The organism is Paenibacillus ottowii, assembly GCF_050516475.1.
GTDB classification, from domain to species: Bacteria; Bacillota; Bacilli; order Paenibacillales; family Paenibacillaceae; genus Paenibacillus; species Paenibacillus ottowii.
Genome location: NZ_CP191577.1, coordinates 3,097,108 through 3,154,377, shown reverse-complemented (window position 1 = coordinate 3,154,377; position 57,270 = coordinate 3,097,108). Strand labels below are relative to the sequence as shown.

55 protein-coding genes, 2 pseudogenes and 1 riboswitch (1 of these 58 only partly in view) are annotated in these 57,270 nt (G+C 45.8%); of the genes and pseudogenes, 36 read left to right on the top strand and 21 right to left on the bottom strand.

The genetic code is table 11. The features are described 5' to 3' along the window. Positions 1 to 232 precede the first annotated feature (232 nt). The 4 genes from ACQQ6X_RS14680 (at position 233) to ACQQ6X_RS14665 (ending at position 1,820) form a co-directional block, all read left to right on the top strand. Entirely contained in the window at positions 233 to 628 is a 396-nt protein-coding gene (locus ACQQ6X_RS14680) for a sigma-70 family RNA polymerase sigma factor (protein ID WP_149034732.1), read from the top strand. Positions 629 to 631: 3 nt separating this feature from the next. Beyond that, a complete protein-coding gene (locus tag ACQQ6X_RS14675; RefSeq protein ID WP_305165931.1) occupies positions 632 to 787 on the top strand; it encodes a YvrJ family protein in 156 nt (51 codons plus the stop codon). 4 nt (positions 788 to 791) lie between these two features. Beyond that, a complete protein-coding gene (locus ACQQ6X_RS14670) occupies positions 792 to 989 on the top strand; it encodes a helix-turn-helix domain-containing protein (RefSeq protein WP_149034730.1) in 198 nt (65 codons plus the stop codon). A 150-nt stretch (positions 990 to 1,139) separates the two neighbouring features. Continuing rightward, entirely contained in the window at positions 1,140 to 1,820 is a 681-nt protein-coding gene (locus ACQQ6X_RS14665; protein ID WP_430493457.1) for a lysozyme, read from the top strand. A 6-nt stretch (positions 1,821 to 1,826) separates the two neighbouring features. Here ACQQ6X_RS14665 and ACQQ6X_RS14660 read toward each other — a convergent pair whose 3' ends face one another. Beyond that, entirely contained in the window at positions 1,827 to 2,426 is a 600-nt protein-coding gene (locus ACQQ6X_RS14660) for a hypothetical protein (protein ID WP_305165929.1), read from the bottom strand. A 743-nt stretch (positions 2,427 to 3,169) separates the two neighbouring features. Between ACQQ6X_RS14660 and ACQQ6X_RS14655 the strand changes: the two genes are divergently transcribed. Then, positions 3,170 to 3,799, top strand: coding sequence for a copper amine oxidase N-terminal domain-containing protein (locus tag ACQQ6X_RS14655; protein ID WP_305165928.1), 630 nt, complete (start codon positions 3,170 to 3,172; stop codon positions 3,797 to 3,799). A 430-nt stretch (positions 3,800 to 4,229) separates the two neighbouring features. On the opposite strand, the pseudogene ACQQ6X_RS14650 reads toward ACQQ6X_RS14655, so the two are convergent. The 4 genes and pseudogenes from ACQQ6X_RS14650 to ACQQ6X_RS14635 form a co-directional block, all read right to left on the bottom strand. Continuing rightward, positions 4,230 to 5,158, bottom strand: a pseudogene (locus ACQQ6X_RS14650) (helix-turn-helix domain-containing protein). Positions 5,159 to 5,605: 447 nt separating this feature from the next. Then, positions 5,606 to 5,953 carry a KGG domain-containing protein gene (locus ACQQ6X_RS14645; RefSeq protein WP_063207308.1) on the bottom strand — a complete coding sequence of 116 codons (348 nt, stop codon included), beginning with the start codon at positions 5,951 to 5,953 and terminating at the stop codon, positions 5,606 to 5,608. A 135-nt stretch (positions 5,954 to 6,088) separates the two neighbouring features. Next, the gene (locus tag ACQQ6X_RS14640; protein WP_142612592.1) at positions 6,089 to 6,850 is read right to left on the bottom strand and encodes an ABC transporter permease; all 762 of its coding nucleotides are present in this window, start codon (positions 6,848 to 6,850) and stop codon (positions 6,089 to 6,091) included. Then, positions 6,847 to 7,587 (bottom strand): ABC transporter ATP-binding protein, encoded by a 741-nt coding sequence (locus ACQQ6X_RS14635; protein WP_305165925.1) that lies wholly within the window; start codon positions 7,585 to 7,587, stop codon positions 6,847 to 6,849. The genes ACQQ6X_RS14640 and ACQQ6X_RS14635 overlap by 4 nt, the downstream gene beginning before the upstream one ends. A gap of 243 nt (positions 7,588 to 7,830) precedes the next feature. Between ACQQ6X_RS14635 and ACQQ6X_RS14630 the strand changes: the two genes are divergently transcribed. The 5 genes from ACQQ6X_RS14630 (at position 7,831) to ACQQ6X_RS14610 (ending at position 12,385) form a co-directional block, all read left to right on the top strand. Beyond that, positions 7,831 to 8,406 carry a TetR/AcrR family transcriptional regulator gene (locus tag ACQQ6X_RS14630; RefSeq protein WP_305166133.1) on the top strand — a complete coding sequence of 192 codons (576 nt, stop codon included), beginning with the start codon at positions 7,831 to 7,833 and terminating at the stop codon, positions 8,404 to 8,406. 123 nt (positions 8,407 to 8,529) lie between these two features. Further along, the gene (locus ACQQ6X_RS14625; RefSeq protein WP_305165923.1) at positions 8,530 to 9,168 is read left to right on the top strand and encodes an SDR family oxidoreductase; all 639 of its coding nucleotides are present in this window, start codon (positions 8,530 to 8,532) and stop codon (positions 9,166 to 9,168) included. Between the two features lie 188 nt (positions 9,169 to 9,356). Continuing rightward, a complete protein-coding gene (locus tag ACQQ6X_RS14620) occupies positions 9,357 to 10,067 on the top strand; it encodes an MBL fold metallo-hydrolase (RefSeq protein WP_305165922.1) in 711 nt (236 codons plus the stop codon). A gap of 271 nt (positions 10,068 to 10,338) precedes the next feature. After that, positions 10,339 to 12,012, top strand: coding sequence for a glycosyltransferase 87 family protein (locus ACQQ6X_RS14615; protein WP_305166132.1), 1,674 nt, complete (start codon positions 10,339 to 10,341; stop codon positions 12,010 to 12,012). Positions 12,013 to 12,091: 79 nt separating this feature from the next. Beyond that, positions 12,092 to 12,385 carry a hypothetical protein gene (locus tag ACQQ6X_RS14610; RefSeq protein WP_305165921.1) on the top strand — a complete coding sequence of 98 codons (294 nt, stop codon included), beginning with the start codon at positions 12,092 to 12,094 and terminating at the stop codon, positions 12,383 to 12,385. Positions 12,386 to 12,430: 45 nt separating this feature from the next. Here ACQQ6X_RS14610 and ACQQ6X_RS14605 read toward each other — a convergent pair whose 3' ends face one another. The 4 genes from ACQQ6X_RS14605 to ACQQ6X_RS14590 form a co-directional block, all read right to left on the bottom strand. Beyond that, positions 12,431 to 13,135, bottom strand: a complete 705-nt coding sequence (locus ACQQ6X_RS14605; RefSeq protein ID WP_305166131.1) for a Crp/Fnr family transcriptional regulator — start codon at positions 13,133 to 13,135, stop codon at positions 12,431 to 12,433. A 62-nt stretch (positions 13,136 to 13,197) separates the two neighbouring features. After that, complete coding sequence (gene rd, locus ACQQ6X_RS14600; RefSeq protein ID WP_305165920.1) at positions 13,198 to 13,368, bottom strand: rubredoxin; 171 nt, start codon at positions 13,366 to 13,368, stop codon at positions 13,198 to 13,200. Then, entirely contained in the window at positions 13,365 to 14,564 is a 1,200-nt protein-coding gene (locus ACQQ6X_RS14595) for an NAD(P)/FAD-dependent oxidoreductase (RefSeq protein WP_305165919.1), read from the bottom strand. Before ACQQ6X_RS14595 ends, rd begins: the two co-directional genes overlap by 4 nt. 37 nt (positions 14,565 to 14,601) lie before the next feature. After that, on the bottom strand, positions 14,602 to 15,837 hold the full coding sequence (locus ACQQ6X_RS14590; protein ID WP_305165918.1) for an FprA family A-type flavoprotein: 1,236 nt from the start codon (positions 15,835 to 15,837) through the stop codon (positions 14,602 to 14,604). A 210-nt stretch (positions 15,838 to 16,047) separates the two neighbouring features. Here ACQQ6X_RS14590 and ACQQ6X_RS14585 point away from each other — a divergent pair, with 210 nt between their 5' ends. Next, positions 16,048 to 16,389, top strand: coding sequence for a cupin domain-containing protein (locus tag ACQQ6X_RS14585; protein WP_305165917.1), 342 nt, complete (start codon positions 16,048 to 16,050; stop codon positions 16,387 to 16,389). Between the two features lie 112 nt (positions 16,390 to 16,501). Here the strand turns inward: ACQQ6X_RS14585 and ACQQ6X_RS14580 are convergent, their stop codons facing one another. Continuing rightward, the gene (locus ACQQ6X_RS14580) at positions 16,502 to 16,711 is read right to left on the bottom strand and encodes a hypothetical protein (protein ID WP_430493456.1); all 210 of its coding nucleotides are present in this window, start codon (positions 16,709 to 16,711) and stop codon (positions 16,502 to 16,504) included. A gap of 41 nt (positions 16,712 to 16,752) precedes the next feature. On the opposite strand from ACQQ6X_RS14580, the gene ACQQ6X_RS14575 reads away from it, so the two are divergent. The 6 genes from ACQQ6X_RS14575 to ACQQ6X_RS14550 all read left to right on the top strand — a co-directional run bounded on the left by ACQQ6X_RS14575 (position 16,753) and on the right by ACQQ6X_RS14550 (position 26,634). Continuing rightward, on the top strand, positions 16,753 to 18,384 hold the full coding sequence (locus ACQQ6X_RS14575; protein WP_305165915.1) for a response regulator: 1,632 nt from the start codon (positions 16,753 to 16,755) through the stop codon (positions 18,382 to 18,384). Next, entirely contained in the window at positions 18,381 to 20,159 is a 1,779-nt protein-coding gene (locus ACQQ6X_RS14570) for a sensor histidine kinase (protein ID WP_305165914.1), read from the top strand. The genes ACQQ6X_RS14575 and ACQQ6X_RS14570 overlap by 4 nt, the downstream gene beginning before the upstream one ends. Before the next feature lie 164 nt (positions 20,160 to 20,323). Then, the gene (locus ACQQ6X_RS14565) at positions 20,324 to 21,991 is read left to right on the top strand and encodes an ABC transporter substrate-binding protein (RefSeq protein ID WP_305165913.1); all 1,668 of its coding nucleotides are present in this window, start codon (positions 20,324 to 20,326) and stop codon (positions 21,989 to 21,991) included. Positions 21,992 to 22,005: 14 nt separating this feature from the next. Beyond that, positions 22,006 to 22,986 carry an ABC transporter permease gene (locus ACQQ6X_RS14560; protein WP_305165912.1) on the top strand — a complete coding sequence of 327 codons (981 nt, stop codon included), beginning with the start codon at positions 22,006 to 22,008 and terminating at the stop codon, positions 22,984 to 22,986. Between the two features lie 496 nt (positions 22,987 to 23,482). Beyond that, entirely contained in the window at positions 23,483 to 24,406 is a 924-nt protein-coding gene (locus ACQQ6X_RS14555; RefSeq protein ID WP_305165911.1) for a carbohydrate ABC transporter permease, read from the top strand. A gap of 104 nt (positions 24,407 to 24,510) precedes the next feature. Beyond that, positions 24,511 to 26,634, top strand: coding sequence for an endo-1,4-beta-xylanase (locus tag ACQQ6X_RS14550; RefSeq protein WP_305165910.1), 2,124 nt, complete (start codon positions 24,511 to 24,513; stop codon positions 26,632 to 26,634). Positions 26,635 to 26,759: 125 nt separating this feature from the next. Here ACQQ6X_RS14550 and hxlB read toward each other — a convergent pair whose 3' ends face one another. Then, positions 26,760 to 27,317, bottom strand: a complete 558-nt coding sequence (gene hxlB, locus ACQQ6X_RS14545; RefSeq protein WP_305165909.1) for a 6-phospho-3-hexuloisomerase — start codon at positions 27,315 to 27,317, stop codon at positions 26,760 to 26,762. 5 nt (positions 27,318 to 27,322) lie between these two features. Beyond that, entirely contained in the window at positions 27,323 to 27,958 is a 636-nt protein-coding gene (hxlA, locus tag ACQQ6X_RS14540; RefSeq protein WP_063207250.1) for a 3-hexulose-6-phosphate synthase, read from the bottom strand. 443 nt (positions 27,959 to 28,401) lie between these two features. Here hxlA and ACQQ6X_RS14535 point away from each other — a divergent pair, with 443 nt between their 5' ends. Then, complete coding sequence (locus tag ACQQ6X_RS14535) at positions 28,402 to 29,277, top strand: DNA-binding protein (RefSeq protein WP_305165908.1); 876 nt, start codon at positions 28,402 to 28,404, stop codon at positions 29,275 to 29,277. Between the two features lie 122 nt (positions 29,278 to 29,399). On the opposite strand, the gene ACQQ6X_RS14530 is transcribed toward ACQQ6X_RS14535, so the two are convergent. After that, complete coding sequence (locus ACQQ6X_RS14530) at positions 29,400 to 30,236, bottom strand: methyl-accepting chemotaxis protein (RefSeq protein ID WP_305165907.1); 837 nt, start codon at positions 30,234 to 30,236, stop codon at positions 29,400 to 29,402. Between the two features lie 202 nt (positions 30,237 to 30,438). Next, on the bottom strand, positions 30,439 to 31,674 hold the full coding sequence (gene pepT / locus ACQQ6X_RS14525; protein WP_305165906.1) for a peptidase T: 1,236 nt from the start codon (positions 31,672 to 31,674) through the stop codon (positions 30,439 to 30,441). Between the two features lie 246 nt (positions 31,675 to 31,920). Between pepT and ACQQ6X_RS14520 the strand changes: the two genes are divergently transcribed. From ACQQ6X_RS14520 to gpmA, 3 genes are all read left to right on the top strand, one after another. Continuing rightward, positions 31,921 to 32,208: a hypothetical protein gene (locus ACQQ6X_RS14520; protein ID WP_305165905.1), complete on the top strand. Its 288-nt coding sequence runs from the start codon at positions 31,921 to 31,923 to the stop codon at positions 32,206 to 32,208. A gap of 150 nt (positions 32,209 to 32,358) precedes the next feature. Continuing rightward, positions 32,359 to 33,099, top strand: a complete 741-nt coding sequence (locus tag ACQQ6X_RS14515; RefSeq protein WP_305165904.1) for a Bax inhibitor-1/YccA family protein — start codon at positions 32,359 to 32,361, stop codon at positions 33,097 to 33,099. A gap of 158 nt (positions 33,100 to 33,257) precedes the next feature. Continuing rightward, the gene (gpmA, locus tag ACQQ6X_RS14510; RefSeq protein ID WP_305165903.1) at positions 33,258 to 34,007 is read left to right on the top strand and encodes a 2,3-diphosphoglycerate-dependent phosphoglycerate mutase; all 750 of its coding nucleotides are present in this window, start codon (positions 33,258 to 33,260) and stop codon (positions 34,005 to 34,007) included. A 65-nt stretch (positions 34,008 to 34,072) separates the two neighbouring features. On the opposite strand, the gene ACQQ6X_RS14505 is transcribed toward gpmA, so the two are convergent. Next, positions 34,073 to 35,566 carry an alpha-amylase gene (locus tag ACQQ6X_RS14505; RefSeq protein WP_305165902.1) on the bottom strand — a complete coding sequence of 498 codons (1,494 nt, stop codon included), beginning with the start codon at positions 35,564 to 35,566 and terminating at the stop codon, positions 34,073 to 34,075. Positions 35,567 to 35,792: 226 nt separating this feature from the next. Here ACQQ6X_RS14505 and ACQQ6X_RS14500 point away from each other — a divergent pair, with 226 nt between their 5' ends. The 3 genes from ACQQ6X_RS14500 to ACQQ6X_RS14490 all read left to right on the top strand — a co-directional run bounded on the left by ACQQ6X_RS14500 (position 35,793) and on the right by ACQQ6X_RS14490 (position 38,779). Beyond that, a complete protein-coding gene (locus ACQQ6X_RS14500) occupies positions 35,793 to 36,671 on the top strand; it encodes an HNH endonuclease (RefSeq protein WP_430493455.1) in 879 nt (292 codons plus the stop codon). A 467-nt stretch (positions 36,672 to 37,138) separates the two neighbouring features. Next, the gene (locus ACQQ6X_RS14495) at positions 37,139 to 37,570 is read left to right on the top strand and encodes a DUF1641 domain-containing protein (RefSeq protein ID WP_013373648.1); all 432 of its coding nucleotides are present in this window, start codon (positions 37,139 to 37,141) and stop codon (positions 37,568 to 37,570) included. A gap of 27 nt (positions 37,571 to 37,597) precedes the next feature. After that, positions 37,598 to 38,779, top strand: a complete 1,182-nt coding sequence (locus ACQQ6X_RS14490) for an NAD(P)/FAD-dependent oxidoreductase (protein ID WP_063207223.1) — start codon at positions 37,598 to 37,600, stop codon at positions 38,777 to 38,779. A 106-nt stretch (positions 38,780 to 38,885) separates the two neighbouring features. Here the strand turns inward: ACQQ6X_RS14490 and ACQQ6X_RS14485 are convergent. Next, positions 38,886 to 39,194 (bottom strand): annotated as a pseudogene (locus ACQQ6X_RS14485) (LamG-like jellyroll fold domain-containing protein); the annotation flags it as partial. Between the two features lie 243 nt (positions 39,195 to 39,437). On the opposite strand from ACQQ6X_RS14485, the gene ACQQ6X_RS14480 reads away from it, so the two are divergent. Next, complete coding sequence (locus ACQQ6X_RS14480) at positions 39,438 to 40,235, top strand: copper amine oxidase N-terminal domain-containing protein (RefSeq protein ID WP_305165900.1); 798 nt, start codon at positions 39,438 to 39,440, stop codon at positions 40,233 to 40,235. Between the two features lie 79 nt (positions 40,236 to 40,314). On the opposite strand, the gene ACQQ6X_RS14475 is transcribed toward ACQQ6X_RS14480, so the two are convergent. Beyond that, positions 40,315 to 41,358, bottom strand: a complete 1,044-nt coding sequence (locus tag ACQQ6X_RS14475) for a stalk domain-containing protein (RefSeq protein WP_149034688.1) — start codon at positions 41,356 to 41,358, stop codon at positions 40,315 to 40,317. Between the two features lie 254 nt (positions 41,359 to 41,612). Then, on the bottom strand, positions 41,613 to 41,789 hold the full coding sequence (locus ACQQ6X_RS14470; RefSeq protein WP_305165899.1) for a CsbD family protein: 177 nt from the start codon (positions 41,787 to 41,789) through the stop codon (positions 41,613 to 41,615). A 158-nt stretch (positions 41,790 to 41,947) separates the two neighbouring features. On the opposite strand from ACQQ6X_RS14470, the gene ACQQ6X_RS14465 reads away from it, so the two are divergent. Further along, entirely contained in the window at positions 41,948 to 42,463 is a 516-nt protein-coding gene (locus tag ACQQ6X_RS14465) for a DUF2179 domain-containing protein (protein WP_305165898.1), read from the top strand. Positions 42,464 to 42,582: 119 nt separating this feature from the next. After that, positions 42,583 to 42,795, top strand: a complete 213-nt coding sequence (locus tag ACQQ6X_RS14460) for a cold-shock protein (protein ID WP_142612571.1) — start codon at positions 42,583 to 42,585, stop codon at positions 42,793 to 42,795. Positions 42,796 to 42,894: 99 nt separating this feature from the next. On the opposite strand, the gene ACQQ6X_RS14455 is transcribed toward ACQQ6X_RS14460, so the two are convergent. The 3 genes from ACQQ6X_RS14455 to ACQQ6X_RS14445 all read right to left on the bottom strand — a co-directional run bounded on the left by ACQQ6X_RS14455 (position 42,895) and on the right by ACQQ6X_RS14445 (position 46,531). Continuing rightward, positions 42,895 to 43,908 (bottom strand): substrate-binding domain-containing protein, encoded by a 1,014-nt coding sequence (locus ACQQ6X_RS14455; protein ID WP_064797820.1) that lies wholly within the window; start codon positions 43,906 to 43,908, stop codon positions 42,895 to 42,897. Between the two features lie 251 nt (positions 43,909 to 44,159). Beyond that, positions 44,160 to 45,359: a glycoside hydrolase family 130 protein gene (locus ACQQ6X_RS14450; RefSeq protein ID WP_305165896.1), complete on the bottom strand. Its 1,200-nt coding sequence runs from the start codon at positions 45,357 to 45,359 to the stop codon at positions 44,160 to 44,162. Next, positions 45,356 to 46,531, bottom strand: a complete 1,176-nt coding sequence (locus ACQQ6X_RS14445) for an AGE family epimerase/isomerase (protein WP_305165894.1) — start codon at positions 46,529 to 46,531, stop codon at positions 45,356 to 45,358. The genes ACQQ6X_RS14450 and ACQQ6X_RS14445 overlap by 4 nt, the downstream gene beginning before the upstream one ends. Positions 46,532 to 46,764: 233 nt before the next feature. Here ACQQ6X_RS14445 and ACQQ6X_RS14440 point away from each other — a divergent pair, with 233 nt between their 5' ends. From ACQQ6X_RS14440 to ACQQ6X_RS14400, 9 genes are all read left to right on the top strand, one after another. Beyond that, positions 46,765 to 48,084 (top strand): ABC transporter substrate-binding protein, encoded by a 1,320-nt coding sequence (locus ACQQ6X_RS14440; protein WP_149034682.1) that lies wholly within the window; start codon positions 46,765 to 46,767, stop codon positions 48,082 to 48,084. Positions 48,085 to 48,151: 67 nt separating this feature from the next. Beyond that, positions 48,152 to 49,036 (top strand): carbohydrate ABC transporter permease, encoded by an 885-nt coding sequence (locus ACQQ6X_RS14435; RefSeq protein WP_013373635.1) that lies wholly within the window; start codon positions 48,152 to 48,154, stop codon positions 49,034 to 49,036. A gap of 2 nt (positions 49,037 to 49,038) precedes the next feature. Beyond that, on the top strand, positions 49,039 to 49,872 hold the full coding sequence (locus ACQQ6X_RS14430; protein WP_063207188.1) for a carbohydrate ABC transporter permease: 834 nt from the start codon (positions 49,039 to 49,041) through the stop codon (positions 49,870 to 49,872). Positions 49,873 to 49,913: 41 nt separating this feature from the next. After that, complete coding sequence (locus ACQQ6X_RS14425; RefSeq protein WP_305165891.1) at positions 49,914 to 50,963, top strand: glycoside hydrolase family 130 protein; 1,050 nt, start codon at positions 49,914 to 49,916, stop codon at positions 50,961 to 50,963. 12 nt (positions 50,964 to 50,975) lie between these two features. Then, positions 50,976 to 51,935 carry an acetylxylan esterase gene (locus ACQQ6X_RS14420; protein WP_305165890.1) on the top strand — a complete coding sequence of 320 codons (960 nt, stop codon included), beginning with the start codon at positions 50,976 to 50,978 and terminating at the stop codon, positions 51,933 to 51,935. A 55-nt stretch (positions 51,936 to 51,990) separates the two neighbouring features. Further along, positions 51,991 to 52,090: riboswitch (purine riboswitch) on the top strand. A 68-nt stretch (positions 52,091 to 52,158) separates the two neighbouring features. After that, positions 52,159 to 53,337: an MFS transporter gene (locus ACQQ6X_RS14415; protein WP_305165889.1), complete on the top strand. Its 1,179-nt coding sequence runs from the start codon at positions 52,159 to 52,161 to the stop codon at positions 53,335 to 53,337. A gap of 80 nt (positions 53,338 to 53,417) precedes the next feature. Beyond that, positions 53,418 to 53,561 carry an RAxF-45 family protein gene (locus tag ACQQ6X_RS14410; protein WP_016822706.1) on the top strand — a complete coding sequence of 48 codons (144 nt, stop codon included), beginning with the start codon at positions 53,418 to 53,420 and terminating at the stop codon, positions 53,559 to 53,561. Positions 53,562 to 53,664: 103 nt separating this feature from the next. Further along, the gene (gene abc-f / locus ACQQ6X_RS14405; protein WP_305165888.1) at positions 53,665 to 55,749 is read left to right on the top strand and encodes a ribosomal protection-like ABC-F family protein; all 2,085 of its coding nucleotides are present in this window, start codon (positions 53,665 to 53,667) and stop codon (positions 55,747 to 55,749) included. A 502-nt stretch (positions 55,750 to 56,251) separates the two neighbouring features. Continuing rightward, positions 56,252 to 57,270 carry the 5' portion of an ABC transporter substrate-binding protein gene (locus ACQQ6X_RS14400; RefSeq protein ID WP_305166130.1) on the top strand. Its footprint extends 214 nt past the window's final position, so 1,019 of the gene's 1,233 nt are visible here — the first part of the coding sequence; it begins with the start codon at positions 56,252 to 56,254; its stop codon lies off the right edge, out of view.

Here is a 57,270-nt window from a genome sequence, read left to right as displayed (position 1 = left end):
TTATGGTGCTGCCTTTATGCATAGCTGCTTGATGGGAGTGCAACAACGCAGAGCGGACATGATGCCTCCATGCCTTCCCTGATCTACCTAGATACGACTTTGACCTTGCCCTATTAATGATAAAACACAGGAACACTTGTTCTTAATTATGGGAATTGGTTGTAAAAACACGATTTCATTTCTCTTTATTAAGTAGGAGCAATCTCTTCATAAAGAAGGAGGGTGGCTTATATTGAATAAGGATGATGAGGTAAATCGTCGTTTTATCAAGTATATGGCCAATCTTATTCACTATAACTCTATCAATTATGACAAAAAGAGACGAATGAAGGACAGCCGATTCCCGCTGGCTTTAGACAACGATGAAAACCTAGAATCTGTCTTACTTACTGTTCATGATTCAGAATCTGTGCCACCAAATTTAAAAGATCACATTACGGATCACTCACTTTATCAAGCTTATGAATCCCTCTCAGCACAACAACAACAGATTTTATCTTTTGCTTACGTACAAGCACTAAATGACAAGGAAATAGCCAGAATATTGGGAGTATCCCAACAAAATGTCTCGAAACACCGCTTAAAAGCTCTAACTAAATTGCGCAGCTTAATAACGGAAGGGGGATGAATTATGGCGGAGGGTGACATTGCTGCTTATATTGCTAATTTAGGCTTCCCGATTGCAATTACTTTGTATCTACTTATTCGTTTTGAAAAAAAAATATCTGATCTAAGCGATGCCATTAATGGCTTGAAGAATGAAATACAAAAAAACGTAAAGCGGTGATTTTATGTTGGCCGAACTTTTAGTACAAGCACAGCAACACCACGATCAGGAGGCAACATTACATATCCTAGAATCTTTCACACCAAAGATCAAAGCCTCCTTGCGACAAGTACCTGCCGATCATCGAGATGATTTAAAGCAGGAACTCTATATCAAAATGATTGAGGTTATACAAACTTTTGATATTAGTGAATTGAAATAAAATTTGGAGAGTGGTTGTAAAAAAAGAGACTCATTTCTCTTTATATATATGTGAAGGCAATACGGCATTGCAGAAAACTTGGGAATGGTGCTCTGTCTATGATTCCTCCCTATTGTTCTTCTACTAATATTAATTTCAGGAGTGATTATTATGGCGAATTTTTCCTTGGGCACAGATGGCGCAAATCTTATCAAAAAACATGAGGGATTTTCCTTGAAATTTTATGGAGATCCTTATGGGTATCCAACAGTTGGATGGGGACATTTGATAACAAAGTCTAAAGTATATACTAAGAATACAACAGGTAATCCAAATGATTCTCTTCTCTCTCAAGCACAAGCTGATGCTCTATCAAAATCTTTGAATCTAGGTTATACTTCACCAATTTCTCAGTCTAAAGCAAATACCTTTTTTGCTGATGATACTGCAAGTGCTGTAGCGGCAGTAAATAACTTGGTACTTCCTAGTGGTCATAAATTTTCACAATCTCAGTTTGATGCACTTGTTTCGCTCACTTTTAATGCAGGTCCTGGGGTGCTAAAAACCAATGATGTAAAGGCTATGCTTGCCAATGCGCATATATATCCAACTTTTGTTGATCCACTTTCACAAAGTCAAATTGACACTTGTTCAAAATTAGTCAGTAAAGCATTTTCATATGATAGAAATTTACAAAAAAGAAGAAATGAAGAAGCAACTTTATTTTGTAAAGGCATGAAGTATACTCACAAGTATCCAGTATATACACCATTTTCAGAATTGCTTATAGGATATACTTACCTTCCTGGATATTTTCAGTTCTATTATCACAGAACTTATTACATAACCTAAATTCATTTAATCAGTCATTTTTTTAAGCTCAAAAATAGTTGCCTCTGATAACAAGATAAGCCTATCGTTATTAACAACAAAAAAACTTACACTTACAGGTATGCTAAGTTTTGTAGAAGGGTCACTTATATCTATTGCTTTTACTACATCATTTATATTTAAGTCTGGGATATCTATTTTATATAATCTATAAAAAGAGTCAGAGTTATGGCATGTCGCTGTAATCTGATATAATGGATTTTTTAGTTCATATTGATATTTCTTATAGTTTTTTAGTCCTTTTGATGAAAAAAAGTCTCTTTTGATTATAATTTCGTCTCCAATAAATTTTTGCCCTGTTGGATATTCAGAAGCATCATTATATGAATTTGCAAATCCTAAAAGCTTCTCAACTTTCCAAGTTCCATAGAAATATTTTTCAGTTTCACTATCCAAACTTATACGTTCTACATCACAATATTCGGATGTGTTTTTTGGAATAATAGACTCTTCCGTTCCAGGTTTAGGCTTACTAGAAGTATTTGGATTTGATGTCGTTTCAACATTACCACAAGCCGATGCTAGCATCAACATTATCAAAATACATGCCAATAATGTTTTTTTCATGTCTCACACTCCTACTATAAAGTTATGTTTTCACATGTTTACTCGCTTGCTAACTGAATTAATCCCTGTATGGATTAAAAATCCTGTTCCATCGTTCTTTTTATCTAAAAGCTACTTCCATTACAGAGAGTAATCTTCACTGCTGTATAACAAAGGGGGCGGTACTTTTTCTTTATTTTCCGATGCCTTTATCAGTTTTGCCTCAGTATTTTGTTCCGGTTAAGTTGTTACTTGTTTACTGGGAGGCTCGCTCGCACCTCGCGTAACCGTTGCAGGCTTATCTGATCCACATCCTGAAAGCAAAACTCATGTACCTAGCAGAAATTATATCAGAGCAATTGAAGCGATGAATGACATAAAATTAACATTATTTATGAATAAGGTTAACTTTATGTTATCTAAATCACAAACAACAATACGCCCAAATTGAACCTGCATAAGTCATAAATACGGCATTTTATTCAACATGGCTCAGAAAGGTGTATTCAAAGCTCGCCATTACCGAAGCACAAAACGAGTACAACGAGGGTTGTTGATTAATTTCCAGTCTAACCCATACGCTTGCACTTGGTGACAATGACGCTGGTATTACCCCAAATCAGACTGCATGTCCATGACTAGACTTGGCAGGACCTGGGGGGGGGTAGCATTTTAGTGAGGTATACATTCTTTTGATACGCAAGAATTTCAAGTTTCAATGAGTTTTATAAATTTGTTTTTACTTAAAAAGGAGATATCATACGTTGAAGAAAGCAGTTCATACCATATGCTTTGCTGTGATTTTCTTTGTAATCATAGATCGAGCAAATGCTGCACTTCCTAAATATTTGTACAATCTTGTCCTCACAGTAAACAATGTTGAAGTCACATCTGATGCAAACCCTTATATCGAACGAGCAACCAATACAACATATGTTCCTATTCGATTTGTATCCGAGAGTTTGGGCGAAAGTGTAAGCTGGAATAGAGAAAAGCAGGAGGTTACAATCCTTTCAGATCATGGTGAAATCGTACGTCTAACTATCGGAAGTAAAGTAGCTTATGTAAATGATATAGAAAAAATATTGCCTAATGCGCCTGTTATGCCAGTCTCACCTAATCGTGTGATGGTGCCTCTCAGATGGGTTTCAGAGGCTATGGGTGCGACCGTAGATAGTACTTTAAGAAACGAGACTATACATATAAACATTACCAACACACATCTAAGCAATTTAGAAGCCCAAGGTACACCGATTGATTATCGTATCCTGTCTGTGGATGATTCTGATTCTTCCAAGATTGTTGTTTCTTCGATAACGAAGTATGAGGATATGGAGTTACCTCCTTTAAGCATATTCTTGCTTTTGAAGAAGGAAAGTACAAGCAACAAATGAGGAATGTTGTGGTCAATATGATTCCTTCTTCACCTGACTATAAAACAGTCGAGTATGAGCCTGAGAAGGTAGATGATGATTTAGAAGATCATTTCAAGTAATTATTTTTTCAATTTTCTAATCAAACGATCGATAATATATCCTATGAGATACCAGAAACTTATTGTAGTGAAGTAAACCAGGACTATGGGGATATGTGTTTTGCGCACAAATTGAAAAGATTCATGCATCCAAACCAATGGGCTAATCATAGCCAAAAGTATATTATAGTCGTCATATCCCGCAATATTTACAGCAATAACTATACATGAGACTAGGAACAACCAAAAGCGAAAGGACTTCATGGTCTACACCTCCATTCCTTTTAAAAAGAAGCCGCGAGACGATTACCAGCATCCTGAGATCGTGGCGGCTTCTAGGGATTTTTTTATTACACTTTTTTCACAGGACGTAACACAGCGTAGCCGTATCCCTCAGGGAAATGCCGTTGATAATCCTGCTTCTTTTCCTCATCCCATTCATACCCCATACTGCGTGGGTCAAAGTTCCAGGCTTTTTCCTCCACCACTCTCATAACATCTCCATTGTTTTTTATATAGTTAAAGGGTGGGTGGAAAAACACCAGATAATCTGATTCGGGGATGTTTCGGCACTCCATACCTGCTGGAATCTCTCCAGTGTAGTCAGCAGCAACCGGTATTCCATACAGATAGCCCCTCTGACCATTCTGATAGAACCAGCCTGCGGTTTGACCCAATTGCCGGGAAGCTTAAGGTGAGACATGCTTTCCAGAGTTCCGCAAATTTCATCACAATTATGACCGTTTCTCCAGAAATCACCGTAGCTTCGAGAAGAGATATCCCAGATCCCAATAAATTTGTGTGCTGGTATATGCTCGATTTTGACTTCAGCTTCTTGTAAATGCTCCTTAACCATCTTATCCGGCTCCTTCAAATGGTAATGGTAAGGAGAGAACACCTCAGCGCGAATGGCTAATGGAATAGGCCGAGGGTTCTTCCGGTATACAGCCGGGGATACCTCGAACGCTTTTACAAATGCTCGTGTAAAAGCTTCATGTGAAGAAAACCCATACTTTACGGCAATATCGAGGATGCGGACATTGCTGTCCTGGAGTTCAAGGGCTGCCCGGCTAATCCTGCGCATCCATACATAATCCCTTAACGTCATTCCCGTCAGAGAATGAAATTGCTTTGTACAGTAGTAAGGGGAGTAGCCTAGCTGGTCGGACATTCTCAACAACGATGGTGCTGAGGTAAGATTATTATCAATCCAATCAATCATAAGCTGGACCATTTCGTTCCATTTCGTACACGGGCGGTTCCCTCTTTTCGACTCCATCTTAACAGCCGGAGTGCAGGAAACATTTGACTTGAGTTGCATACACACTTTTGTTTTTTGTCTGTTTACTCTTCTACATAACGGATATATGGGTGTTGAAAGAACCGTTGATCAGACACGAAATCATTAAAATAGATGCAGCTATTTTATTCTTTGTAATCAACATTCGAGCACCTCCATAATTCATGTATAAGTCAGGAGACATAAGAAAAAGAATCTATTCCATTCTTTCATCCGCAATAAAATATGTATGATTGGTTATTTATCCTGTATATGTATATTGTAAGATGTATGGTCGGATGATGAAAGTAATTTTCACACAAAAAGCCTACCTGCCGGAACACCGGCAGATAGGCTTTTATAACATAAACATTCACTATACTTCATAACCGTATGCAGTCTGTACCTTATATTGCAATCGCACCGACACATATCTTTGGTCTATCGTTAGTTATTTTTACGCTGACGGGCGCGAGCTTCGCCGCCTTTACGGCCTGCTTCTTCCCTGCTCATTTTCCCGTCGCTATCACTTTGGTCTGAATTGCCACGGGCTTCACCGCCCTTGCGACCGATTTCCTGATAGAACTCCTTGCCATGGTTTTTGGAAGTGGCTTCGCCGCCTTTTTCACCAATCTCCTGATAGAAGTCTTTGCCATGACTTTTAGCAGTGGCCTCGCCACCTTTTTCGCCGATCTCTTGGTAAAATTCTTTGTCGTGATTTTTAGCAGTAGCTTCTCCACCTAAACGTCCTGCCTCTTCGCGACTCATTTTGCCATTTTGGTTGTTGTTAGCCATGTTCAATCACTCCTCATCGAATTTTAGTAAAGCGTCTACGTGTATCTATTAACCCTCGTGTCAGGAATTAAACATGTCTATTTTATTTTGATAAATGGAAAATGGTTGGTAAATAACTGGGTATACCCGTCTCTATCAGACTTCCCATGACTCTGTGCGCAGTTGTTGCTGACGGGTAAATAATGTCGGGTAAATGAACAGGCTGAGCAGCACGCTGGTCAAAATGGCAGAGGTCATGGTCGTGAATACGATGAGCAGTTGCAAACGCACGGCGACAATCGGATTGGCACCTGCGATGATTTGTCCGGTCATCATGCCGGGAAGCTGAACAAGCCCGAGTGTTTTCTGACCCTCAATGGTGGGAATCATACTGGAACGTATGCAATTCTTCAGTATAGGGAAGATGGCTTGTCGCGGTGTTCCCCCCAGAGCGAGAATGAGCATGATTTCAGGCTTGCGCAGCAGGACTTCCGACTTGAGCCGTGATACCAGCAGGCTGGACAAAATCATGGAGCTGCCGATGATCATGCCGCTAATCGTAATCATATATCGGGCTGTCGCCGGAATGATGTGCAGGCCAATCAGGAATGCCTGTGTTACGATTTCCACACATAGCAACGTCAGAAATGACTTCCACATGAGACGGGGGATAAAACGTCCTTTGCGTGCAACATTTTGAGAAGCTACAGTGATCATCAGCAGAATGAATAATACGATAAATCCGTAGCTTTGCATCCCAAAAATCAAATGCAACACATATCCAATCGCCAGTAGCTGAACGGATGCTCTGATCGTAGCAATAATAATGTCTCGGTCCAGACCGAGTTTGAAGGACTTGGACATGACGATGGCGATAAATACAAAACCCAGAGAAAGAATCAAAGCAACAATCGTCATAGCCATTCTCCTGCTACAAACTTGCGGGTTTCACTATGCTGTGGAGCGTTAAAAAACGCCTCTGTATCCGTTTGTTCAACCAGTCTTCCGTCGATCATCAGCCATGTCTCGTGACCTACCCTGCGGGCTTGCTCCATATGGTGCGTAATCCAGATCATCGTTGTTCCCTCTTCTTTGTTCATTTGAAGCAGCAGTTCCTCAACCTCTTTGACTGAGGCGGGGTCCAGTGCGGAAGTAATCTCATCCAGTAGTAAAATATCCGGGCGATTCGCGAGTGTCCGCGCCAGGGCTAGGCGCTGTCTTTGTCCGCCGGACAGCTCTTGCGCCTTCTGCTCCAGCAGGTCACGGGTAAGTCCTACACGCTCTAGCAGGCCAACTGGATCTTTCAGTACTGTACCATGTAGCCGCTCTACGGTCTGGAGATTGTAGAGGACCGTGCCCTGAAGCATGGGGGCATCTTGAAAAACCAATGCTACCTTTCGTCTCAGTTCAGGGATCTCCCACTCGGTTATAGGCTTGCCAAGGACACTGATTTCTCCTTCATCCGATGTTAGCAAAAGATTGCACAGTGAAAGCAGTGTGCTTTTGCCAGACCCTGACGGACCGACCAGGGTCGTGATTTTTCCGCGAGAGACTTTTGCCGTAATTCCGTTCAGGACAGCACGTTGTTGTCCCGACCCGGTGAAATATTTGGTGACATGATTAAACTCAATAGCTGGAAATGGCTTGGACTCCATAGTATAGCTAGCTCCTTTGCAGGGAATCGGAAAAGATATCAGATCCGCTTTATAATCTCTTTGTATTATACCAGTAATATCCTACGGGCTCTCCTTCTAAAAAAGGGCTGGGATATGAAGCTGTTTGCAAACGGTACTTTCTTTGTATAAACTAACATGATTAGTTAAGATGAAATAAGAATTTAGTTTGTATATGATACAAAAATGACCTTACATAGGAATTCAACGAAAGGGGACAGGATGATGTCACCTAGAAACGGACTAAAGCTACAAGATATCCTGAAGGCAGCTGAGGACATTGCCAATGAACGGGGGATGGGAGATGTCACGCTCACTACGTTGGCGCAAAAGCTGCATATTCGCCCTCCATCCTTGTACAATCACGTAGATGGGTTGAACGGATTACGTCAAGTGCTGGCATTACATAGCCTCGAAAAATTAGAGGAAGCATTGATGAGCGCAGCCATAGGCCGAGCAGGCGAAGATGCGCTGACTGCTATGGGGAGAGCGTATATGCAGTATGCACGCGAGCGGCCTGGTTTGTATGAAGCGATGCTGTATGCAACCGACCGAAATGATACTGAGCTGAGACAAGCTGCAGATCGCGTAGCGGAGCTCGTCATTACCGTGCTATCCAGTGGCTACGGCTTCAACGAAGCGGATTGCATTCATGCTGCTAGGGGATTCCGCAGTCTTCTTCATGGTTTTGCCTCGCTTGAACAAAAGGGCGGTTTTGGTTTACCTGTAGATGTGGATCAGAGTATTGAAGCGATGATGGACACCTTTTGCGCAGGTCTTCGCGTTTTGCAGCAAAAGTGAGAGGGAGAGCCTTCAGTTAAAAACTGAGTTCCTGATTTGGCCATATGATTGTGCCCTAGACTCAAAGGGTAAAATATATCAGTATACTGTAGACGAAAGACCGTAAATACAGGAGGGATTTGAGTGAACGTACTGGTGATTGGTGCCAATGGAAAAGTAGGCAAACATCTTATTCGCCTACTGGGGCAACATGGAGCACATCGTGTAAAGGCGTTGATCCGCAAACCGGATCAGGCGGAACCGCTTGAACGTTTGGGAGCAGAAACGGTAGTAGCTGACCTTGAAGGGACGGTAGGTGAAATTGCCGCAGCTATACAAGGCAGCGATGCTGTCGTGTTCACGGCAGGCTCCGGCGGCAACACAGGAGCGGATAAAACGCTGCTCATCGATCTTGACGGAGCAGTCAAGGCGATGGAAGCCGCTGAGCAAGCGGGTATCCGGCGCTTCATTATGGTCAGCGCTCTACATGCAGAGAACAGGGAGCAATGGCCTGAGTCGATTAAGCCATATTACGTGGCAAAGCATTATGCAGACCGCTTGCTGGAAGCGAGCAATCTGGATTACACGATTCTTCGTCCAGGCGGGCTGACAGATGATGCTGGTACTGGCAAGGTTGCTACCGGTGAGGATCTCACTAGCCGTACCATCTCACGTGAAGATGTGGCGGAAACGGTGGTAGCGACGCTGGAGGAAAAGCAAACGTATCGTCGTGCGATTGATTTGGTGTCCGGCAGTACGCCTATCGCTGAGGCCATTCGGTAAAGCTGATGACTGAACGGCATATGCATAATATGAATAAAGGCAGACCCAGAGGTAGGATTCCGGGTCTGCCTTTTGCTTTTTGTATAACGTTTCCATGGGTATATACGAAAAAAGTTTGATTTAAACTAACTATATTATTTATAATACTAATATAATTAGTTTAAATGAAAACAAGGAGATGAGACAAAATGCGTATCGTTCAGGTGCAGCACCTGTATCAATTGACGTTTATGCCTCGGCTATTCCCGGTGAACTGTTATTTGGTGGAGGAAAAGGAGGGGCTTACTCTGATTGATGCCGGATTGCCATACAGTGCTAAGGGTATTGAACAGGCTGCGGAGCGGATTGGGCAGCCGATTATACGAATTGTACTTACCCATGCGCATGGAGATCATGTAGGTGCTTTGGATAAATTGAAGGCAAGATATCCTGAGGCGAAAGTATTCATCTCAAGGCGGGATGCTCGGCTACTGAAGGGGGATGTATCGTTGGAGGCAGGCGAACCGGATAGTCCTATTCGGGGCAGCGTGCCGAAAAATATCCTTACCCAGCTTGACGTTTTACTGGAGGTTGGGGATAACGTGGGTTCGCTGCTGGCGATCAGCGCACCGGGACATACGCCGGGCTCGATGGCATTTTTGGATACCCGCACCCGTGCGTTAATTGCAGGCGATGCCTTCCAGATTCGGGGTGGTGTCGCGGTGGCGGGGAAGCTCAAGCCACTGTTTCCTTTTCCGGCACTGGCTACCTGGGACAAGGATGTTTCGCTGAAAAGCGCTAAAAAGCTGGCGTCTTTCAACCCTTCTTTATTAGCAGTCGGCCATGGCAACATGCTGAAGCATCCACAATCTCAGCTAGAAAGAGCGATTATGGAGATGGAGCAGCAGTGTTCAGTGTAATAATTCTGTATTCAGCCAACATTCAGCCAGAACTCACAAAGTCCTAAGCTAAGGCAGATACAATATGAGGAAAATAGAAACAAAGAGAGGTGCATCGGATTTGAACGTTTGGAAAGTGAACGGTCTGAAATACATACTTCTATTTAGTCTCATATTGTGTGTTGTCGTTAGTATCGTATCGTTATGGAGTTATTCAGGTAGTTCCGCATCTCAGTCTGCGGTAGTTAGGCAAGGTCCATCCGGCGGGTTCGGTGGAGGACTAGGCGGAGGTATGGAAGGGCCGAGGCAACGTCCCTCTGATGGTCAGACTGCGGGGAGCCGTAGAACAGGAAGTGTAGGACAAGGTCAACAAAATTCGTCCCCAGCATCTACGGATGCGGCGAACAGCTCTGGCAGCAAGAACCAGGGGGCGACAGGTCAGACGACCAACTCCACTACTGAGAACCCATCAATATCGGGTGACCAAGGTACAGAGGCCGCGAATGATGCGTCTGCAACGGGCGGCAATGGTGCTGCTAGAGACGGACGGCACAGAGGCCCCGGTAGCATGTCTGGTAACGGAGCTGGAATGGGCATGGGAGGTCCTGGCGGTGGTATGGGTGGTGGAAGAAATGGAAATTCTTCGTCTGCTTATGCTACTCCGCTGGCGATTTTCGCCGCTTTGTTCTTCGGTGTGTTCGTGTTTGTTGCTTATCGTTTTCGGGCTCAAGAATGGAAGCTCGGGGAACGTAATCGAGGACTGATGCTGTGGACTGTGCTGGGTGCGGGGTTCTTTTTAAGAATGGCAATCGCCCCATGGATCTCGGGTCACATGGACTTAATGCTATTCCGAAACTGGGCTACGACCGCAGCGGATAGCTTGTCAGGTTTTTACACGAATGGTTCCAGTGATTATCCACCGTTCTATATTTATATTTTATATGTGATCGGTAAAATCGGTACTACTGATGCTTTTAGCCCTTATATGCCAGTGTTGCTGCGGCTTCCGAATATATTAGCCGATATCGTGACAGCGTACATGCTGTACCGGTTGGCAAGCAAACGGGTCGGCTATGGAGTGAGCCTCGGATTGGCTATATTCTACGTGTTTAACCCGGCTGTATTTATCAATTCGACCTTCTGGGGGCAGGTAGATTCTTTCTTTACCATGCTGATTGTGGGCATGATTGTGCTGTTGGTGGAAAATCGAATCGGCTGGTCCGCTGTGCTGTTTACGATAGCGGTATTGATGAAGCCACAGGGCATTATTTATGGACCGGTTCTGTTCTTCGAGCTGCTGAGACAGCGCAAAATACAGCCTTGGCTGTTATCCATTGGCGGCGCCGTTGTGACAACTATTCTGGTCATATTGCCATTTTCATGGGGGCAGGAGCCGTTATGGCTGCTTGATTTATACAAGGGAACAGTTGGAGAGTATCCATATGCTTCGGTGAACGCGTATAATTTCTTTGCACTAATTGGTGGCAATTATACGCAGGACACTACAACGCTGTTCGTGTTCAGTTACCATACGTGGGGCATGATCTGCATTGTGCTGGTGACTCTGTTTACAGGGTGGCTGTATTTCCGTAGTCGAAAACCACAATTTGCAGCTGCCGCCGCACTGGTACTCATTGCAGGTGTATTTACCTTCGCCTCCAGCATGCATGAACGATACTTGTTCCCTGCGGCCGCGTTAGCTGTACTGGCGTACCTGTATTTGCGGGATCGCAGATTTTTGTGGCTCGCGGGTGGATTCAGTCTTACGATTTTTCTGAACACCTTTGATATTTTCTATAGCTCCAATTCTCAGGATCATTACGGTATTATTTTGTGTGTGACATCATTGCTAAACGTGCTGTTGTTTGGGTATTTGGTCAAAGTGGTGTGGGATTGCTCCAGGCCGGCTACAGTTCAGGCTCCGCTTCCCAAGGCCACAAATATAGCTCCTTTATCCGTAGAATGAGTGACGGGCGGTCACGAGATAGGTGATCGCCCATTTTCCAGCGCTCGGTACAGTTTCTATCTTCATTTGAGGTAACCGCATGAGCTCTTCATTCACATTCATTTTCCGTTGGGCGCAAGAAGTGGCACATAGCCACCGGGCTTCCACAACATTCTCAAAAAATATCCTTGCCGGTTTGGTGAGCCGTCATATTTATTCCTCTCCATTTGCTTATTTAATAAAGAGCATGAAAACACAGAAATGTTGGCTTGTTTTCAGGTTCATAAACTTTGTATTACTACGCAAAAGCAGGCCTACGGTTTCTATTATTGTTTTGCAGGGCATGGCAGGCAAATGGGAAGTGGTCAAAGTGCTACAAGCAATAAGAGCTTAAGGAAGCGGCTTTTTGTTCTCATGCCAGAGCGGCCTGGTATACATATCAATCCATATATTCGTTCAGTTTCTGTACATCGCAGATGGTAAGCTCTCGTGTACCCTTGGTATGAATAATCCCCAACTGTTCAAATCTGCCGAATTTGCGGCTGATGGTTTCACGTGTGACACCCACATAGTTAGCCATCTCCTCGCGTGAAAGGGGGAGGTTTATTTTAATATAGGAGCCATCCGGCTTGCCGTATTTATGTCCGAGTTCGAGAATCATGTAGGCGATACGGATTTCCGGGTCTTTGGTAGCCAGGCTTTGAGCCAGGTTTTCAGTATGTGCCAAGCGTTTGGTAATCGTTTTAAGCAGCCTTAAGGAGATATCGGGATTGTTGCGGATCAACTCCTCCATATCATCCTTGGTGAGCATACAAATATCCGTATCTTTTAGGGCATACGCACTAAAATTGCTCAACTCGTCGTTATTAAATATGTTCAACTCACCAAAAAAATCGCCAGTTGTCAGAATGTGCAGAATTTGCTCTTTTCCCTGAGGCGTCATTTTCAAAAGCTTGACGTGTCCGCTTTTAATAATGTACAACGTATCGGAAGCCTGTTCCTCGAGAATCAAGGCCTCGCCTTTCTGATATTTGCGGTGCCGGATCATGGAGCTAACCTTGCACAAATCTTCGCAGGACAAAGAGGAAAAGATAGGCACTTTGCGGGCGCAGGGCTCTTGTTCGCACTGGCAGGGGCAGGACATCTCATTCACATTCATTCACTCCATTCGTCAACCGGAAACTAAAAAAGTATAGCGTACTCTTATTATTCTGTATCATCTATAAGGGCAAAATGGCTCTGATCCTCACCGCAGACTGGACAAACCCAGTCCTCCGGAAGCTCTTCGAACGCTGTACCTGGCATAACGTCTTCATCTGGGTCACCTATAGCGGGATCATAAACGTATCCACAGGGCTGACATACATATTTTTTCATCTTGAGTTCTCCTTGTCATGCAAAATTTTTGTAAGCTCCGGTGCGTCTGGACTGAGTCCTTGGACAATGGCTGCTTTAAATGGAAGTGAAGCAAGAGCATCTCCGAAGCCAATCACGCCGCAGATAGAGCCGTTTTGTATGAACATGCGCGTATAAGAAACTTGATTTTCACGGGTCAGGCTGGTGTCGCATTCCTGCTCATCTACCAAACCGATGGAAAACAGGGGGCATTCATAGCTGTTGGACAGGGTGACAGAGATGGGACGCTGGTAAGCTGCGGAAACGCCCACCATATTCATACCAGCTATTTTCCCTTGCTCCATAGCACTTTCCCACAATCCATCCACTTTATTGTGGAACTCGGCTACATCACCTGCCGCATATATATTGGCGGAGCTGGTCTCCATCTGTGCGTTCACCAAGATACCGTGTCCAATATCAAGGCCGGTTTGGTGCGCAAGCTCCGTATTAGGCACAATACCGATAGAATACACAACATGCTCGCAAGGAATAACAGCGCCGTCTTGTAGCTCAACGCCCTCTACATGCTCCGTGCCTATAATACGCTTTACGCCTTGGCCAAGGCATACCTGGGTGCCTTGTTCGATGACTCGGCGGGTCAAAATAGCGGAGGCCTTTTCATCTAGCTGGCGGGGCATAAGCCGTTGCGAAGCTTCCAGAATGGTTACGGCATATCCTGCTTGCTGGACGGACCAGGCGGTTTCCACGCCTTGAATACCGCCTCCGATGATACATATCCGGTCATCCTTTTGCAGTTTCGCCTTAAGGCTGTCGGCATCTTGTCTAAAACGAATATTGTGAACGTTCCTTAGTGAAGCCCCATCCAGCACAAGCTTGCGATTATGGGCACCTGTACACAGCAGCAGCTTGTCATAAGCAACGATTTGACCGTTAACTGTTTCGATGGTGAATTCGGCTGCATGTATCGCGGTAACCTTGATGCCGGAATAGACCTGAATTCGTTGACTGGCAAACCATTTTTCCTTTTTGATCAGGATTTTGTCACTGTGCAAGTCAGTGAATAGTGCCTTGGAAAGCTTGACCCTGTTGTACGGAAGGGAGGATTCTTCCCCGTAGATCGAAATTTCGGCTAGCTCATCATGATCTCTAATCGCTTTTGCCGCGTTGACAGCGGCTACGCCGCCTCCGATAATAACGTAATGTTGGTTATCCATTCGGCATCTCTCCTATTTTTCACTAAACTTTCTGTGCTCAAATAGCACTAAGCAGCAGATCTGAGACAAATTCAGCGGCATTTGTTATTTTTTTCACTTTTTCATCTTCTGTAGGAGAGAAGCGAATGCGTACCGGGAATTCCACATGGGTCATACCCGTTGATTTGATTACATCTGAAGTGCTCTGAACTTTCATATTAGTACCGTTCAAGTAATCCTGCACGACTTCAATGGCTTCACCACTCCAGCCGTAGGAACCAAAGGCGGCAGCAAGCTTGCCTTCCAGATTCATCTTTTGCATTTGTTGCAGCAGATCCTCCAATTTACCTGTCATGTCGGCATATTTGGTTGAGCTACCGACGAAAACAGCATCCGCTGAGGCAATACTAATTAATATTTCGGTTTCATCCGCCTTATCTACATCCCATAGCTCCACTTTGATTTGATTTTCCAAAAAGCAGTCTTTCAGAATGTTTGCCATTTTTTTAGTATTATTTTTTAAGGTGGCATAAACAATTGCTACTTTCTTATCCTCCTTGCTTTCGGTGCTCATGGATGCATACAAATCAATAAATTTGGCAATATCATGTCGGATGGCGAAGCCGTGGGAAGGAGCGATCATTTTAATATCCAAATCAGATATAGCTTCGATCAATGTACGCACATATCTGCGATGTGGATGAATAATAGCCTGATAGTATCCGATAAAGTCCTCGGTGATATCAAAACCGGCCTCATCGGCAAATAGATGCTCTACAGCCACGTGCGTGCTGAAAATATCGCAAGGGAACAAGATTTTATCTTCCACGCAATACGTAATCATGGTTTCCTCCGTATGGAGGTAAGGCGTTTCCTTGAACAGCAGTGTCTTGCCTCCAATATCCAGTTGGTCCCCGTCCTTGATGATGAGGAAGTTCCGATGCTGGAGCTTGTACATCTGCTGAATTTCCGGAACGGCAATCTCAGTGCAGACAATGGTGGCGTTTGTTGCCTTGGAAGCAAGTGCTGCTAATCCGCCGGAGTGATCTGGTTCTGTGTGATTGATGACTATATATTCAATATCCAATGGAGCGATCAATTCGGCTACAGCTTCGGCAAATTCTCTACCAAACGCCATATCTACGGTATCCACGATGGTTGGTTTTCCAGTTTTTAATAAGTATGCGTTATAGGTTGTACCCTTAGATAATGTAAGACGATGAAAGGGTACCTCACGATTATCGATTTTCCCTACCCAATAAATATCCTTTGCCAGCTTGAATCCTGGTTTCATAGGAATAACCTCCTGTTGTTTTGGTTTGTCTAACACAATTTGATTCTAGTTGGTTGTGATGATAAAAAAGATGATTGAAATCAAATTTTTGAATATTTCAAAATATTTATGCCTTAAATTTCGTTTTGTGATTGCAATCACAAGAAGGGAGATCGTTCTATTGTTCAATAATAGACACAGTCTGATTTTCAAATAGGAGAGTGAACTGCAATGGAAAAAGTAAACCTCGTTCAATTTCAGGAATATAAAGAAGCTGCATTTACCAAACGAATTGTGCATAAGGAAGCCGACAATGTCATTTTTATTCTCAACTTTACTCCTCATGCTGAACTGCCAACACATAATCATCCAGGAGCAAATGTATATTTGCTCGTTCTTGAAGGCACCGGTGTTGTCACTGTGAATGGGGAAGAAACAGCAGTTGTCCAAGGGGATATGATCCATATTACCGGCGATGAGCACTTTTCCTATCGCAGTGGTGGGGAGATAAACTCTAGCCTACATGTGGTATTGACCAAAACGCCAAGTGAAAGTTATGCAAAAAATATATAAAAAATGCAAGTAGAGAAATCGTAGTCTAAACTCCAAACTCCAAACATACAAAAGCCGCTTGGTTTAAATGACCAGGCGGCTTTTGTATTGGAGAATCACACCCGGAAATAGGCTACACATCCCCGTCTATCAGGATTACTGTACCTGTGACAAAGCCGGATGCTTGTTCATCTACAAGCCACACCAGGCTACGGCATTCACGCTTTTCAACAATCTTATGATAAAATCCCGTCTGTACAAACGGCTTCCGAAGTGCCACAATACGTTTTAAAGGCCATATTTCTCCAGCTGGGATATCGTACAAGGCTCGCGAAGTAGTCAACTCAAATAAATTGGTGTTTCATCGAAGGGAGGAGGCAGATTATGAAGCTGCATCGTGCCATTGTGGTGGATGATGAAATATTCACCCGCAAAGGGCTGGTTCAACTTGTCGATTGGGAAACCTGTGGCTTTGAAATCGTGGGAGAAGCTGATAACGGTGAGGATGCACTGGAGCTAATCAGTCGTCTTCAGCCGGATCTGATCATCACCGATATTCGTATGCCAGTGCTGGATGGATTAGAGCTGATTCGATCTGTACTCGAACGGAGTACCCAACATCCTGCTTTTATTATTATGAGCGGCTACAGTGATTTTACTTATGCGCAGCAGGCACTCCGCTATGGAGTTCATGACTTTATACTCAAGCCGGTTGATGATGGGCAGTTTTCGGCTACACTACGCAAGCTGAGTGAAAGATTGCAACGTGAACAACAGAACGCGCAGCAATATCAGAACCACCGTACAGGCGGGCTGTTAGAGATGATGTTGATGAATCAAGTGGATGATGCAGTGGTGACACAGTGGGAGCAGCAGCTGCGGCTTGGAGAAGCCACATATCTGTACTATGTACTCGTCGAGCTAAATGATCAGCATCCTTGGCGCTCTGGTGACGATGGTGTCATGCTATCACTTTTCCAATTCAGGGAGCTTATAGAGCAAGCGCTTCATCGTTTAATGGACGGCAAGTACCCTCTCTATGTTCATGAGCATCGTAACAGGGTTGGACTTATCGTGCCTGACTTTTTTTTAGCGTGTTCTGAAGCCAAGCTAGAAAATTTTATGAAAGCGCTACAACAAGAGATAGAAGGGATGGAGCCACTGAAAGACCAGTTGGGAAGTCGGGTGTTCGTGTATGTGGGAAGTCCTGTGAATCAGTTGCGGGATATCCAGCAGTCCTATGCCAGTGCGAAGGAAGCAGTACTCCATAAATACATTCATGATGCTAGTGGTATTGTTGTCTATTTGCAGGATGAAATGCCGCCCCTTCACTATAAAACCATTCATCCGGACATACTGGATAGCTTGACAGAGCAGGTCGAGGAATTCCAATTAGAAGAGCTTCGTGCGACTGTAGGTCATTTATTTAGCAGCTTTCGGGAAGAATATTATGCTCCTGAGGCTATGAAAATGAGTCTGCATCAATGCGTTATTAGTATTGTGCGGGTTATTCAAAACATGCAGGGAAATGAGCGTTCACTTCAGTCGCTGGAACCGATGATCAACTGGCAGGATATGAATCTATCGTTGGGTGAATTGCAGCGATTGTTTACAGCCTTTGCCGAGGAAAGTGGAAAATATATTGGAACTCTGCGCAAGGAATGTCAGCAGGGAGGAATCCAGCACATCCGTGCTTACATTGAGCAGCATGCTGCCGAGAATATAAGTCTGAAAAGCATTGCGGCTCGCTTTTACATGAATCCGGTATACCTCGGTCAATTGTTCAGAAAAACATACGGTGTGTACTTTAACGAATTCCTGCTGAAACTGCGTATTCAGGAGGCGAAACGCCTGCTGCGGCAGACGGATCTGCGTATTTATGAAATTGCGGAGCGCGTGGGCTTCGGCAGTTCAGATTATTTTGTGACTCAGTTTGAAAAGACGGCGCACGTCACGCCAAGTGAATACCGCAATAGCCTGAATGCTGGGCACGATCCAGAGAGGAACGACGAATGAAGAGGCTGATAACTATCCTGGATCATATACGGCTGCGGGATAAAATGCTACTGCTTTATTTCCTCTGTGTTTTTACACCTATAGTGCTGACTAACCTGATCTTTTACCATGTTACCTCGCAAAATGTGAAGGAACAGCGTATTCAGGATATTACGCGCGCGCTGGAACAAACAAAAATTGAATTTTATCGGGAATTTGAAGATGCGATGGAAATCTCGTCTATCTTTTATACCGATTATCGACTCAATGAGGTGTTGGAAGAAACATATCCCCACCCTGCTGACTATATTGCTGTTTATGACACTTATTTACGTCGCATCTTAAACAGTACTTACAGCCCTGTGTACCATTCCGTAGGTGGAATTACGATCTACACTGATAATTCAACGCTGCTGAATTCCGGGGGAATTAGCTTTATAGATGAGAGGGTCAAAAGCTTCCCATGGTATACCAAAATCCCGCCTGGACGCCAGTCCAAGCCTATATTTGTCCGTACCGATGACAGTGCCGATGAAAGTACTGACGAGCAGATACATCCCTTCAGCCTGATTCGACGGATGAACTACTTTTATTCCCCAAGTGGTCGTGAAAAAATACTAAAAATAGAGCTGCGAATGTCGTCCATTCGGGAGATTTTCAATAACCTGAATTTACAGGGAAGTCTCTTCCTGCTCAACGAACGGGGAGAAATCGAATACACAAATGATCCCAAGGTTGATATAAACCATAAAAGCGTGGCCTATAGTACTCTCAAGCTGCCAGAGAACATCATGGAGTTCAAGACCAGTTATGTGCTTACGAATAATCTGAACGGCTGGAGCATTGTGGCCGCAGTATCAAGAGATGAGGTGCTGTATGAAATGCAGGAACCTCGCAATTTTGCACTCTTGTTAACCTGCGTGAATATGCTGCTGCCCACCTTGATTATTATCTGGATTACACGTTCGCTGAACGTGCGGCTTCGTCGCATTCTGAAACATGTGAAAAAGGTGAAAAATCAACATTTTGAACTTATTCCCGGTACGGAGTCGAGTGATGAAATTGGACAGCTTACAGGTGAATTTAATCGGATGACACTGAGAATCAAACGACTGATTAACGATGTCTATGTGGCCGATATTCAGCGAAAAAATCTGGAGATTCAGCGTAGACATGCCCAGTTGAACGCACTTCACAGCCAGATCAATCCACATTTTCTGTTCAATGCACTGGAGACGATCCGCATGCGAAGCCTGATAAAGCATGAGGATGAGACAGCTCGCATTATCCACAATATGGCGCGAATTTTTCGCAATTCGCTGGTATGGAACAAAGATCGGGTTACTTTGCGGGAAGAGCTGGAGTTGATCCGATGTTTTCTGGAAATCCAACAATATCGATTTGGTGAGCGAATACAGTACGATGTGCAGGCACGCTCTGAAGACTTGGACCATCTGATTCCCAAGATAGTAGTGCTGACGCTAGTTGAAAATGCCAGCATCCACGGCATTGAGCCGCTAAAGCATGGGGGACGCATTGAGATCCTTTTCGAGCATGAGGAGGGGCAACTGATTCTAACGGTTCGGGATAATGGGGTGGGCATGTCAGCGGAACAGGTGCAGCGTTTATATGGTTACATGCAAAGGCAGGAGGAGATGGGTGAGCGTATAGGTCTGCAAAATGTCATCTATCGTCTAAAACTTTACTACAGGAGCCGCTTTAAGCTTGTCATTCGCAGTGCACCCGGCGAGGGGACGGAGATTCGTATCATGATTCCTGCGGATCGGGACCTATAGTTTCCTAAGTAACACCTTTAGATTGACAGGTGAACAGAACTAACGGCATTTTATAAAATGAAAGTGCTTACAATTTAAGGTGTACGAGAAACCCGCTGCTCAAGGGACGTCCGTACGATATTCACACACCATCCACAAAAGAGGCCGAAAGGGGAAGGTCTGGCATGACAAGCAAAAGGTTTGGAATCATCAGTCTGGTAATGGTTATGATGGCATCTATGATCGCTGCTTGCTCAGGGAGCTCGGGTAAGGAACCTGCGTCGGGAGATAGCAAGGAGAAGGTCACATTCACGTATTTTAATGCTACGGCGGGAAGGGACATTAATACCAATGAAACGCGGATCGGAAAAATATTGGAAGATCAGACCGGCGTGAACTGGAAGCTGGAGCATTTGGTAGGGGATTCGAATACGAAGATTGGCACGTTTATTGCCAGTAATGATTACCCAGACGTGATTGTACCAGATGGCACGATTGATAAACTGCTGGATGCCGGGGCTTTTATTCCCTTGAATGATTTGATCGATAAATATGGACCCAATATCAAGCGTGTATACGGACCGTACTACAACCTGATGAAAGCGGAGGATGGGAATATTTATTTCCTGCCGTTCAGTGCGGTGGTCGGTGATTATTTGTCTGCTCCTAATATAGAGCAGGGAGCCTTTTGGATACAGCGCAGAGTGTTGAAGGAGGCAGGATATCCAAAAATAAAAACGTTAGATGAGTACTTGGCTCTGATTCGGAACTATGCGAAAAAGCATGCAGACGAGGGATTAACCGGGTACTTGGCGTTAACCACGCAGGATAGGTTTTATGCGCTTACGAATGCGCCGATGCATCTGGCGGGCTATCCCAACGATGGCGGCACAATTATTGATATGAAAACACACCAGGCAACGGATTATGGAGATAAGGATATCACTAAACGGTATTTAAAAGAGCTAAATCAGCTTAACGCAGAGGGCCTGTTCGATAAATCCTCCTTTGTGGACAATTACGATCAATATTTGGCGAAGCTGACCTCGGGCAAGGTGCTGGGCTTTTTCGATTATCGCTGGCAGGCAGGGCAGGCTCTAAATAACCTGCAGGAGGCTTCCAAGCGATCGGGTAATGATGATCTGGAATATGTAGGGCTGCCTGTTGTATACGACCGGAATATAAAGGATCAGTATCTTGATCCGTCGTCATTTGTTAATAACCGAGGCATTGGAATTACGGTCAGTGCCAAGGACCCAGTACGTATCATCAAATTTTTCAACAATCTGCTGACCGACGAAAACCAGATATTATCCAACTGGGGAATCAAAGGTGAAACCTATGATGTAGATAAAAAAGGGCGCTTTTATCGGACCAAGGAGCAAATTAAGAAGACGGGTGAGGATGCGTTCCGTGACTCATTTGGGTTCAAATATTTTGAATACAGCTGGCCGCGGTACGGTAACGGTTCTTCCTTGCCCGACGGCAACTCGGCTAGCCCCGGACGGCAGCCTGAGGTTGCGCGGATGTCATATACCGAAGGTGATAAAAGTCTGCTTAAAGCAAACGGTGTAGAGTCCTTCTCGCAGATGTTTTCTGCACCTGACGAGCGTCCATGGTTCCCGGCCTGGAGCATTCAGGTTGCCCAAGGCTCGCCTGCGCAGATCTTCCAGCAAAAGAAAGGAGACCTGCAGCGCAAATATTTTCCGCGCTTGGTGCTGTCTGCACCGGCACAATTTGATGCCATTTGGAATGAATACACCACCGAGTTTAACAAGCTGGATGTGAAGGCCTTTGAGGAGCTGATCACGAAGGAGGTTGCCAAAAAAATCAAGACGGTCGGGAAAAAATAAAGGAGGAAGCAGCTATGAGCTACACGTCACCGCCACCCGTTACGACTTCCTCGGGCCATTTGCAGCCCTCACGGCGAACCGGCTTTAGGGGATTTATACACAAGCTGTACCAGCAGCGTGCACTCGTATGGATGTCCGTCCCTTTTTTAATCTGGCTGTTTATTTTTAAATATTTACCTCTTTGGGGCTGGACGATTGCCTTCCAGGATTTTAAGCCTGCCCGCAAGCTGCTTGATCAGCAATGGGTTGGATTGAAGCATTTCCGTTTTCTATTTCAGGATGAGCACTTTCTGCGGGTGATGCGCAATACGCTGGCGATGAGCTTTATTAATCTGGTGCTGGGCTTTGTCACCGCTATAACACTAGCCATTTTGCTGAATGAGCTTCGTCAGATTGTGTTCAAGCGAGTGGTGCAGACGATCAGCTACTTGCCGCATTTTATTTCGTGGGTAGTTGCGGCCAGCATTATTAGTACGGCGTTATCAGCGGACGGCGGCATTGTCAATGAGGTGTTGATGTGGCTTGGACTCATTAAGGAACCTATTCTCTGGTTGGGTGAGGGAAGCTACTTTTGGGGCATTCTCGGTGCGTCGGAGGTATGGAAAAATGTCGGCTGGAATACCATCATTTATTTGGCCGCGATGACCACGATTGATCCCTCGCAGTATGAAGCAGCCGAGATGGACGGAGCAGGGCGGTTTCAGCGGATTTGGCATGTGACCTTGCCGGGATTAAAGCCGGTATTTATTATCCTGCTTATTATGAACATTGGTAATCTGCTGGAATCAGGCTTTGAACCACAATATTTGCTGGGCAATGGCATGAACGTGGATTACTCGGAAAATTTAGATATCTTCGTACTGAAATATGGCATTCAGATGGGCAATTTCTCACTTTCCATTGCTGCTGGAATGTTCAAAACGGTAGTTAGCTTTATTTTGTTGTTTAGTGCCAATCATATTGCGAAGCGGTTAGGGGAGGAGAGGTTGTTCTGAAAAAGGAGTGACTTTTTTTGGGAGGGGGGCGTCGTCGCTTCGCGTGCGGATTATTCTTCCGATCGCTGTTATCCCCGGATTCCTTTTTATCATAAACATTAGAGGTTGGAATCCGGGGATAGCTTATGCTTACGATGCGAGCTTTCCTCTGGAAAGCTTTTAGCCGAACGCTCCGCTTCTCCAGAACAATTCCGCCCGCTCCGCTGCTCCTCTCCGTAAAGTCACTTTTTTAAGAACTGAGGGTAGTGGCAAGGGAAGAGCTTAAGAAAGGCGCGTGACTCGCGCCTCCTTGTAATAACTGCGTCATGATGGTGGCTCAGCTTCGCTATCACCGTTAGAGGATATCTTTGGGGATGAGCTATTCGACGCGATAGCAAGGGGGACGTGCCCATGCATTCTACAGGGAAGGTCGGTGGATTTTTAGCAGGCCGCTTCGCGGACCTCATCAAGACCTTAAGTGCTGTGCTAGGCAATGTTTTAGAAAGGAGAGGAAGTCATGGGCAAAGGGAAGTCCGTACATGGGCGATTTCGGGCGCCCTCGGATCGGATTTTTGATGCGTGTAATGTCGTGTTTATGCTGTGTCTGATGGTGTTCACGCTGTATCCATTTTTAAATACGCTGGCGGTTTCGTTAAATGAAGCGAATGACTCGATTCGGGGTGGGATTTACTTGTGGCCGCGGGAATTCACGTGGAGCAATTATGAATTTGTATTCAAGGAAGCGACGATTTTCCATGCTACGTTGATTTCTGTATTACGTACGGTCGTCGGTACAGTGACCTCGGTGTTTTGCTGTGCAATGGTGGCGTATACGATCAGTCGGCCGGAATATGTGCTGCGTAAATTTGTTTCGATTGCTTTTATTTTGACGATGTATTTTAGCGGTGGCTTGATCCCCAATTTTCTCTTGATTCGTGAGCTTGGGATGCTGGGAACCTTCTGGGTGTACATCGTACCGGGGTTAATCGGGGTGTTTAATGTTATAGTCATTCGCTCCTTTATTGAGGGCCTGCCAGAGGGGATTTTAGAGTCGGCGCGTATTGACGGGGCCGGGGAATTTGCTACTTTTATGCGTATCGTTTTGCCACTGTGCGTGCCAGTGCTGGCAACAGTGTCGTTGTTCACGGCGGTCTCGCAATGGAATTCCTGGTTCGATGTATTTTTGTACAATTCGTCGTATGAGCAGTGGAGCACGCTCCAATATGAGCTGATGAAAATTCTGCAAAATTCCAATACTTCCGTTAACGCTCAGGATTATGCCAGCCAGTTTTCAGGGTCAGAAAATCTGGCGAAGGCGGTTACGCCTACCTCTATTCGTGCCACAATGACGATTGTTGCCTCAGTGCCTATTATTTTAGTCTATCCATTTTTACAAAAATACTTTGTGAAGGGTATGACCCTGGGAGGCGTGAAAGGATAGTAGATATTTTACATTCATCTTAAGAGCTATTTTTAGCCTGCAAATAAGCGAAATCCAAGGGTGCCAAATATGAATTTGAAAATTGGAGTGCAGGAGGGATTGCTTTGCGGTCAGGTTGGTATACGCCTTTTTGTCTGGTGCTGGCTGGAGTGCTGTTGTTATCGCCTATCGGATGGTGGGGGGTATCTGTAGCGAAGGCGGCTCCGTCTATGGAGCCTTTCCCGTCTTTTTCGGACACGGTGCGATCGGCGGGGAAGATTGTTAAAACGTGTGGATTTGAGCAAGGAAACAGCGACGGCTGGAAGCCACGGGGAGCTTATACCCAAATTGCATCCGTCACGGAAGCGGCATATGGCGGCACGCACAGTCTGAAGGCAACCGCTCGTACGGCGGCCTGGAACGGAGCAGAACTGGATGTGAAGCCGCTGCTGCTGCCGGATGTGGAATATGAAATTAGCGGATATGTGAAACTGGATGGAAATGCCCCGATTCCAAGCGTGATTACGCTTACGATGGAGCAGCAGCCGACAGGCGGCAATACAGCATGGAAGACCGTAGCTCAGGCAAAGACAGCAGGTACATCGTGGATCAAACTCCAGGGGAGGTATACTTTTACCGGGGAGATGAATGCATTGAAGCTGTATGTGGAGAATTCGAATCCCGCTCAGGCCTACTATGTGGATGAGGTGGAAATTAGGCAGGTATCAGTAACACCGACGAATCCTACAAGTGGGATCGTATCCGGGTTTGAGGACGGCACAGCTCAAGGATGGGTATCCCGTTTGGGAGCCGAGACTGTGCAGGTCTCAAATGCCGATGCACGGACTGGCTCGTACAGTCTGCTGACAACGGGTAGACAAAAGGCATATGCCGGACCCAAGCTGGACGTGACGGCCACGATGCAAAAGGGCAGCCGATATACGGTCAGTGCCTGGGTGAAGCTGGCGCCGGGAGAGCAGCCTGCCAAGGTGAGGCTCAGCGTACAGCGTGATCATCAAGGACAAAGTGCATATGAAACGGTTGTAGGTGATACGACGATCACGACAGGAGGATGGATGCATTTGTCTGGTACGTATACATTCGCACATGATGCAGATGCCGTTTCTATGTACCTGGAATCGCCAGAAGGAACGTCTTCCTTTTATATGGATGATTTCGAATTATCCCTGGTGCCGCCGCTGGCGATTGAAAAGGACATTCCTTCTTTACACGGATTATATCAGGGACAGTTCAGCATCGGCACAGCGATTGAGGCTTTTCAGACCGAGGGGGTTTACGGAGAACTGGTACAGAAGCATTTTAACAGCGTCGTAGCAGGGAATGCGATGAAGCCTGCCTCCTTGCAACCATCCGAGGGGCAGTTCCATTGGGAGGAAGCAGACCAAATTGTGCAATTTGCCAGACAACATGGTCTAGAAATTCGTTTCCATACCTTGGTGTGGCATAACCAGACCGGGGATTGGATGTTTAAGGACAAAAATGGACAGCCGATGACACCAACTGCTGAGAATAAAAAGCTTTTGCTGGACCGCCTGGAGACACATATTCGTGCTGTTGCCGCTCGGTATAAAAATGTCGTTACCGATTGGGATGTGGTCAATGAGGTCATTGATCCTGACCAGCCGGACGGGATGCGCCGCAGCAAGTGGTATCAGATAACAGGTACCGAATATATTGAAAAAGCGTTCCGTGTCACAAGGGAAGTGGCGGGTCCGAATGCGCGGTTGTTCATCAACGATTACAATACCCATGAACCGAAGAAACGGGATTTTCTGTATAATCTGGTGCGTGACTTGCTGGCCAAAGGCGTCCCGATTGACGGCGTAGGTCACCAAACGCATATCCGCCTGGAGTTTCCTACTATTGCAGAAATCGAGCAATCCATCGAAAAGTTTGCTTCACTTGGGCTGGATAATCAGATTACGGAGCTGGATATGGGCCTCTACTCCAATGATACGGATCGCTACGAAACGATCCCTGAAGCCATGCTGATTCGTCAGGCTCATCGTTATCAAGCACTGTTTGATATGTTTACAAGACAGCAGGAGCATATCAGCAATGTGACGATTTGGGGAACGGATGATGGCAATACGTGGCTCAGTACGTTCCCAATTGCCCGGCTGGATAAGCCGCTGCTGTTTGATGAACGTTTAAAGGCCAAATATGCATATTGGGCGCTGGTTGACCCATCTAAAGTGCCGCCGTTGCCGGTAGGGAGTAACGAATAAATGATGTGAGACAGAGAAGCAGGAAGCTAAGCTTTTACTTCATAAGATACAAAAAAGCAGGCTGTACATACATACTCGGACATGTATGTACAGCCTGCTTTGATATCGTAAAGATAAGAGCAGTTTTATTCCAAGTTAGCGTGTTGACTAAACATGGATTCGGAGGTCAGCTTGCGCAGCTTCATCGTTCTGAGCACCAATGCATCACCATACAGCAGCAGGGTTTGCTCAAATAGCGAGCCCATAGGCTGAATCGTCTGGTAATCCTTGTTGGATGGGTCTTTAGGTGCGCCAGGCAGCTTGACCATGATATCGGCCAGTTTGCCGATGGTGGACTCGGGCGAAGTGGTAAGCAGCGCCAGTGTGGCCCCGAGCTTCTTTGCTTTGTCTGCCATGGAGACTAGGCTTTTGGTTTCACCAGAGCCTGAACCGATAATCAGCAAATCGCCCTCAACCAAACCAGGGGTTACGGTTTCCCCAACTACGTAAGCTCGCATCCCCATATGCATGAGCCGCATGGCCAGCGAGCGCATCATGAACCCTGATCGCCCCGCCCCTGCTACGAATACCTTATTCGCAGCAGCGATGGAGTGGATCAGCTGTTCTGATTCGTTATCGCTAATTAGCTGCGGAACGAATTGCAGTTCCTTGATAACCTCGGATAAATATTGAGAGGTTTCCATGGGGATTAACCTTGTTTAATGAGCTGTTGCATTTGTGAAGCTACAGCCTTTTTGTCGTCTTCGCCAGTAATTCCGCCGCCTACGATAACCAGATCTGGTTGAGCTTGTACTACTTCAGCCAATGTACTCAGCTTGATACCGCCGGCTACGGCTGTTTTGGAGTTTTTTACGACTTTTTTGACGGTTTGCAATGCTTCGAATGGACTTTGTCCTTCCGCTTGCAGATCGTAGCCAGTATGCACACAGATGTAGTCAACACCTAAAGCGTCGATTTCTTTCGCACGTTGCTCCAGATTTTTAACACCGATCATGTCCACCAGGATTTTTTTACCGCCTTGTTTTTTAGCTTCTTCTACAGCACCTTTAATCGTTGCATCTTCAGCTACAGCCAAAATCGTAACGATATCTGCACCAGCCTCGGAAGCTTTCAACACTTCATAGCCCCCTGCGTCCATAACCTTCAGGTCAGCCAGCACTTTTAGATTGGGAAATGCTTCTTTCATTGCTTTTACAGCATGAAGTCCTTCATTGATGACAATCGGCGTACCGATTTCTACGATATCAATATACGATTCTACTTCTTTTACTAATGCAATACCTTGCGGGATATCTACCAAGTCTAAAGCCAATTGAAGTTCCATGTTATTAACTTCACTCCTTAAGTGAATTGTATTTGGATGAACAGGTACATGCTTTTGTTGGGCTGTACTCTATACTTTGCTTTCGTGCACAGGTTTGATTGTAAGGCCCTAGTATTCGGTTGAAAAGTACGCACTAATTCGTAACGTAGTTACCCTGACGATACTATAGATCATAAAAACCACTCATAAGAGAGCCGACAATTGGTCTTCTTTAACATTATTCCGATAATACAATTTATCTATTCGTGACCAGTAAGTGTACATATCCATGTCAGGTTGCAAAAGTATCAATGTATGGATAATTAAATTGACTTCAAGTTAGGTTTTGACTATATTTGCAATATACTGGTATGTAAAAAGGGAAGCTAACTGCATAACTACCCTGAAGAATAGCCACTAGGCTAGGGGTGACCGTAATTTTCAGGATAGGGAGGCGGAGTCTAGTGGAAGAGGTCCTGAATCAAAGGGGAGCTATTTATTTGTTGTCGGACAACCACGAACTCGATAAAGCTTGTGAGTTGTTTAGAATCAGCTACACACATAATGATTGGGATGAAGCGAACAAGGTTGCAGATTATATGCATTCGTTGGCTGAAAGCCTGTATCACACCCAACTGAGAAATGCTGCGGACGGCAAGTACGAAACATTGGACACCAAACACCCGCTGGTATTTTATTATGCTTACAGCTATCTGGCGAAATCGATTTATTATCAGAATATAGGCCAGTATGAGAAAGCCAGAGATTATATTATGAAGTATAGCGAAATGGGCTGGTTTATGGGGCTGGATCAAAGCGGTCACGAAGAAGTAGAAAGATTCCGTTTTCTCGCCAAGGCCAATTTATATTCGATTGATTTACTTTTGGGGAAGAAGGAGCTTTTATCGGAATATGTTCAGTTTCTTCACGACAATGACGAGGAGCTATTACCAGGAATGGTGGGTATTGCCGAAGCCGCTAACTTGAATAATTGGGATATTGACGACCTGTTGAACGAGTTTGCCGATGATATTAAGATATTTGAAGGTTATGAAGATAGAGCAAACCGCGTATATTATTTAAAACTGGTCAGCCAATTAGCTATTTACCATCTAAAAAAGAAGCAGCACATCGTTGCTTTGAATTATATTCTTGCTTCTCTGAAGTTCTCTGTTGGTGTAGAAACGGATGCTGATTTCAGGACACTGGTTGCACTGTTCGAGACTTTTCGAGATGTGGCAACACCGTTACAGCAAGAGCAATATCAAGCCATTTTACTAAAGGCGCTTCATAATGAAAAAGGCATCAACCTCGATAACTATGGTCTGAGCGTTTCTTAGTATTGCTTGAGTTTCAGTTTCGATCGTCAGACCCAGTAGGAATTTTGTAAATAAGGGGAGCACACTTTTACGCAATTTGCGAATCAGTGGGCTCCCCTTTCTCATGCTAATACATCATTGATTTATTTTACATTATAGGAAGTGAGGTTATCGGCCAGATACTGCATCGTTTCGCTCGCCTTTTGCATACGCTCCATGACCTCGGTAAAAGTGCTTACCAGAGTCGCCTGCTCTTGAGAGGAAGCAACAATTTGCTCTATTTCCTGCTCCATTTGACGAATGGAGTTCTGTACATCCTTTAGAGCTCCCTCAATATCGACCGTCGCTTTTTTGGACTCTACAGATAGCTTGCGTACTTCTTGAGCAACGACACCGAAGCCGGCTCCTGCTTCTCCGACACGCGCGGCTTCAATCGCGGCATTGAGTCCAAGCAGGTTGGTTTGATCAGAAATTTCCTTGATGAATACAGCAACCTGATTAATTTTACCCGAGTTTTGTACGGCAAATTGGGTATTCTTCAAAATGTGTTCACTGGTAGCTTGTAGCTCCTGCGAATGCGCTGTTACTTGCTGCACCATCTCAATGAGCTGCTCGGTAACGGAGCGGTTTTCAGATACGATTTGGTCCAGCTGATTTTTATTGGTCAAATTATAGGAGGCGGCAAACGCTGCAATGACTTCTCCTTTATCGTCAAACACAGGAATACTGATCATATCAAGAGGATATCCCAGCACTTCAGCCGGAATGTGAGTCAAGCTGGCCTCATGTCCATTTTTAAGCATGGCGAAATTTTTGTAGCCCTCGAGCAGCTCTGAGCCTGTTTCAAAGCCAAGGTCCATACCCTCCGATTGGCTATAAGCCAGAACGTGAGTGCGGTCGAAGAGGGCAAGGGTAACCTTCTCCCGCATAATCTGTTGTATATAGGGGAGGGCTACAATTAATGCATCTATTGTATTCAAGTGGATAGCCTACCTTTCTTTACTAAATATATTTTTTATAGTCCTATATCATTGTCGGTCTAAAGACGGATAAAAATTATAAAGGCATTAAATGTTTAAAGAAAAATGAGCATTTTCAGAAAAAAAGGCATATCGTTTCGTAATGGAAACGATATGCCTTCGTATTTAATCTGAACGTGTCAGTGCTGTGTGTATAAGCGGTTTACTTTCCGCGCTGCTCGAACAATTGTGCAATCTCTACAATCACCTTGGTTGCAAGCACCATGTTGTCCACCGACACATACTCGTACTTACCATGATAGTTCTCCCCACCTGTGAAAATATTCGGTGTAGGCAGCCCCATATAGGACAGCTGTGAACCGTCAGTGCCTCCACGAATGGGCTTGATAATGGGTTCAATATTCAGCCTCGTCATGGCTTCATGAGCGATATCAACGATATGCTTGACAGGCTCGATTTTCTCTTTCATGTTGTAGTACTGGTCTCTCAGCTCCAGCGTAATCCGGTTTTCTCCATAGGCAGCCTGCAGCTCTTTTACGATATTTGTCAAATAAGCTTTCCGGTTCTCGAAGCTCTTACGATCAAAATCACGGATGATATAGTACAGTTTGGTTTGTTCTGCTGTGCCTGTAAACTCCGACAGATGATAGAAGCCATCGTACCCGTCTGTATATTCCGGCGCTTCATTCGCAGGTAATCTGCTGTGCAGCTCCATAGCGATTTTGGCAGCGTGGATCATTTTGTTTTTTGCCGTACCGGGGTGCACGTTCACACCGTGAATGGTAACATGAGCAGCTGCAGCATTGAAGCTCTCATATTCCAGCTCTCCAAGTGGTCCGCCGTCTACTGTATAAGCATATTCAGCGCCAAAAGCGGCTACATCAAAGCGTTCTGGTCCTCTTCCAATCTCCTCGTCCGGTGTAAAAGCAACGCGAATTTTGCCATGTTTAATTTCTGGATGATCTATCAGATAGTGGATCGCTGTCATGATTTCTGCGATGCCAGCTTTATTGTCTGCACCAAGTAGGGTGGTACCATCTGTTGTGATCAGGGTATGGCCTTTATATTGAGTCAATTCGGGAAACTCACGTGGGGAAAGGACTACACCAAGCGAGGCATTCAGTGTGATATCGCCCCCGTCATAGTTTTCCGTCAACTGTGGTTTCACCCCTGCGCCAGTGAGCTCGGTGGCTGTATCGAGGTGGGCCAGAAAACCAATGACGGGAACCTCCTTATCCGTATTGGAGGGGAGAGTTGCCATCACATAACCATGTTCATCAATGGATACGTCTGTCATGCCGATGGCTTTTAGTTCGTCCACCAGAAGGTTGCCCAATGTGAGCTGTCCGGGTGTGGTGGGGCAAGTGTGACTGCTTTCGTCGGATTGGGTATCTACCTGAACATAGGTAGTCAGGCGGTCAATCAGTTCCTGTTTCATGCGGTTATCCTCCTTGGACCTTTTCTATTATGGTATGTATTTTATCATGATTAGGCTTAAAATATGATATACCATCTGAGACTTCCATGATCTAAAAAGGAGTTGTCCAACAGATTCCTTTTAACATATATAGGATACTTTAATCTATGAATCTTTTAAATTGTGTTTTATTACTGAGTCACTTAACGTTACGTTCATAGATTTGAAGCATAGAATACACTATCAAATGCAAGGGAGGTGAGTTCTATGGCGATCCTTTTACCTTCGCAAATTTACAATCTTGCTGCTGGTGTAGGTAAGTCCTTTTTTGAAAACCTGAAAGGCGGTAATAATGCTACAATTACCGTGAATAATACAGGTGCCAACCCGGTAGATCTTGTGGTTACCCGTGTCAATGCTCCTGTGATCACTTATACTATTCCGGCGGCTAGCAGTCTGACGCTAGAAGTTGCCTTGCTGCTGGTAGCTGCTCTGCAGGCTACTCCAGCTGGAGCAGTAACAGGTACCATCCAAATTGCCACTGCTGATTTTTAAACTGTAACGACTTGACCCTCTAACTCTAGCTTTGCCGGAAGGCAAGGTTAGGTTTTTTTTATTGTTTGGAAATTTTCTGAAACTTTTTTCAGGTTGTACCGATATATACATATGGCATCGTAAATAACACATCGAAAAGGAGTACCCTGTATGAGCTTTAGCAACCCGGTTTTACGTGATGACATCTTTTTGCGTGAAGATGAAAGAGAAGCTAGCGAACAACGTATGACTATCGGAGGAACGGTGAATAAAACGTTGCTTCTGCTAGTCCTGCTCATCGTCTCTGCCAGTATTACCTGGTATTTGACCTATCAAGGAACCGTAGAGGTACTATCGTTGATGACGGCAGGCCTTTTTGGGATGGCAGGCATAGCACTTGCGATATCCTTTTTTCCAAAAACGGCTCCATTACTTGCACCTGTATATGCGATTCTAAGTGGCTTTGCTTTAGGTGGCGTTTCTGCTTTTATGGAATATGAGTACCCTGGAATTGTAGTTAATGCCATTTTGCTGACTGTGGGTATCTTGTTCTTGATGCTCTTTATGTATACACAACGAATCATCAAGGTGACACGTGGCTTTATCTCATTTGTTGTTCTATGTACGATGGCGATTTTTCTGGTGACGTTGGTTGACTTTATTTTGAATTTCTTCGGTATGAATGTTCCGTACATCCATGAAACGGGCTGGGTGGGTATTGGCATTAGTTTATTTGTCGTCATCATTGCCGCTTTGAATCTGCTCGTAGATTTTAATTACATTGAGGAACAAGCTGATCAAGGCGCACCCAAATATATGGAATGGTATGGCTCTTTTGCATTACTAGTAACTTTAGTGTGGTTATATGTACGAATATTGGACTTATTATCCAAATTTAGCGAGAGAGACTAAGGTTTGCGATGACTTCATATAGTTAAATAGGCAAGAACAGAAGGACGGCTGAATGTCGTCCTTTTTTGTATAAAAGAAGCGGTTTAAAAAATGCATTTTACGTTAAATACATAGAAGTTGGGTAAACATAGAGGATAGACAGGGGAGGAGTGAAATAAATGTATCAAGTGGTGCTGGTGAGGCATGGAGAAAGTGTGTATAACCAACAAAATCTGTTTACAGGCTGGACGGATGTCGATCTGACTGAAAAGGGAACTCATGAAGCCATCGAGGCAGGACGTATCCTCAAGGAGGCTGGGTATACGTTCGATTTGGCATTTGCTTCTGTGCTAAAACGTTCAATCCGCACGTTGTATCATATCTTGGATGAGCTGGATCATCTGTGGATACCCGTGCAGAAGTCATGGAAGCTGAATGAACGCCACTACGGTGCTCTTCAGGGACTTAGCAAGCTGGATTCAGCCGTCCAATATGGCGAGGAACAGGTTTATATTTGGCGGCGTAGCCTGACCGTGCGACCTCCTATGTTGGACGCGCAGGATGAACGGAGTCCACATCGGGAAGAGCGTTATCGCCATATTAAGCCGGAGGAGCTGCCGCTCGGGGAGAGTCTGGAAGATACTGTGCATCGGGTCGGTGAGTTTTGGAAGCAACGGATTGTGCCGTTGATTCTTAAAAAGGACCGGGTTATCATTTCCGCACACGGCAATACCTTAAGAGCCCTGATCAAGTATATGGAAAATCTGGATGAGGCTGCGCTGCTGGATTTGAACATTCCGACAGGCATTCCACTGGTGTATGAGCTGGATGATCATATCGATCCTATCCGGCGCTTCTATCTTGGTGATCCGAGTCATGTAGAGGCAAAGAAACAGGCTGTGGCCAACCAAAGCAAGGTGACGGAATGACTTTTCATACAACAAAGAGGACAGGGCGCTTGCTTGCATCCTGTCCTCTTTGTTGTTGATACACATTAAGTGTTCGCAGTATCCTCTGCATCCAGGCTGTCTTCCTCAGTAGGAAGTGCCCATACCGATACACTGCCGGCACGAACGGGAAATGTGCCGTAGCCATCTTGTTCGATTTTTACGGTATGATCGTGATGCCCGGTCAAATCGATCCATTTTTCCCCGGCACGTTTTTTACCCACAAACATCCGCTTTTCCCCGTCATCTGCGTTGGTAATCACTACGGCACATCCGGAGCCGTGCAGTTCAGGGACACCCTGACGAACCCATCCAATCGTATGGGGATCATCAAAATAATCTTTTTGCTCACCATAGGCTTTGTGGTACCGCGCATATAGGAGCGGGTCGAGCTCAGCCTGCTTGCCTTTCACAGGCGTTTGTCCCCGGATACCGTAGTAATCCCCGTAGAATACGCAAGGATAACCATCTTTGCGCAGTAGGATGAGTGCATAGGCACTGGGCTTGAACCAGTCCTCCACCCAAGATTCGAGCGCTTCGTGCGGCTGGGAATCATGATTATCGACAAAAGTAACCGAGTTCAGGGGATGGGTATGAACCAGCGTATCCTCGAAAATGGTGCTTAAATCGAAATCCTTGCCACCCAAGGAAGCGCTATGTAGTTTGTAGTGGAGGGATACGTCGAACAGATCAATTTTATAATCAATGGTATCTAGAAACTTTTGACACGACTCCAGATCCGGTTTCCAAAACTCGCCTACCATATAAAAATCCTGCCCACGCTTTTTAATCATTTCTGTGGCAAACTCCCGTACAAATTCATGATTGATATGCTTGATGGCATCCAGACGGAATCCATTACATTGTAGGGTATCCACCAGCCATTTGCCCCAGCGAATCATTTCCTTGCGCACATCCTGATGATTATAGTCAATATTGGCGAACATTAAATAATCATAATTGCCGAATTCATCATCTACATGATCGCTCCAGTTTTTATTTTTGCCTAAAATGCGATAGATTCCTGTCCGGTCCTGACTTGCGTCGTAATCGGTTCCGTTAAAATGTTCGAAATTCCATTGAAATGTGGAATACTGACCTTGCCGGCCGGGAAATGTAAATTTAGTCCAGCCTTCGATATCAAAGGGCTCAGAAATGACCTCATTGCGGTTATCCGGGTTGACCTCGACAACCTTGAATATTTCAGTCTCATCCGCACCAGCCTTATGGTTCATGACCAGATCGACATAAACGGCAACACCGTGGCGAACACAGGCCGCTACAGCTTCCAGCAGGTCTTCCTTGGTGCCGTATTTGGTGCGTACTGCACCTTTTTGGTCAAATTCGCCCAGATCGTAAAGGTCATAGACGCCGTAACCCGTATCCTCGGGCGATTGGCCTTTGGTGACAGGTGGAATCCATATCGCGTCAATTCCTTTGGCCTTCAGTTCCGGTGCCAGGCGAGCAAGCTTTTTCCAGTGAGAACCGTCAGCTTCGACATTCCACTCGAAAAATTGCATCATCGTATGGTTCCTTTTCATATGCGTCCCTCCTTCATATATTACAAGTTACCCACCAAGTGAGGGGGGCTAAACGTCTGATGGCCAATATGATGTGGATGCAGAACATGGATCGTTGTATAACGTATGCTAAATCATTAAAATTTGTTATACCTGAAGTGCTCATACCGCCTCAATGTCTAGAAAAGGAAACGTGAAAACGTTAAAATGAATGTAACTTAGCAATAGATCGGATTTCAGGCAAACCATGAAACTCAAACAAGAGAGGGAAGGAGAGATAGACGTGAAAAATCCACAGCAGAATAAGGATGAAGCAAAAGAACCGCTGATGAAAAAATGTACGTATTGTCAGGAGATAAAGCCATTAACGGATTTTCAGCGTAGAACCGGTCGCCGGGCGGGTCCTTATTCCCGGCGTGGTCCTTGCCGTTCCTGCCGGGGGTTAGCCCCGCAAGAACGAGCGGTTACGTCCGCTCCTTCCCAAGAGGGCACGAAGCCCCCGGTTGCTCCCGCGGGACGGCGCAGCCTCGAAGCAGATACATCTGCGCATCATTTGGAGGCATCCGGGCTGGTTTCTATGGAGTCTGAGCGGCCTCGCAGAAAGCCCGTCACGGACAAAGCACGCGAGCGCCATCGGCAGCGAGTTCGTCACTTGCTTAGCAGACTGAAGCCTGCGGATACCCGTGTATTGCGGCTTAATCGCAACGGCCTGATTCGGCTAAGAGGCAAAACGGACCAAGGGAGACGCTGGCATCAGGAGATCGAGCTTGATTTGGCGATGACTTTGGTCAGAGAACGTATGGCGGTGATTGTAAATCCGTACACGATCCGTAGGCTGTATAGCAACAAGGAATTCCGCCAATATGTGCTTAAACGTGATCGCTATACCTGCTTTTTTTGCGGGGGCTATGGCGACACAATTGATCATTTACTTCCTCGAGCTAAAGGTGGGCACACCACGCCTGTAAATTGTGTATGCGCCTGCAACGAGTGCAATCAAGTTAAAGCTGCCCGTGATGTAGAGGAATTCATCGAGTCTGGCCTACCGCTACCGACTCCTGATGATTTCGAGCCTCCCGCTGCTCTCGAGAACCCCGAGGCTTCTGAGGACACCTTGCACACCTAGACTGATTCTTAGGAAATCGACCAAACTCACTCTCTCTATTATCCATTTCTAGTACAAAATACCCTCTTTATTAAGGAAAACTTAGACAAAAATCGTGCTTATTCTAATTTTTATCTAAAATAACAATAAAAAATTTGCAGAAATTTGTGCAAATTTAAAATTTCTTCGACGATTGGGTTGTGAAAGGTGTAATATAGAGGTATAGGGTTCCGTTTCGTCCTGTTGTAGTCACGAGGGAGCGCTTCGTGAGATATTCCGCAGCAGTAACAACAACAGAATAACGTCCAGGCAATATACAATTGGCATCTGCGATCACCAGTCTTGCCCTTTAGGGTATAGACCAGTTTAAGCTGTGCTTCTTGCATGTTTAAGGGCGAATTCATTAACGTTTTATTGCTAGAGTTTATGATACAGGTTACGAGAAAGGAATGGACTTCTATTTTCACAGTAAAGGAGGACGTTCACGCATGTCTGAAAACCAACAAGAGGTGGCCGTAACACAAGAAGCTACCAAAGAGTCTCGGGATGTATTGGACCAATTGATGAAACCGGAGGTTCAGCAATCGCTGACCGTATTGGTAGAGAATCTGCCAAAGTTGACTGAAATGGTTACTTTTATGACCGATGCTTATGATGTAGCACGCAGTCTGGCAACTGACCCTGTCTTTATCGGAGATATGAAAAACTCCATGGGTGAGTTTGTGAAGCCTGTTACAGATTCAGCTAAAGGATTGGCTTCTGCTGCAATTGAAGCAAATGACCGTGTACAAACTACGGACGGCAGTGTAGGTCTGTTTGGCCTGCTCAAAATGCTTAAAGATCCTAATGTACAAAAAACGCTGCGTTTCAGCCAGGCTTTCCTGGATATTCTGAATGAGCGCCAACGCGAAAGCAAATAATTACCTGATCGAGAACGGAGGATGGACATGTCGAAGCAAATTTTGATCTTGGGCGGCGGATACGGCGGCTTGCTGGCCGCTCTTACAGCACGCCAGCATATGGACGCTAGCCAAGCAACCATTACAGTGGTAAACCGCTTTGCGTCGCACCAAATTATTACGGAACTGCACCGTTTGGCGGCAGGTACGATTGCCGAAAAAGCTGTGGCGCTTCCTTTGGAAAAACTGCTGCGTAATAAGGATATTATCCTGAAAGTGGATACGGTTTCCGAAATCAAACCGGACGATAAGAAAGTAACCCTGGCCAGTGGTGCTACATTGAGCTATGACGCTCTCGTTATTTCCCTGGGCAGTGAAACGGCATACTTCGGTATTCCGGGGCTGCAAGAGCATAGCTTCACACTGAAATCAGTGGCAGAAGCCAATCGCATCCGTGCACATGTGGAAGCTCGTCTGGATGCTTACAAGCAATCCGGTAACAAAGCGGACGCTACCATCGTTATCGGTGGCGGCGGTCTGACAGGCGTTGAGCTGGTGGGCGAATATGCCGACAAACTGCCTGCAGTGTGCCGTGAAAAAGGCATCAACTACGAAGATATCAGCTTGTACTGCGTAGAAGCTGGACCATCTATTTTGGCAGGCTTCCCTCAACCACTGGTTGATCGTGCAGTAACAAGCCTTGAAAAACGTGGTGTTCAAATCGTAGCGGGTGTTCCGATTACAGAGATGAAAGCTGACGAAGTTCTCCTGAAAGACGGACGTTCGATCAAAACGAACACACTGATCTGGACAGGCGGCGTACAAGGTAACGCACTGGTTGGCGCATCCGGTATCGAAGTAAACCGCGGTCGCGCAACTGTGAATGGCGCATTGCAATCGACTTCTCACGAAGACATCTTCCTCGCTGGCGACAGCGCAGTAGTGTTCCCAAGTGAAGGCGAGCGTCCATATCCTCCAACTGCACAGTTGGCTTGGCAAATGGGCGAAACCGTGGGTTACAACCTTTTTGCTTACTTTAACGGAGCGAAAATGGAACAATTCACACCAGTATTCTCCGGTACACTGGGCAGCTTGGGAAGAACAGACGCGATCGGTACTGTAGGCGCGAATGGCACCCAACTGAAAGGCGCTGTAGCTACTTTGATGAAAGAAGGCAGTAACATCCGTTACTTGTCCCACATCAAAGGACTTTTTGCTTTGGCCTATTAATATTCATTACATTTTATATGAATTATTGAAAGAGAGCGCTGTTCAGCGCTCTCTTTTTTTATTCTTTGACACTAGCGATGCTTATGCATTCATAGATAATCTTAAATGATAAATCTCCGTAAAGAGTATTCCCAGGTGTTGTATAACCGTTTGCAAAAGAGGTCCAATGTGTGAGATCTTTGGACTTTGCTGCGGCGATATGCGACCCAAACACATAATAAGTGTCACCGTCTTTGACGATGGAAGGATCATGAACCGATACATTAGAGAAGGGGGGCACATCCTGCTTATCGTTCTGGTTCGGCACCGCTGCCGCGGCATCCATTGTGCCTGATGGTACGCCTGCGATTGCTAATAATAAAGTGAATGCTAGTGCAATGCTCGACCTGACTCTACGCTTAACAAAACTTCTCATCGTATACATCTTCCCCTTTCTAAATTGGAATATAGTGATGTATTCTGCTTTCAGCGTAAAAATACCTTTATATTTATAAATATCATTAATGTATTTGTGAATTAGATGACTGTAGAGAAGGTATCGTATTCTATAATTAGGTAGAGGTTATAAATTATGGTTGACTATATGTATTGGTGGAGGTACGTTAGTTATAAACAAAACAGTTGTATTTTGAGCTGTTTATGACCAAAGGAGGATATTATGAAAATCAGGTTGTTCGTATGCCTTATGGTTTTATTTAGTATTGCTACTGTACACTCGAATTCAACATCGGCTCAGGCTCAGACCCCCATACACCTGAAGGTCAATGATCATTACGTTTTATACACATATCCTGCCTCGCCTTTTGTGGATACAAAGGGCAGACTGCTTATACCACTCCAAGCGGTTGAAGATATACTGGGCGGCAAAGTAACTTACAATGCAGCGAACAAAACAGCTTCTATTGATTTGTTGGGGCGTAATGTAACGGTTACGATTGGATCACCCGAAATATCAGTTAACGGTGAGCCGGTAACAATGGACACAGTTCCCATCATGAAAAGCAACGCGATGTTTTTACCAGTATCCATTTTGTTGAAAGATACGGATGCCAAGACGGAGTGGGATTCCAAGCGTGGCTTATTGAAGCTAAGGCATGATAGCTTTACGGAAAGTCCAGTTCTTATGAGGTTTAAGGGACAAGACTTAGCTCAAGTCATTGATGCGAATGCATTTGATCTTACTTCGTTTGACTGGGATCAAAAGCAGGGCGTACTGAATATTCAGGCTACGTATAAGACCGATTTATCGCCCGCTTTCAAACAAATTGACTTTAATCCTATGATTGTGTATGGCAAAGGGACTTATAGTGTAGACCCTTATTCTAAACCCGGTTCGTTTCACAAAGTCAAAATAACTAGCGCAGGTCAATTGCTTTATACAAAAAATATCGGTACAACTAATGCGGATAGTGATTATATAAAATATATCACTTCTGTAGGCAGGCTGATTCAATAATGAATACATGATGGTAGTGAATCATCAAAAAAGCGACAAGGGCTATAGAGCCTTTGTCGCTTTTTTCGAAAGACTAATCTTAGAAAGTAATGATTTGACTATTGTTTCCTTTATTACGTACATATCCAACGACTTTGGATACAGACTGTTTATCTTTAAGATAATCAGTAACGCCATCTGTCAGGTTGTTTTTTTGATTGTTCGAAAGTTTATTCCAGTCATCCGAATTTACATAAACCTCGACGATAGCTTCATTGCTGTCGCCTCTTACGGTGAAATCAAAGCCGACTCCATTATAGGTGCCATATCTATCGGACAAGTTACGTTGGATCGTACTTGCATCCAGAGAAGAAGCTACATCCTTCAAAGAAACCTTGCCTCTGCTGTTGATTGTAAAGGTCGCCATTTTATCCCTATTGCTGGAGTTTTTAACCGTACCCTCTATATCGGCATCTTTATACTCTTTCAAAATATCTTCACCGATGTCTTCAAGGAAGGTTTCCTTTCTGCTGCTGGTTAGGTCAGTCCATCTGGATTTTGTCATTTCAATGGTCACCGTAATATCGTTTTTGTTACCATCCAGAGTGATATCCGAGTTGGTGTTGTAGTCATCTCTGTGATCATCGTTCAGCTTACGTTGAAGATCTTTCAAGGAGCTTGAACTATTTTTGCTCGCTTCATCTTTCAGCGTTTGATTGTCTTTTTGCAATTGAGCAATGGTAGCGTCTTTCGTTGTGTTCGCTGCTTTCGCTGTGTTCAGTTCCTGCGTCAGCGTTGAAATTTGGTTGTTCAATGCTGTAATTGTAGATTGATCAATAGGAACACCGTTATCAGCAATGACCACGCGTTTGTTGGTGCCATCCCATGTTACTTTTTTATCCAGCGCTGTACCTGCCAGCTTCAACGGGATATACGTCACGCCATCCAGCAAAAATGGTTCTGTTTTAGCATCAGCAGGGACCTCGGTTCCGTTATAGATAATTTTAATATTGTTATATACTGCTTGGATCGGCTTAGTTACTTGTGCAGCATATGTAGATTGGCTGAACAGAGCCCCGGAGATGGCCAAGGCCGATACGGCAGTGATGATGACTGGTTTCTTCATGGACTTCAATGATTTCATTCGTCGGTCTACCCCTTTATTTAAGAATTATAGCGTGATACATAGACTAGAGTAACATTAATACATGCAAAATCCAACAGGTTGGAAGAGTTGTTATTGGTTATGCCTATACTAGTTAGACGCAAAAGCGACTGCAAAAGTTGCCCTGTTTGCGTAAATATTTTTCCAAAAGTATCCGAACAAAATAAAACAAGTTCGCTGCACAAGACAGCGAAACTTGTTGTAGGAAAGTCCGTTAAAGTCTCAAAAGTTGATTATTTATGGTCCTTCAGCTTGCCTGCTGTTTCCTGGAGATGGCCTTTGGCTTTATCCAATTTACCTTCGGCTTGCAGGGACTTATTATCCGTAGCGTTCCCGATTTGATCCTTGATTTCACCTTTAGCTTGATTGACATTACCTTTAATTTTATCGCTGATTCCGTTATCCTTCATGGTCTAGCCCTCCTTTATATAATCAAACTCTCATTCAGCATGCTGTAGTTAGTCATTACCCGAGCGAGGGTAATACGAAACGTAAGGCTGTAGATCACAGACAGGGGTATAATGTTGAATATGGGGGTTAATTAGATCGTGAAATGGGGAGTGGGCATATGCTCAAGATTTTATTGTTTATTCTCGTTATTCAACTTATCTATGTATCGGCGTATACACTGCGCATGATTTTGACGCTGAAAGGACAGAAGTACATTGCTGCGCTTATTAGCACCGTGGAAGTTACGGTCTATGTATTGGGCTTGAATGTCGTGCTTAAGTATCTGGATCATGTGGCAAGTCTGGCGGTATACGCTATAGGCTATGCGTTGGGTATTCTTATTGGGGCATGGATTGAGGAAAAAATAGCGCTTGGTTATGTCACCGTAAAGGTGATCAGCAATGAGACTAATGGAGGAATAGCCAATGCGCTGCGGGACAAAGGCTACGGCGTTACAGCCTGGCTGGGCAGTGGACGTGATGGAGAACGACTGGTGATGGAAATTTTGGCCAAGCGGAAAAACCAGAACAAGTTGTATCACTCCATTCTGGAGTTGGACCCCAAGGCTTTTGTCATTACGGTGGAGCCGAAGCAATTTCACGGCGGCTTCTGGACCAAGGCTATCCGCAAATAAGAATTTTGGTAAAATACGCATATTTTTCGCAGGTTGGAGCATATTAATACCCGCACAGGAGGGAATTAACAGTATGCCGACAGGGGATGTTCCCCTATAACAACCGAGGGGGGATATACATGTATAGACGCCAGGCCCCGGAAGTCATTCCAGAGGAAAATACGGCTATTTGGTCGTGTACCAACGAGGGTTGCAACGGATGGATGAGAACGGATTTCACCTTTTTGAGCGAGCCGGCTTGTCCACTGTGCCAAGCTTCGATGGGGCAGGAAATGCGGATGCTGCCGATTCTCAATCGGGCGGGTAATTCCTTTGTCGCTCAGCGCTCTTAATTGAAGGGCAAACCCGATGATCACGCTGCAAATTTTATAAACGTCAAAAGCCGCTCCAGCGATATGCAGAGCGGCTTTTGATTGTGGAATATTCACGGCTCATGACCTCTCAAGGGACTGCACAGAATCACGATATACAATATGACCCTGTACAAGGACTCGGCCAAAACGACTGCCGGGATGGCTTATTTTTTTCATCATTGAGTCCACCGCTGTACGTGCCATTTGCTCAATGTCTACGCCGACGGTGGTCAGTTGCGGAACAATAAGAGTGGCGTATACATCGTTATCGAAGCCGACCACGGAGCAGTCCTCAGGTACGCGGTATCCCAGACCCATCAGCTTGTGCACCAGATTGTGAGCGACCTGATCGCAGTTGCATACAAAGGCAGTCGGTAGCGGCTGAGGCAGCTCCATTTCAACATAAGATCCTTCGTCGTCCCGGTCACTGAGCACCCACTCGTTACGGAGGGGCAACCTGTGCTCCAGCAAGGATTTATAGTAGCCGAGGAAACGATCCTGAATACTGCTGGTAGAATATATATTCCCCACATAAGCAATATCCCGGTGTCCCTGTGCGATCAAATAGTTGGTCAGTTCGTAGGCTCCGTAAAAATTATCTGTCACCACCGAGTCGATATCGGCATGCTCATCATAAAAATCGAGAAACATTTTAGGCTGGTCCATGGTTTGTACCAGTTCAATATATGGCTTGCTCACTTGTCCCAGAAGAATGAAGCCGTCCACCTTACGATCGTAATAGATACGTGGCAGATTAAGCTGTTCTTCGTCTTCGCGATGGAGGATGTGAAGGATGCCGTAGTAGCCGTATGGCTCCAGTGCCCGTGAAATTTGCTGATAAATGTGCAGGTAAAACGATTGACCAGGACCGGTAAAACGTTCAGGGATGACCACACCAATGTTATAGGTGAGCCCCTCCTTCATGGACTTGGCAACGGTATTGAAACGATATCCCATTTCGCCTGCGAGTGTCTTAATGCGTTCCTTTAACTCCTCGCTAACCCCATCCTTGTCATTGAGCGCCTTCGACACGGTCACGCTGCTTATTCCCAGCTTATCTGCAATATCCCGCATCGTTACGTTGCTCTTCATTCCTGTTCCGCCTTCCAATTTTAAAAAGATAAGCACTTTGCCCACATCCAAATAATTGGTTGCAAAATGCTGAGGTGAATATGAATAGCTTATCCGCTTGTAGAAAATTCAATGAGCTTAGCCGTGCAGCTGCTTTGTATAGATACAAGGATTGACAGCATAGCTGCCCATAGAACAACAATTAGCCTGCGGGTAACAGTTGTTCTATGGATAGTATACATGGTTCCGTAATCATGATAAAGCTTACGGGCTTAGATCTGCTGGGAAGGACGGGTACGTGCTTGCAATAACGCTTCATTGCGATGGATCAGCTCACGGCGGACAGCGGCGCTGCCGAGAGAACGCAATGGATCGGACGGTGTATTGAAGGTGTAGTCTTCCAGTCGGGCGATGGTGGTTGTCGCTACGTGGATACGGGTATCACTGGATGCGTAGTATATGAAGACTTCATCTCGTTCATTAACCACGGCTCCATTGCAAAAAATAACATTCGAAACATCACCCACGCGTTCCTCATCATAAGGAGCCAGAAAATGCCCGCCGGGCTTGGCAATGACGCGCGTAGGATCTTCCAGACTGGTGGCAAAGGTATACAGCACATATCGCAGCCCGGCAGCTGTATTGCGTACCCCGTGAGCGATATGAATCCAGCCGCGACTCGTTTTGATCGGAGCAGGGCCCTGGCCGTTCTTGACTTCGTATACCGTATGATAGCAACGCTCATCAATGACTGTCTCATGCTCAATGACGGGCTGTGTAATATCCTTGCAGAGACCAAACGCGATTCCTCCGCCTGAGCCGGTGGAAATAAACCCATCTTGGGGACGAGTATAGAAGGCATATTGACCATCCACAAATTCAGGGTGCAGGACCACGTTGCGTTGCTGCGGAGACTGGGTAGTGATATTGGGAAGCCGAGTCCATGTGCGAAGATCACGAGTGCGGACCAATCCGGCCTGAGCGACAGCACTTGAGGTATCGTGGAGTGGCGCGTCAGGGTCCTTTCTTTCCGAACAATAAATCCCGTAAATCCAGCCATCCTCATGCTTTACCAGTCGCATATCGTACATATTGGTTTCTTCCGGGTCGATATCATCCCATACTAAGGGAGCGTCAATGAACCGAAACTGATCAATACCGTTATCGCTCTCTGCCAAGGCAAAAAACGACTTTCGGTCCAGCCCCTCGGTGCGCGAAACAAGAATGTATTTCCCTTCATGATAGATCGCTCCAGGGTTCAATGCTGCATTTACACCCAGTCGCTCCATAAAAAAGGGGTTGGCTTGGGCATCCAGATCAAACCGCCAGTGAATGGGAACATGATGACGTGTGAGCACCGGATAGAGGTAGCGTTCGTAGATACCATTGTAAAAGGAGGTTTTAACCTCATTGGGGCGCGTAATCAGTTCCTCTTGCTGCGCTAGCAGCTCGTCGTATTTGCTATGAATCATTGTTTTTCCATCCTTTCCAGCATTTCAATGCAAAATCGGCTGTTATGATATGGGCACTTCCAAGGGCCTGCAATCTCTCTCGCATCAGGCTTACCGTCGGCTTGAACTGACCAGAACCATTCGCCTCCGGCGCGAGGGTCGATGATATATTGTCGGGTATAAGTCCATAGATTTCTTACGATTTGTAAAAATTGATCATTCTGTGTCCGCTGAAATGCGTTGTAAAAGCCAACCATTGCCTCGGCCTGTACCCACCAGATACGCGAAGTGTCTACCCGCTCTCCCTCCCGCTCGTTGATGAGCGATCCGTCTGGCTGAATAGCCCGCTCAGCTACGGCGCTGGCAATATCCAGCACCATATTCACATACTTGGATGGATGATCATTCAGCACATTCATAGCGTCCTCCATCAGCCAGCTGGCTTCGATGTCGTGACCATATGAGGTCAGATCAAGCAGTGAGCGCCATTCGCGGTCGAAAAATACTCCCAATCGCCGAGCGGAAGCATCGTAAACACGCTGGTATAAAATATCCAGCACGTTCTTCAGTGCAGCCCGAACCTCGTCGTTTGGCTGAGCGCGCAGCAATTGGGTATACGCTTCCAAAACATGAATATGCGTATTCATAGTAATATGCGCGGTGACTCCATTTTCACTAAGCAGCTCATTGGGCTGCGCGTTCCAAGATCGATCGTATTGCTCGCCGTATGCTTGTAGAGCAGGATCATACCCCTTTTGCTCCACAAGGTGAAATAGTTCCATTGCTAGTGGCAATGCATTCGGGTCATCCGTAGCTCGGGCATATTCTGCCAGCGCATAAATCGCAAATGCCTGCGCGTAAACATGCTTACACGTATCCACAGGTTGCCCGTTGTAGTTCACCATCCAGTATATTCCCCCATGTAATGGGTCAAGCAGGTGATCTCGCAGGAAAGTGAAAGCATGTCGTGCCGCATCTGCATAGGCACGTTCCCCTGTTACGCGGGCTGCTGCTGAGAAAGACCAGAGCAGCCGCGCAGTGGCGATGCCCCCTTTGTCCGCTTGTTTATGGGTGTGCAGATCCACGTCTACCTCGCCATAATATCCGCCATGTTCTTCATCTTTCAGGCCTAGCCAGAATGGGAGTATGTGCTCCTGCCATTCCTGTCTAATTTCGTGCACTAGTGTTTCCAAGAGACAAAGCCTCCTTCGGAAAATGAAATTATTAGTTTATCGTTAACCTTACAAAAGGTATCTTATCTATGTATTTATAAACTGTCAACCATACTAAATTTGTGTTTTAACATAATAAACGGGCGCTCTTTTTACAAAAAAATATTGTAATTGACACAGTAAGCGCTAACATAATAAAATGATTTTGTTAGTTTAACGATAACCTTATTAAAAACAACAGGAGGGGTCGTCTCATGAAGTTGTCCAAGGTTTTGATGTCATTGCTATCCGTGCTACTGCTAGTGGGGCTGTTTACTGGCTGTAGCTCAAAGAAGGATGCGCCAGCTGCCGGTTCTGATCCGAAGGGTCCGGAAGGGGAAATTACGGTGATCACACAGCGGACAGATATTGTGGATACCGTATTTCAGGATTACGCCAAGGAATTTAACAAACTTTATCCGAACGTGAAGGTCAATTTTCAGGCATTGGCCGATTATGATGGTCAAATTAAAATTCGGATGGGAACCCGGGATTACGGAGATGTGTTGCTGATTCCTGGCAGCATACCAATCGAAGAGTTGCCTAACTTTTTCGAGCCTTTAGGTACTTATGACGAAATGAAAAACAAGTATACCGGCATTGAAGAACGTACAGTGAATGGTAACAGCTACGGTATTCCAATTGCGATGGTTTACTCTGGCGTGATTTATAACAAAAAAGTGTTCAAGGAAGCAGGAATCACAGAAATCCCCAAAACACCAGATCAATTCCTGAAAGCGTTACAGCAAATTAAAGACAAAACCAAGGCGGTACCGCTGTTTACGAACTATGCCTCTGGCTGGGCACTGACTCAGTGGGAGTCCAGTCTGGCAACAGTGGCAGGTACGAAGGAATACGTGAATGTCACACAACCGACTACAGATGATAATTTCACAAAGGGCCAGCCTCACTATGAGCTGTACAAGGTTCTGTACGATGCAGCGAAAAATGGTCTGATTGAAAAAGATCCAACGACTACAGATTGGGAGACCTCCAAGGCGGATCTCGCTCAAGGCAAAATCGGCACGATGGTCCTCGGCTCTTGGGCGATTGATCAGATTAAAAGCGTAGCTCCTAACAAGGATGATATCGGTTTTATGCCTTTCCCGACGAATGCCTCCAAGGTACTTGTACCATTGGCAGGTGACTTCAACCTCGCTATTAACGTAAACAGTGAAAATAAAGAGGCGGCCCGTGCCTGGGTGGATTGGTTTACCGAAAAATCCAACTATGCCGTAGAGCAGGCAGGCAGTATTAGTCCACTGAAAGGTGCCGAAATGCCAGCCATTTTGAAGCAGTATGAGAAAGAGGGAGTTGTTTTTGAGCCTCTCACTCCGTCTCCGAAGGGGCAGGAAGGAATTGTCGATAAAATCGATAAAACGGGAGAAATCGGCTTGTGGCAGCCTGATTTCAAGAAACGCATTATTGAGGCAGCGGTGGGTAATCGCCCGGAATCGTACGACACCATTATGAAGGATCTGAACGATGCATGGGTGAAGGCGCGTGCTGAAGTGGCAGCCAAGGAAGCGAAATAGCCATCCGAACTGACAATAAGAAGAGATTGATATGACAGTCGATGGACGGATAGACAGGAGGTGCAGCATGTTTAAATTTTCGAATCTCAGCTACTCCAAACAAAGATTAGCGATTATTGTTGCCTTTTCATTTATTCCGCTCGCGCTGCTGGTCACTTTTGCGTACTTGCCGGTGATCAATATGTTTAAATACAGCTTTTCGGACTGGAACGGCTATAGTAAGCGTCTGGAATATGTGGGCTTTGAAAACTATATTAAAATTTTTACCGACCCCGAGTATTTCTCGGTGTTTAAGGTCAGTCTGTATTACTTTGTAGCCACGTTTGTACAGATGGGTCTGGCTCTTTATTTTGCAACCATTCTCAGCTTTCAAACCTGGTTTAAAAATTTCTTTAAAGGCATTTTGTTCTTCCCTTCCCTGATGAACGGGGTGGCGATTGGTTTTATTTTTCTATTCTTTTTTAAACCAGATGGCACCCTCGACACACTACTTCAGGCAGTGGGCTTGGGCTCGTATGTCAAGCTGTGGCTGGGCAACCCGGAGATTATTAATATTTCGCTGGCAGGTACGTCGATCTGGAGATACATGGGCTTTAACTTTATTGTATTTCTAGGCGCGATTTCCTCCATATCCAGTGATTTGTATGAAGCAGCTGATATCGACGGAGCCAACCGCTGGCATCAGTTCCGCTCTATAATTTTGCCGACCATCAAGCGGATTTTGCAGCTGAACCTGATTTTGGCGATTAGCGGCGCGATCAGTGCATTCGATATTCCTTACATTATGACCGGCGGCTCCAATGGCAGTAAAACGTTCGTCATTCAGACGATTGATGTGGCATTTAAATACAGCAAGGTTGGTTTGGCCTCGGCAATGGCAGTTGTTTTGCTGTTGATCGTCATTGCTGTTACGCTGCTTCAGCGGTTGCTGATTCGGGGAGAGGAGGACTAATCATGTATAAGCTGAAAAGAATACTGGCAAACAGCATCAAATACGCCGCGCTATTACTAGGTGCGTTCATTGCTCTGCTGCCAATTGTTGTGATTTTGTTTGCATCTTTGAAGACGAAGGCTGAATATGCGGCCACCAGTCCTCTGACTCCCCCGGTCAACTGGTTAAACTGGGCGAACTATGCCAAAGCCTTTGTGGATGGAAATATGCTAACCGGATTTGTGAACACGGCCTTTATTTTGCTGATCTCCATCATCGGGGCTACGTTGACCGGTTCCATGATCGCGTATATTTTGAACCGTTTTAAATTTAAAGGCAAAAGTCTTATGCTAGGTGCGTTCTTGCTCGCCACGCTCATTCCGGGGGTGACGACACAGGTATCGACCTTCCAGATCATTAACAAGCTGGAACTGTTTAACACACCTTGGGCAGCCATTTTACTGTATTTGGGAACCGATATTATTGCGGTGTATATTTTTCTTCAGTTTCTGGAATCCATCGCGGTGGCGCTGGATGAGTCGGCCATGCTGGATGGGGCTTCCTATTTGACCATCTACTGGCGTATTATTTTGCCGCTGCTGAAGCCTGCCATTGTTACGGTAATTATTATCAAAGGTGTTAATATTTACAATGACTTCTACACCCCGTTCCTGTATATGCCGAAAACAAGTCTTCAGGTGATATCGACAGCACTGTTTAAGTTTAAAGGGCCATACGGATCGCAATGGGAGGTCATTAGCGCGGGCATCATTATTGCCATTATTCCGACGCTGATTGCATTTTTATCATTACAAAAATATATCTATAACGGATTTGCACAGGGCTCAGTGAAATAGAAGAAATAAAATCAAGTGTTTAGGTGAGAGGAGAGTTAAGTATGAGTAAATTAAATGTGGATCTAAATGTAGGTAATGTACGAATTGTAGGAGATAGCCTGTCGAAAATGCCATGGCAGGATAAGCCGGAAGGCAGCGAGGCCCCAGTGTGGAGACATACTGAAAACCCGGTCATTGGACGAAATCCTGTGCCTGGTATTTCCCGTATTTTCAACAGTGCAGTAGCCCCGTATGAGGGACGGTTTGTAGGAGTGTTCCGAGCTGAGACGATTAATGGACGCCCACATCTGCACCTGGGCTGGAGTGACGACGGGTTGTCTTGGGATATTGAAACGGAACGTTTGCATTTGGTTGATGAGGAAGGGAATGATTATCAGCCTAATTATGCTTACGATCCGCGTCTGGTTCGAGTAGAAGACACGTATTATATCATCTGGTGTACAGATTTTTATGGTGCAGCGCTGGGGATCGCACAAACGAAGGATTTCAAAAGCTTTGTACGATTGGAAAATCCGTTCTTGCCGTTTAATCGCAACGGAGTGCTGTTACCTCGCAAGCTAAATGGAAACTTTATGTTGCTATCCCGTCCGAGCGACAGCGGTCATACGCCGTTTGGCGATATTTTTCTGAGTGAAAGTCCTGACTTGGTCTATTGGGGCAAGCACCGTCATGTAATGAGCAAGGGCGGTCAGGGCTGGTGGCAATCGGTGAAGATTGGCGGCGGACCGGCACCGATTGAGACGACCGAGGGCTGGCTGATGTTCTACCACGGGGTAACAGGCACATGTAATGGATTGGTATACAGCATGGGCGTAGCCGTTCTTGATTTGGATGATCCGTCCAAAGTTAAATATCGTTCCTCCAATTTCGTGTTGACTCCAGAGGAATGGTACGAAGAGCGAGGTTTTGTGCCAAATGTGGTGTTCCCATGTGCTACACTCCATGATGCAGACACCGGAAGAATTGCAATTTATTATGGAGCCGCTGATACGTATGTAGGTATCGCATACACGACAGTAGCCGACATTATGAAGTATGTCATCGCAACGGATGAAGTAGTCGCAGATGACCGTGAATCAGGCCGGATGTAGGAGGAATTTTACATGCCGGAGGATATGTCTTTACAGCAGCTACAATCGTATATGGGAATTAATCCAAAACCGCAGGACTTTGATATGTACTGGGAACGGGCGCTGCAGGAGCTGGAACGACAGCCACTGGAGTATACACTGGAGCCTGCCGATTTTGTCTCTCCGCTGGTGGAGTGTTACCATCTGTATTTTACTGGAGTGGGCGGGGCAAGGGTCCATGGGAAGCTGGCTCGTCCCAAGCATCTTACGGAACAAGGTCCAGCCTTGGCGATGTTCCATGGGTATTCCTGCGATAGTGGCGACTGGTTCGACAAGGTAAGCTATGCGGCACACGGATTCACTGTGCTGGCTATGGATTGCCGAGGGCAAGGCGGATTGTCTGAGGATAATTTGCAGGTTCAGGGAACGACGGTTCGCGGACATATTATCCGCGGGATTGACGACCCGGACCCGGATCGGTTGTATTACCGCAACGTATTTTTGGATACGGTACAAACAGTGCGCATTCTAATGTCTATGGAGCAGGTGGACCCTGAACGGATCGGTGCATTTGGCTGCTCCCAAGGCGGAGCTTTAACGATTGCCTGCGCTGCATTGGAGCCACGTGTCCGTGTGGCTGTGCCAGTATATCCGTTTCTGTCGGATTATAAAAGAGCATGGACACTGGATGCCACGACATCGGCCTATGAGGAACTGGTTTATTATTTTCGCTGGTTTGACCCCAATCATGTACGTGAGAGCGAAGTGTTTCACCGCTTAGGCTACATCGACATTCAACATCTAGCAGACCGTATTCGGGGGCGGGTGCTATTCGTGACAGGGCTATCAGACGTGATTTGCCCACCTTCCACACAGTTCGCAGTGTACAATAAAATCGTATCGGACAAGGAATTGCTTGTGTATCACGAATATGGCCATGAGTATTTACCCTATCTGTCGGATCGAGCGATGAGTGAATTTTTACGGCTGTAGGGGTTGAACTTAGCTAAAGGCTCCTTTATAGTAATAGCTATAACCTTCGTGAAGCGTAATAAATGAATGCCCCATTTGTATAACCTCAATAATATGGTTTGAGGGTCTCTACCAGGAACCGATAAATCCTGATTACAAAAAGTGTACATCTTGTACATTTCTTGTGGTCAGGATTTTTTTGCGTGATACGAGGGATTTACATGACAGCAAAGGAGCTAATGTAATGAACTTCAAAGTAGTTATTTTAACCATTGCGACCTTTACGGTAGGTCTTGTGGAGTTAATTATCGGTGGCGTGCTGCCCCAGATTGCACAGGATTTGAATGTCTCTGTAAGTACAGCAGGACAGCTTATCATGATCTATGCGCTTGTGTATGCTATAGCCGGGCCGACTTTGTTAGCGTTGACCGCCAGAATTGAACGAAAACGACTGTACTTATGGTCGATGTTCATCTTTATTATAGGAAGTCTACTGGCCTTCTGGAGTCCGAATTATGCTGTGTTGTTTGTATCCCGCATTGTTACCGCTGCAAGTGGGTCATTGATCGTAACATTGTCGCTAACCATTGCAGTCAAAGTGGTGTCCAAAGCTTATCAAGCCCGCGTTCTCGGTGTGATCTCCATGGGGGTAAGTTCCTCCATCGTGCTCGGCATTCCAGCGGGGGTGCTGATTGGAAATACGTTTGGCTGGCGGGTGCTTTTTCTGATCATTGCCTTGTTGACCGTAGTTTCCATGATCATTATGAACTTGTTTATGGAGCGGATTCCGACAGAACATGTTGTGCCTATGCGTGAGCAATTGAAGTCCTTGAAAAATGTTAAAGTGATCAGTGCCCATCTGGTCACTACGCTGACGCTGGCGGGACACTACACGTTGTATGCGTACTTCACTCCGTTTTTGGAAAACCTGATGGGCTTGAACGCTTCGTGGGTGAGTGTGGCTTATTTTGTCTTTGGCTTGGCGGCGGTGAGCGGCGGCTTTATTGGAGGCTCTTTGGCCGACCGATTCGGCACAGCGAAAAGCATTCTCATTGTCGTAGGTGTGTTTATCGCCGTGATGTTCCTGTTGCCGTTCTCGATTCACTCGATGTATGTGTTTGTGCCGCTTCTGATCATCTGGGGAATCCTGAGTTGGGCCTTGTCGCCCCCAATGCAAAGTTATCTTATTGAAAATGCACCCGAATCAGGCAGTATTCAGCAAAGCTTTAATTTCTCTGCACTCCAGGTCGGGATCGCCCTCGGTTCTGCCTTGGGAGGGGTAGTGATTGAGAAAAGTACTTCTGTTGCCACGAACGCCTGGGTGGGCGGGGCATTTGTGATTGTTGCTTTTGTCTGCGGCGTATTTTCGATTACGAGAGCGGGGACATCGCAGACAGTCAGAGGACACCACTCCGTCTCATAGCCCAGTAGGATATTTCTCCCTTTTATTATTCGAAAAAACATGTTATACTACTTCCAATTATGAAGAAGGGGGTGAGGTAGGTGAATCACGAGATGCTGAACAACCGTATTAGCCAGCTGCCGATTGCTATGGCTGGCATTGTTCATGCTTTTCCATACAACGGGAGAAGTTTGTCCAATTTTAATCATACGGTTGTAAACATCGCGAGAAGACGCCTACCTTAACTCGAACGGATTGCTGTATCTTCCGAAGAGTCGCGGGCTTGCTCCTGCGGCTCTTTTTGTGTTACTTGGGTAAGGGTCTTCCTAAATAAAGGAGAGCCTGAACATGTATATTGTAAACGGTCAACAATTGAAAAAATACCACGCTGCCAATCTGATTTTAGATGGAGCAACGTTTGATATCCATAAGGGAGAAAAGGTGGGGCTCATTGGCCGCAACGGAAGCGGTAAAACCACCCTTTTACGCCTGATTGCACGTTTGTCCCGCCCGGATGAAGGGCAGCTTGTCATTGCCAAAGATACGAAAATCGGCTACTTGCCGCAAATCCCGGCGGAGTTTGAGAGCTTCACCGTATACGAAACGCTGGCTTACGCCTATAGTGAGCTGAAGGATTGCCGTAGTCAGATGAGCACGCTCGAACGGGAAATGTCAGATCCGATTGTGGCAGCGAACCCGGGGATGTTGGAAAAGCTACTGCAAACGTACGCTTCCCTCCAGGAGCGGTTTGAGCGTAACGGCGGCTATGAAATGGATGCCAATATAGATCAGGTAGCGGATGGGCTGCGTATTCCGAAAGCTATGTATACGCGCAACTTCGGTTCACTCTCGGGCGGAGAGAAAACTAAAATAGCGCTGGCATCACAGCTCATTGGACGGCCGGATTTGCTGCTGCTGGATGAGCCAACCAACCATCTGGATTTGAAAGGGCTGGAATGGCTAGAGCAATTTTTGCAGAGCTACACCGGAGCCTGTGTGGTTGTATCCCATGACCGCTATTTTCTGGATCGAGTTGCTGGCAAGATGATCGAACTGGAGGATGGCGAGGCCTTTACGTACTATACGAATTACAGCGGCTACGTTAAGGAAAAGGAAGAACGTCTGCTGCTGCAATTTGAGGATTATAAGGAACAGCAAAAGCGGATCAAAAAGATGAAGGAAGCCATTCGGCGTTTGGAAGAGTGGGGACGCAATGGCGACAACGAAAAGTTCTTCAAAAAGGCAGCCTCAATCCGCAAGGCGCTGGAGCGCATGGAACTGGTGAAGCGGCCTGTACTGGACCCGCAGGGGGCGGAATTTAACTTAAAGCTGGAGGATCGTTCCGGTCGCCGGGTGCTTCAGTTTGAAGAAATCGCCAAAGCCTATGGAGAACGTCAGATATTAAACGGGGCTACGGGTAGCCTAGAATTCGGTGAAAAGGTAGCTTTGTTAGGCGATAACGGCGCTGGTAAAACGACGCTGCTCAAGCTGTTGCTTGGTCAGGAAAGCGCAGATACAGGCACGGTCCAATGGGGCGCGCGCGTCGAGTACGGATATTTGGCGCAACAAGAGAGAGAACGGGATAGCCGGGCAACGGTGCTTGCTTATTTTAAGGAGGAAGCAGGACTGGAAGAAGGCGAGGCGCGCGGGCAGCTGGCGAAGTATTTATTTTACGGTGCGGATGTGTTTAAGCCTGTGAGCATGTTGTCCGGTGGAGAATGGTCCCGCTTAAGGCTGGCGCTGCTGGTCATGAAAAAGCCGAATTTGCTGGTGCTGGATGAGCCGACGAACCATTTGGACATCGACTCTCGCGAGGCCTTGGAGGAAGCGCTGGACACCTACACGGGAACGGTGCTGGCGATTTCACATGACCGCTACTTTGTGAACAAGCTGGCTGGGCGCGTGTGGGAGTTGGAGGCTGGAAAGCTAGCCTCCTATCTGGGCGGCTTCGATGAATACCGCGCGAAGAAGCGTGAGCTGGAAAATGCTCGCTTGCAGCGCGAAGGAAATGCCGGGGTACGCTCGGCATCTGCAGGTAAAGCCGCATCTGGCGGCGGCTCGGGCTCGGGTCTGGTTGCGTCTGAGGGTGCAGCCAGCAATGGCGCGGGGACGGCTGCGCGAACAGGAGCGATCACCGGAGCCGATGCGAGCCGCGCTCGCTCCGGATCAGCAGGTCGCTTGGGGGCGTCCGATGCCGGGGACGAGGCACGCGGTGCGAAAGCCGCGAAGCCATCCCGCTCCCCCGCTGCGTCCAGCGAGCGCTTGGAGCGGGCGATTGCCGCCAAGGAAGCTGCATTGGCGGCGACAGATGCCGAGCTGGAACTGCTCGGCACGAGTCGTGACACAGCGCGCATGACGGAGCTGTGGAATGCCCGCGAGCAGCTGCAAGCGGAGCTGGACACGTTGCTCGGCGAGTGGATTGAACTAGAGTAAGTGATAGGCTGGTTGCTGAAGATAGGCAAATGTATATTTAATAAAGGATAGCCCTGAGGTAGCACGCCTACTGAGGGGCTATTTTTATATGGTAAAGATCAATGAGAGCGTGAAAATAGAATAACCATATATGGCGAAGCTCATGTTGAGCAGCGCTGTATGCTTATTTGTATCTCGACCCCTGTTTGCTTATCTATCAATTCTGGTTTTATCTGTATTCCTCTTTAAATTGTCTAGACCGCTTATTATGTTAATGGACCCGTTTCGCGAAATATTGCTTGCTCTAAGGATTGACAACTCATTTGAATTTTGGATGTGTACAGGGGGGATGTTGGTACTGTACAAATAGAAAAGATCCAAGCAACCATTCGGAGGTTAGCTGGATCTTTTTTTATACGGACGTTGAGGGTTGAAATACGGTGTATCGTTTCTTTTCTGCAAGGGACGGGTATTAATTGTCTAGTCCCGCATAGATTGACATAGTAGAAAAGGAGGTATGAGCATGTGGAATGGGGTCAAAAGGCTGTCTACACTAATGGCAATTCTGCTGCTAGCAATTATTGTAAGCGCATGCAATAAGAGTGACGATTCAGGCAAGGTGCAAATTGAGTTTTTTCAAAATAAGCCGGAGGCCAAGGGTTCATTCGACAAGCTGATCGCACAATTCAATCGGGAGCATCCTGGTATTGAAGTGACACAGGTCAATCCGCCAGAGGCAGAGACAGTGTTATTGACCCGGGTGGTCAAAAACGATGTACCTGACATTGTGGGTCTTGGGGCAACCGATACTTACTCCATTTTGGCGCAGAGCGGTATTTTTACGGATCTAGCCAATACAGAATTAACGCGTACAGTTGACCCGATTTATCTCAAAATGCTTAAGGATGTAACCGGGGTCGATCCCGTGTATGGAATTCCTTATGCTGCGAATGCGAATGGTGTGATGTATAACAAAACACTTTTTAAGGAAATGGGATTACAGGTACCCAAAACGTGGGACGAACTGATCGCAACGGCGCAAAAGATCAAGGCTGCTGGTAAAATTCCGTTTTATTTTACATATAAAGATGATTGGCAAACGAATCTCCCTTTTAATGCCCTAGGTCCGAACTTGGTGGGTATTGATTTTTTTCTGCAACGGCGTGAGAACCAGGTCACCTTTCAGGATAAGTACCGCGAGGTTGCGGAAAAGCAGCTGGAGCTGCTGAAATACGGACATAGTGATAATTTTGGCAAAAACTATGCTGACGGTAACCGTGCTTTCGCTAACGGGCAGGCGCTGATGTACATTCAGGGTTCTTGGGCGATATCTGAAATTCGCAAAGCCAACCCGAAAGTGGATCTCGGATTTTTCCCGTTACCCACGGGAAATGACGCAAAGGCGGTCAAGCTGGTGTCAGGTATAGACACGCTTTTAGCTGTTTCGGAAAGCACCCCGCATAAAAAGGAGGCAGAAGAGTTTATTGCCTTTCTATTGAAGCCAGAGAATAGCAAGCAATACATTACGGAGCAAACGTTGTT

What these genes read in the sequence shown, in the direction of transcription:
- ACQQ6X_RS14450 (WP_305165896.1), bottom strand. Translation starts at nt 45,359, where the DNA reads ATGATTCATAGCAAATACGACGAGCTGCTAGCGCAGCAAGAGGAACTG.
- ACQQ6X_RS14520 (WP_305165905.1), top strand. Translation starts at nt 31,921, where the DNA reads ATGGCGATCCTTTTACCTTCGCAAATTTACAATCTTGCTGCTGGTGTA.
- ACQQ6X_RS14560 (WP_305165912.1), top strand. Translation starts at nt 22,006, where the DNA reads ATGAGCTACACGTCACCGCCACCCGTTACGACTTCCTCGGGCCATTTG.
- ACQQ6X_RS14555 (WP_305165911.1), top strand. Translation starts at nt 23,483, where the DNA reads ATGGGCAAAGGGAAGTCCGTACATGGGCGATTTCGGGCGCCCTCGGAT.
- ACQQ6X_RS14615 (WP_305166132.1), top strand. Translation starts at nt 10,339, where the DNA reads ATGGAAGGGCCGAGGCAACGTCCCTCTGATGGTCAGACTGCGGGGAGC.
- ACQQ6X_RS14630 (WP_305166133.1), top strand. Translation starts at nt 7,831, where the DNA reads ATGTCACCTAGAAACGGACTAAAGCTACAAGATATCCTGAAGGCAGCT.
- ACQQ6X_RS14640 (WP_142612592.1), bottom strand. Translation starts at nt 6,850, where the DNA reads ATGACGATTGTTGCTTTGATTCTTTCTCTGGGTTTTGTATTTATCGCC.
- abc-f (WP_305165888.1), top strand. Translation starts at nt 53,665, where the DNA reads ATGTATATTGTAAACGGTCAACAATTGAAAAAATACCACGCTGCCAAT.
- ACQQ6X_RS14470 (WP_305165899.1), bottom strand. Translation starts at nt 41,789, where the DNA reads ATGAAGGATAACGGAATCAGCGATAAAATTAAAGGTAATGTCAATCAA.
- ACQQ6X_RS14465 (WP_305165898.1), top strand. Translation starts at nt 41,948, where the DNA reads ATGCTCAAGATTTTATTGTTTATTCTCGTTATTCAACTTATCTATGTA.
- ACQQ6X_RS14505 (WP_305165902.1), bottom strand. Translation starts at nt 35,566, where the DNA reads ATGAAAAGGAACCATACGATGATGCAATTTTTCGAGTGGAATGTCGAA.
- gpmA (WP_305165903.1), top strand. Translation starts at nt 33,258, where the DNA reads ATGTATCAAGTGGTGCTGGTGAGGCATGGAGAAAGTGTGTATAACCAA.
- ACQQ6X_RS14570 (WP_305165914.1), top strand. Translation starts at nt 18,381, where the DNA reads ATGAAGAGGCTGATAACTATCCTGGATCATATACGGCTGCGGGATAAA.
- ACQQ6X_RS14660 (WP_305165929.1), bottom strand. Translation starts at nt 2,426, where the DNA reads ATGAAAAAAACATTATTGGCATGTATTTTGATAATGTTGATGCTAGCA.
- pepT (WP_305165906.1), bottom strand. Translation starts at nt 31,674, where the DNA reads ATGAAACAGGAACTGATTGACCGCCTGACTACCTATGTTCAGGTAGAT.
- rd (WP_305165920.1), bottom strand. Translation starts at nt 13,368, where the DNA reads ATGAAAAAATATGTATGTCAGCCCTGTGGATACGTTTATGATCCCGCT.
- ACQQ6X_RS14595 (WP_305165919.1), bottom strand. Translation starts at nt 14,564, where the DNA reads ATGGATAACCAACATTACGTTATTATCGGAGGCGGCGTAGCCGCTGTC.
- ACQQ6X_RS14415 (WP_305165889.1), top strand. Translation starts at nt 52,159, where the DNA reads ATGAACTTCAAAGTAGTTATTTTAACCATTGCGACCTTTACGGTAGGT.
- ACQQ6X_RS14620 (WP_305165922.1), top strand. Translation starts at nt 9,357, where the DNA reads ATGCGTATCGTTCAGGTGCAGCACCTGTATCAATTGACGTTTATGCCT.
- ACQQ6X_RS14645 (WP_063207308.1), bottom strand. Translation starts at nt 5,953, where the DNA reads ATGGCTAACAACAACCAAAATGGCAAAATGAGTCGCGAAGAGGCAGGA.
- hxlB (WP_305165909.1), bottom strand. Translation starts at nt 27,317, where the DNA reads ATGGAAACCTCTCAATATTTATCCGAGGTTATCAAGGAACTGCAATTC.
- ACQQ6X_RS14460 (WP_142612571.1), top strand. Translation starts at nt 42,583, where the DNA reads ATGTATAGACGCCAGGCCCCGGAAGTCATTCCAGAGGAAAATACGGCT.
- ACQQ6X_RS14575 (WP_305165915.1), top strand. Translation starts at nt 16,753, where the DNA reads ATGAAGCTGCATCGTGCCATTGTGGTGGATGATGAAATATTCACCCGC.
- ACQQ6X_RS14590 (WP_305165918.1), bottom strand. Translation starts at nt 15,837, where the DNA reads ATGAAACCAGGATTCAAGCTGGCAAAGGATATTTATTGGGTAGGGAAA.
- ACQQ6X_RS14635 (WP_305165925.1), bottom strand. Translation starts at nt 7,587, where the DNA reads ATGGAGTCCAAGCCATTTCCAGCTATTGAGTTTAATCATGTCACCAAA.
- ACQQ6X_RS14495 (WP_013373648.1), top strand. Translation starts at nt 37,139, where the DNA reads ATGTCTGAAAACCAACAAGAGGTGGCCGTAACACAAGAAGCTACCAAA.
- ACQQ6X_RS14500 (WP_430493455.1), top strand. Translation starts at nt 35,793, where the DNA reads ATGAAACTCAAACAAGAGAGGGAAGGAGAGATAGACGTGAAAAATCCA.
- ACQQ6X_RS14665 (WP_430493457.1), top strand. Translation starts at nt 1,140, where the DNA reads ATGGCGAATTTTTCCTTGGGCACAGATGGCGCAAATCTTATCAAAAAA.
- ACQQ6X_RS14610 (WP_305165921.1), top strand. Translation starts at nt 12,092, where the DNA reads ATGAGCTCTTCATTCACATTCATTTTCCGTTGGGCGCAAGAAGTGGCA.
- ACQQ6X_RS14430 (WP_063207188.1), top strand. Translation starts at nt 49,039, where the DNA reads ATGTATAAGCTGAAAAGAATACTGGCAAACAGCATCAAATACGCCGCG.
- ACQQ6X_RS14440 (WP_149034682.1), top strand. Translation starts at nt 46,765, where the DNA reads ATGAAGTTGTCCAAGGTTTTGATGTCATTGCTATCCGTGCTACTGCTA.
- ACQQ6X_RS14585 (WP_305165917.1), top strand. Translation starts at nt 16,048, where the DNA reads ATGGAAAAAGTAAACCTCGTTCAATTTCAGGAATATAAAGAAGCTGCA.
- ACQQ6X_RS14490 (WP_063207223.1), top strand. Translation starts at nt 37,598, where the DNA reads ATGTCGAAGCAAATTTTGATCTTGGGCGGCGGATACGGCGGCTTGCTG.
- ACQQ6X_RS14435 (WP_013373635.1), top strand. Translation starts at nt 48,152, where the DNA reads ATGTTTAAATTTTCGAATCTCAGCTACTCCAAACAAAGATTAGCGATT.
- ACQQ6X_RS14605 (WP_305166131.1), bottom strand. Translation starts at nt 13,135, where the DNA reads ATGTCCTGCCCCTGCCAGTGCGAACAAGAGCCCTGCGCCCGCAAAGTG.
- ACQQ6X_RS14565 (WP_305165913.1), top strand. Translation starts at nt 20,324, where the DNA reads ATGACAAGCAAAAGGTTTGGAATCATCAGTCTGGTAATGGTTATGATG.
- ACQQ6X_RS14480 (WP_305165900.1), top strand. Translation starts at nt 39,438, where the DNA reads ATGAAAATCAGGTTGTTCGTATGCCTTATGGTTTTATTTAGTATTGCT.
- ACQQ6X_RS14515 (WP_305165904.1), top strand. Translation starts at nt 32,359, where the DNA reads ATGAGCTTTAGCAACCCGGTTTTACGTGATGACATCTTTTTGCGTGAA.
- hxlA (WP_063207250.1), bottom strand. Translation starts at nt 27,958, where the DNA reads ATGGAACTTCAATTGGCTTTAGACTTGGTAGATATCCCGCAAGGTATT.
- ACQQ6X_RS14420 (WP_305165890.1), top strand. Translation starts at nt 50,976, where the DNA reads ATGCCGGAGGATATGTCTTTACAGCAGCTACAATCGTATATGGGAATT.
- ACQQ6X_RS14475 (WP_149034688.1), bottom strand. Translation starts at nt 41,358, where the DNA reads ATGAAATCATTGAAGTCCATGAAGAAACCAGTCATCATCACTGCCGTA.
- ACQQ6X_RS14675 (WP_305165931.1), top strand. Translation starts at nt 632, where the DNA reads ATGGCGGAGGGTGACATTGCTGCTTATATTGCTAATTTAGGCTTCCCG.
- ACQQ6X_RS14670 (WP_149034730.1), top strand. Translation starts at nt 792, where the DNA reads ATGTTGGCCGAACTTTTAGTACAAGCACAGCAACACCACGATCAGGAG.
- ACQQ6X_RS14425 (WP_305165891.1), top strand. Translation starts at nt 49,914, where the DNA reads ATGAGTAAATTAAATGTGGATCTAAATGTAGGTAATGTACGAATTGTA.
- ACQQ6X_RS14455 (WP_064797820.1), bottom strand. Translation starts at nt 43,908, where the DNA reads ATGAAGAGCAACGTAACGATGCGGGATATTGCAGATAAGCTGGGAATA.